Raw genomic sequence first — 57,128 nt, 5'->3', positions numbered from 1 at the left:
CACCGGCGTGGTGACGACGCGCAACGTGTCCACCGGCGAGCCGGAGATGGAGGGCGACTACCTCTCCAACGCCCAGGGCGAGGACGTGGTGTCGGGCACGCGCCCCACGCTGCGCATCTCCGCCCTGAAGGAGCTGCACCCGAAGCTCTACGCCCAGCTGGAGCGCTACTGCGGGAAGCTCGAGCGGCACTTCCGCGACGTGCAGGACGTGGAGTTCACCATCGAGCAGGGCAAGCTGTGGATGCTGCAGACGCGCGACGCCAAGCGCACGGCGCAGGCGGCGGTGCGCATCGCGGTGGAGCTGGCCCGGGAGAAGCGCATCTCCCGCCAGGAGGCCGTGCTGCGGGTGAAGCCGGAGCAGATCGACTTCTTCCTGCACCCCCAGTTCGCTCCGTCGGACAAGAAGGCGGCGAAGGAGCGGGGGGACCTGCTGGCCACCGGGTTGAACGTGTCGCCGGGCGCGGCCAGTGGCGTGGTGGCCCTGGACGCCGACACCGCCGAGCGCTGGAGCAAGGAGGAGAAGAAGGCCGTCATCATGGTGCGCCCCGAGACGAAGCCGGACGACGTGCACGGCATGCTGGCGGCGCAGGGCATCCTCACCAGCCGCGGTGGACGCACCAGCCACGCCGCCCTGGTGGCGCGGCAGTTCGGCAAGCCCGCGGTGGTGGGCGTCTCGGCCATGGAGGTGGACTGCGAGAAGCGGCAGCTCACCATCGCCGGGCGCGTCATCCGCGAGGGGGAGCTGGTCTCCATCGACGGCACCACCGGCGAGCTCTTCGCGGGCAGGCTGCAAACCATCATCCCGGACCTGAAGGACGCGTACATCCTCGAGCTGCTGCGGTGGGCGGACGGCTTCCGCGAGATGGGCGTGTACGCGAACGCGGACTACCCGCGTGACGCCGAGCGGGCCCGGGAGCTCGGCGCCGAGGGCATCGGCCTGTGCCGCACCGAGCACATGTTCTTCGAGACGGACCGCCTGCCCCACGTGCAGCGGATGATTCTCGCCCGGAGCGACGCGGAGCGGGACGAGGCGCTCGCGACGCTGCTCCCCTTCCAGCGCGAGGACTTCCTCGGGCTGTTCCGGACGATGAACGGGCAGCCCGTCACCATCCGGCTCATCGACCCGCCCCTGCACGAGTTCCTCCCCAACCACGACGAGCTGCTGCACGACGTCACCGCGCTGGAGACGCGGCTGGAGTTCTTGAAGGGCAAGCCCGAGGCGAAGGGCCTGGAGGAGCGGCTCGCCCAGAAGCGGCGCCTGCTGGAGGCGGTGGAGTCGATGCGCGAGGCCAACCCCATGCTGGGCCTGCGCGGGGTGCGGCTGGGCATCCACCTGCCGGCGCTCGTCCGCATGCAGGTGCGGGCCATCTTCGAGGCCGCGTGCCAGTGCACCCGGGAAGGCGTGCGCGTCTTCCCCAAGGTGATGATTCCGCTCATCGCGCACAGCAACGAGCTGCGCGTGGAGAAGGAGCTGCTGGAGACCGAGGCCCGCGCGGTGATGAAGGAGCAGGGCGTGAAGGTGGCGTACCAGTTCGGGACGATGATCGAAATCCCCCGGGCGGCGCTCACCGCGGATCAGATCGCCCAGGACGCGGAGTTCTTCTCCTTCGGGACGAACGACCTCACGCAGACGACCTACGGCATCTCGCGGGATGACGCGGAGACGGGCTTCCTCAGCGAGTACCTGCAGAAGCGCATCCTCCCGGAGAATCCCTTCGCCACGATCGACCAGCGGGGCGTGGGGGCGCTCATGGAGATGGCGGTGAAGCTGGGCCGGGGGACGCGGCCGAAGCTGAACATCGGCATCTGCGGCGAGCACGGCGGAGACCCGAAGACGATCGCCTTCTGCCACCGCATCGGGCTGGACTACGTGTCGTGCTCGCCCTACCGGGTGCCCATCGCGCGCCTGGCCGCGGCCCACGCCGCGCTCAAGCACGAGACCTGAGGCAAGGTGATAGAAAGGGAGGCCATGGGTGCCATGACCTCCCCGTCCATCCGTCCTCCGCCGCGCCTGCGGTGGCTGCTCGCCCCGCTGGTGCTGCTCACGCTCACCGGCTGCTTCGATCTGCTGCAGGAGATCTGGATCCTCCCCGATGGCTCGGGGCGCGTGGTGTTGGACGTGGGCCTGCCGAGGTCGTTCCTGGACCTCGCGCGGACGCAGGGGAAGGACCCGCTCGAGGAGATGCGCGCGGACGCCAAGGCCACCGAGGCCGAGTTGAAGAACGACCCGGACGTGACGAAGTTCGAGTTCCGGGAGTACGAGGAGAACGGGCAGCAGCACCTCGTGTACGACCTGACAGTGAGGGACGCCACCCGGCTGGGCGAGTTGCAGAAACGGGCGATGGAGCGGAGCACCGCGGCGAGGCAGGCGAAGCAGGGCAAGAGCAAGGCGGACATGGGCTTCCAGATCGAGCGCCGCGGGTTCGGCGAGTACGTCTTCGTCCAGCGCTTCGGCGAGCCGAAGAACGAGCCCGGCGCCCCGGACGGCACGAAGGATCCGGCGGAGCGGATGGCCAAGGACTTCGGAACGCAGATGGCCCGGGCGCTGATGGGCAGCCACTTCTTCGTCATCCGCGTGCACGGGCAGACGATCCCGGAGACGAACGGCACGCTCAACGAGAAGAAGGACACGGTGGAGTGGAAGTACAGCCTGGTGGACCTGGTGGACGAGACCGTCCGGGGCACGGAGCTGCGCGCGGTGGTGCAGGCTGCGCCTCCGCTCTGGCTGTGGCCGGTGGTGCTGGGCGTGCCCCTGCTCGTGCTGGTGCTGGCGGTGATGGCGGCCCGGCGGCAGCGGGCCCGGCGCGCTGTCTGAACCGGCCACCTCCCGGGCGCCCCCAATCCCTTTCAGTGACCAATATCCCCTCTCCCCTCGGGAGAGGGTCGGGGTGAGGGTATCTGTCCCCCTTCTTGAACCCGTGGACCTCAAATGGAGACAGGGGGTTCAACCCTGGAGGCGTGGCACCCTCACCCCGTCCCTCTCCCGGAGGGCGAGGGGAAATGGCCGCGTTGTCGGCCCTTTTTCTCAGGGGCACACCTTCGCGGACATAGCAGAAGGGGAATTAGAGCCGCAGCCCCCGGGGCACCACGAGCCTCTCGATGAGCTCGAACAGGCCGCTGACGAGCAGTGCGAGCACGGCGGCGGGCACCGCCCCCTGGAGGATGAGCGAGGTGTCATCCAGCCGGATGCCGGTGAGGATGGGCTGGCCATAGCCTCCGGCGCCGATGAGAGCCCCCAGCGTGGCGGTGCCCACGTTGATGACGGCGGACGTCTGGATGCCCGCGAGGATCGACGGCGCGGCCATGGGCAGCTCCACCAGCCGCAGACGCGCCCCCGGTGGCAGGCCGAGCGCCTCGGCGGACTCGCGCACCTCGGGGGCAATCCCGGTGAGCCCGGCCGCGGTGTTCCGCAGGATGGGCAGCAGGCTGTAGAGGAACAGCGCCACGATGGCCGGCCGCGCCCCAATGCCCAGCAGCGGAATCATGAACACCAGCAGCGCCAGCGAGGGCACCGTCTGGATGATACCCGCCAGCGCGAGCACCCCCTGCCCCAGCCTCGGCCTGCGCGCCACCAGCACGCCCAGCGGCACCGCCACGGCGATCGCCGCCAGCAGGGACAGGCCCACGAGGAACAGGTGCTCGCGCGTGTGGCGCCACAGGCTCGCCCCCAGGCTGTCGCCGCGCACCGTCACCGCGAGCCCCAGCTCACGCTCCAGGAACGCGGCGGCCACCTGGGGCTCGGGCACCCGCTGGAGCTTCGCCCGCGCGTTGAGCTCCACCATCTCCGGCTCCGAGATGCGTCCCTCCAGCCGCCCGAGCGCCGCCACCACCTGTGGAGCACGCCCGGCCAGGTCCTCCCGGTAGAGCAGCACCGCGTCGTACACGGGGAAGTGGCGCAGATCGTCCTCCAGGACGCGCAGGCCGTAGTACGCGATCTCCGCATCCGTGGAGTACAGGTCCGTCACCTGGATGGCCCCACTCTCCAGGCCCCGGTAGGCCAGGTCATGATCGAGCCCCCGCACGTCCCGCTGCGGCAGCGCGTACCGGGCACGCAGCGCGGGCCAGCCGTCACCGCGGTCCATGAACTCGTTGCTGAAGCCGAAGCGCAGCTCCGGGTGCTCGCGCAGGTCCGAGAGCGTCCGGATGCCCAGCCGCTCGGCCTCGGCCTCCTTCATGCCCAGCGCATAGGTGTCGTTGAAACCCAGGGGCGCGCTCATCCGCAGGCCCTCGGCGGCGAGCGCCTCGCGCAGGGCCGCGTCATCCGGCAGCGCGCGGCCGGCGAAGATCTCCTGGCGCAGGGTGCCGGTGTACTCCGGGTAGACGTCGATCTCCCCGCGCCGCAGCGCCTGCCAGAGCACCTGGGTGCCACCGAGCTCGCGCCGGTGCTCGGCCCGCGCGCCGGTGCTCCGCGCCAGTTGCGTCACCATGTCCCCGAGGATGACGGACTCGGTGAACTTCTTGGAGCCCACGCGCACGGAGGTGCCCTCCGATGGCGCACCGGCGCACGCGGCGAGCACGAGCCAGACACCCACGGCGAGAGCCCTCATGGCTGTCCTCCCGAGACAGGCAGCCGCTGCGCCTGGAAGAAGCGGGTGACGAAGGGGTCCGCGGGAGCGCGCTCCAGCTCGGCGAGCGGGCCCTGCTGGACGATGCGTCCCTCGCGCATCAGCACCACCCGGTCGCCCAGGAACGCCCCCTCGCCCAGGTCATGGGTGACGAGCACCACCGTCTTGCCGAGCCGGGCGAAGATGTCCCGCAGGTCTCCCTGCAGCTCGTAGCGGATCATCGGATCCAACGCGCCGAGCGGCTCGTCGAGCAGGAGCACGTCCGGGTCGAGCATCAGGGCCCGCATGAGGCTGACGCGCTGGCGCTGTCCTCCGGAGAGCTGGCCGGGGTAGCGGCCGAGCGCGTCCGGCGGAAAACGGGTGAGCTCGACGAGCTCGCGCAGGCGGGCCTTCACCCGTTCCGCGGGCCACTTCAGGTAGCGGGCCATGAGGGTGGCATTGCCCTCGGCGGTGAGGTGCGGGAAGAGCCCACCTCCCTGGAGCGCGTAGCCCATCCGCTGGCGGACGGTGAGCAGGTCCTCCTCGCGCAGGGGCTGCCCCCGGAAGAGGACGCGGCCGGTGTCGGGCCGCAGCAGCCCGTTCATCAAGCGCAGCAGCGTGGACTTGCCACAGCCGCTCGGGCCGAGCAGGACGGTGGTGCGACCCTCGGGCACATTCAGGTCCAATGGGTGCAGCGCCTGCGTGCCGCCGAAACGCCTGGACACCTGTTCGAGCTCGAACACGCAGCGCCCTCCTCCGCCCGTGCACGGGCGGTCCCGGAGTCATACCCCGCCAGGCGACACCTCGGGACAAGCAACGGTCCTGTTCTGTAAACCCGGCCTGTCACGTCCGCGGCGGTTCCCTTGCCCGGCCTGGACGCGCTCTCCACCTTCGCGCCGGTCCGCACCCGCGGACCGGTTGCCCCACCTCGATGGAGAGTGCATGCCCTCGAAACTGCCCCTTCTCACGACATGTGCGTTGATGGCCCTCCCCCTCGCCGCGCGCGCGGAGTCCAGCCCGAGCGCGGTCAGCATCCGCATCCAGTGCTCGGCGAAGGACGCGGGGAACAAGCGTGACGAGCAGGAGCGCCTCTGCAAGGCCCTCGATGGCTGGTTCGAGGGCCGGCTGGACTGGCGCAGCGGTGGCACGCTCGGAGAGGAGGCCTCGGGCTCGCTCCTGTTCTCCGAGTTCGGCCGCTTCTACGCCCTGAAGAATGGCAGCGAGGTGCTCATCTACGCGGATGGCAACCGCGAGGGGAGCGACGCCTCGGCGGACTTCGCGCAGCGCTACCTCGACCCGGGGCCCCACAATGTCCTGACGACGCCGGACCTGCGCGTCGTGCTCTACCTGCGCGCCGGCAGGGACTACGTGCGGCTGACGGACCAGCGGTTCATCCCGGTGGCCAGCGCGGCCTGGGCCAGGCACGCCGAGGAGGCCCTGCGCTTCCGGGGCGAGCTGCGCGGGGATGTGACCGGCCAGCAGGAGTCCACGCGCGTCGTGGCCATCCAGAAGACGCCCGTGTCCAACGCCACGCCGAGCACCGGGCAGCAATGGCGCTTCGATGGGCGCCAGTGGGTGCCCACCACGCCCTCGTCCCTGAAGGCGGGAGCCGGACTTCAGGGCGGCAGCTACGATGGCCAGGCCGCGGCCACCTTCTCGGTGGTGTTCGGCACGGGCCCGGGCACCGTCACGGAGGGCTCGGATGCGCGGCTGCCGCCCGTGCCGGGCGCGGCGGGACAGCTCCTCTATTCGGATGGCTCCCGCTGGAGCGCGCTGACCCCGGGCGCCCCCGCGCAGGTGCTGCACGGGGGTGAGACGCCCGCGTGGGGCCCGGTGTCCCTGGAGGGCGACGTGAGCGGCGTCCTGCTGCCCGGCAACGGCGGTACGGGCCTCTCCTCGCCGGGCGCGGAGGGCAATGTGCTGCGCAGCACCGGCACCGGGTGGATCAGCAGCCCCCTGTCCGGTGGGGATGTCCCCTCCGGCAGCGGCCACTACATCCAGAACCAGGATGGCTCGCCGCAGGATGCCCGGCTGTGGATTGCGGGAAGGGCGAGCGTCGGCTCCCTCCAGGTGGGCGGCGGCACTCCGCTCAACCAGGTGCAGATGGGCACGCTCGTGCTGAATCCGCCCCGCAGCTGCGGCGGCTATCCGATCGTCCAGTGCAACTACACGTACTCGCTCTCCTTCCCCGCGGCGTTCTCCTCGGTGCCAGCGCTCCAGGTCACGCCCCGGAGCGAGTGCGGGAACTGCGCGGACACCTTCAGCATCACCACCCGCAACGTGTCGGAGACGGGGTTCGAGCTCGTGGTGACGCGGACGGATCCGGGCGCCTTCGGCAACGACTGGGGGCAGTTCCTCCAGATCGACTTCATGGCGGGCAACTGAGCCGGAGGACACGATGAACCCACGCCGCCCGGTCTGGATGCTGGCTTCCGTCGCGCTCCTCGCCGTGGGAGGACTGCTCGGAGTCCACGTGTACCGTCTGGAGACACGCCTGGCCTCGCTGGAGGCGGGTGCTCCCGGAGCGCCCGGGCCCCGGGTGGAGAGGGTCCGGCCCGTCTCCGTCACGTCCACCCGGCGAAGCATCCGGGTCGACGAGAAGATGGCACTCCAGGTCGCGCAGCGGCTGGGAGGCGAGCTCGGCCTCGAACAGGAGCGGGTGGAGAAGCTCGCCCGCTTCCTGATGGCCTTCCACCTGCGCGCGGCCCTCGCGAGCGCGCGGGCGGAGGGAGAGGACGTGTCCGGGCCGGAGGCGAGCTACCCAGAGCTGCTCCGGGGAGACCTGAAGCAGGAGCTGCGGGGACTCCGGCTGTCCCAGGCCCAGCTCGCCACGCTCTCGCGGCGGACACCCGGGCTCGAGGCCCTGCTGTCGCCGTAGCACGGGGCACCTGGACGCTGACAGGCCCCTCCACCTCCCCGGGGTCTTTTGATTGACTCCCGGACGAATGATGGCGTCGCCTCCCCAGAACATTGGATTCGACTCCACCCGCGGGCAGCTCAGGCGGGTGGCTCCATGGCTGCTCGTGCTGGTGCTGCTGACGTCGGTGGAGGCGGCGGCGCAGATCGTCAACGTGCAGGCGCTCTTCGACGAGGCGACATCACCCCTGGGAGTGTCGGGGGCGGCGGAGCTGTCGCTGGACTGGCGCACGGGCAGCACGGAGCTGCTGGTGGCACGCGGCACGGTGCTGGGCCAGTGGCGCACGGAGAAGCACACGCTGCTGGGCGTGGTGCGGGGCGAGTACGGCTATGCCCAGGACACGCTCATCGTCAGCCGCTTCCTGGAGCACGCGCGCTACCGCTACCGCTTCACGCCGTGGCTGGCGGGAGAGACGTTCCTGCAGCACGAGCTGGATGCCTTCCGGCGGCTGCGGCTGCGCGGCCTGGCGGGCGCGGGGCCCCGCTTCACGCTGTGGAGCACGGAGGCGGGCTCGCTCGTGCTCGGCGCGGCGGTGATGCTGGAGTACGAGCAGCTGCGCAACGACGGCGAGCCGGACGCGGGGCAGGAGCGGTTGGACCCGCGGCTGAGCAGCTACGTGATGGGCCGGGTGGAGTTGATGAAGAACATGAGCCTGGTGGAGACGCTGTACGTGCAGCCGCGGCTGACACAGTGGAGGGACGTGCGGGTGCTCAACGAGACGCTGTTGACGGTGCATCCCAACGAACGCTTCACCTTCAGCATGGGCTTCGTCCTCACGTACGACGCGGACCCGCCGGCTACAGTGTCGCGGTTCGACACGCAACTGCGCTCCTCCATCGGCGTGAAGTTCTGAGCGGCCCGGAGGCACGACGGGCGACGATTCATTGCCAGCGGGCTACAAGTTGATACGGAGGGAGCATGAGCCACGTGCGTCTATCCGCCGTCGCAACCTTGTTGCTCGCCTCGGCCGCGCTCGCGCAGCCCGCGGGCGTGCCGGGGTTCGAGCTGGAGCGTCTGGAGTTGAACCCCAATGCCCGGGGCTCGCTGGTCATGGGCACCGGCGAGCTGCTGCCCGCGGGCGGCTTCCGCCTCTCGCTGCTGGGGCATTACGAGAAGGATCCACTGGTGTTGTACGCGGACGGCAGCCCGGTGGGCGCGCTGGTGGGGCACCGGGCCACGGCGCACCTGCTGGTGGCGTGGGCGCCCCTGAGGTGGCTGGAGCTCGGCGCCCAGCTGCCCATGGTGGTGTGGCAGAGCGGGGATGACCTCAGCGCCCGGGGCCTCGGGGCGCCAGCGACGACGGGCCTGTCCACGCCCTCGGCGCACGTGAGGGTGGGGCTGCTCTCGCAGCGGCGGGAGAACCCGGTGGACCTGGCCGTCGAGCTGGGCGTGGGCCTTCCGGTGGGCAGCGCCGAGGCGCTCGCGCGCGACACCACCTTCCGATTCTCTCCCAAGGTGATGGTGGGCCGGCGCTTCGGCCTGCTGCGCGCCGGTGTGGAGGCGGGCGTGCTGGTGCGGCCCACCTCCGCGCTCATCGCGGACGAGAACGTCCAGGACGAGGTGGGCAACGAGGTGCGCCTGGGCGCGGTGCTGGCCACCACGGGCAGCGGGCTGCGCGGCGAGCTCAACGTGCGAGGCACCGTGCCGCTCACCCGGCAGCCGGGCTCGCTGGAGCTGCTCGCCGGCCTGCGGATGCCGCTGGGGAGCCTGGGCGAGCTCTACGCACTGGGAGGTCCCGGCTTCGGAGACACGCCGGGCACGCCCTCCTTCCGCGTGCTGCTCGGCGTGGCGCTGGGAGGCACCGAGACCGATGAGCCCCTCACCGCGCGGGATGACGACGGCGATGGCGTGAGCAATGACCAGGACAAGTGCCCCAACGAGGCGGGCCCGGCCGCGAGCCAGGGCTGCCCGGTGAAGGACACGGATGGGGACGGCATCGTGGACTCGGCGGACCGGTGCCCCCGCGAGGCGGGCCCCGCCGAGAACCAGGGCTGCGCGGACGTGGTGAAGGGCAAGGATTCGGACGGCGATGGCATTCCGGACTCGGCGGACAAGTGCCCGCAGGAGGCGGGCTCGGCCGACAACGGGGGCTGCCCGACGAAGGACCGGGACGGAGACGGTGTGCTGGACGCCATGGACAAGTGCCCCCGCGAGGCGGGCCCGGCCGCGCGTCAAGGCTGCCCGGTGAAGGACACGGACGGGGACGGCGTGGTGGATGACCGGGACACCTGCCCCACCGAGGCGGGACTGGTGGAGCTTCGCGGCTGCCCCTCGAGGGACACGGACGGCGACAGCGTGGCGGACCACCTGGACAACTGCCCCAAGCAGAAGGGCGAGGCCTCCAACCAGGGCTGCCCGGCCAAGGACGAGCAGCTCGTGGCCATCCAGAAGGGCAGCCTGGAGATCAAACAGGCGGTGTTCTTCACCACCGGCAAGGCCACCATCCAGAAGCGCTCCTTCCGGATGCTGGACCAGGTGGCCTGGGTCATCCAGCAGCACCCGGAGATCGAGAAGATCGTCATCGAGGGCCACTCCGATAACGTCGGCGACCCGGACGCCAACCGTCGGCTGTCGCTGGCGCGGGCCGAGTCGGTGAAGGACTACCTCGTGAAGAAGGGCGTGGAGGCCTCGCGCCTGGACACGAAGGGTTACGGGCCGGATCGGCCCCTGCTGCCCAACAAGACCGCCAAGGGCCGCGCGGCCAACCGCCGCGTGGCGTTCACCCTCGTCACCCCCGGAAACGAATGAAGACTCCATTCATGAAGACGTGGCTCGCGGCCGCGGTGTGCGTGCTGGCCCTCGGCTCGAGTGCGGCGCTGGCCGAGGCCGACACGGTGGGCGTGGGCACGGGGCGCAATCTGGCGCTCTCGGTGGATGCGCCCAACACCGTCATCAATAGCTACGCCCCCGTGACGGCGGCGCTCGCGGCGGGCAGCACCTCCATCCCCATCGGAACGTGTACTGGAAACGTCACCTGCTTCACCGCCGGTGACCTGGTGCTGGTGCACCAGACGACGAGCCTCGTGAAGGCAGCGACCCCGGAGCCGGTCGACATCACCACCGCTTCGGAGGGGGTGGCGCGCTGGGAGTTCGCGCGGCTGGCCGAGGGAACGACGACGGCGACGCTGGAGCTCACGGCCCCGCTCGTCCGGCAGTACGCGGCGAACGTGACGCAGGTCATCCGGGTGCCCGAGTACACCAACGTCACCATCGCCTCGACGGGCATCATCACCGCCCCGGCCTGGGACGGAAGCACGGGAGGCATCGTCGCGTTCCTGGCCAATGCCACGGTGAACAACAATGGAGTCATCACCGCTAGCGCCCTTGGATTTCGTGGAGGCCAGTACGTGAATGATGCCACGGGGGCCTCGGGCTGCGCGGGAACCACGGCACTGGATCAGCCGGCCCCCTCGGGCGCTCAGAAAGGCGAGGGCATCGTCAATACGCGTTACGGAACCACCCAGACCGGGCGTGGCAACGTGGCCAATGGCGCGGGCGGTGGAGTCTGCGTCAAGTCGGGAGGAGGCGGCGGTGGCCATGGCGGGGTGGGTGGCCAGGGAGGACGCTCGAGCGACGGAGGACGGGACGTGGGCGGGCTGGGAGGCGCGGCACTCACCTACGAGCCCTTGACCCAATGGGCGTTCGGCGGTGGCGGAGGAGCCGGTCATGGCACCAACGGCACGGGCGTACCGGGAGGGCGTGGAGGTGGCGCCATCTTCATCCGGGCCGGGCAGCTCACGGGCTCCTCGGGCACCCTCAGCGCCTCGGGCGGCTCGGCCAGCGCCTCGAACCTGGATGGAGGCAGTGGCGGTGGCGCGGGTGGCTCCATCTACCTGCGCGTCATCAGGACAGCCGACTGCGGGGCACTCCTCGCCACGGGCGGCATCGGCGGCAACGTCAACACCCTCCGGGTGGGGCCTGGAGGTGGAGGTGGCGGTGGGCGGGTGCTGTTCCAGGCCGAGGGAGGCACCTGCCCCATCAGCGCCAATGGCGCGACGGCCGGAGTCCAGCTGGAGACCTCGGAGCCCGCCTACGGAGCCCAACCGGGTAAGGATGTCCCTCCCACCGTGCTGCCGGGCGGCTTCGTCGTGCCCGCTCGGCCCACGATCCTCACGCCGCGCAACGGCGCGGTCACCAGCAACCGCCGTCCCCCCATCACCGGCGAAGCGCTGCCCGCGGGTGTCGAGGTGATCCTCTACATCGATGGCATTGAGGCCGGCAGGGTGACGTCCGACGCCAGCGGCAACTACACCTTCACCCCCACCACGGACCTGTCCGATGGCCCGCATACGGTGCAGGCCGTGTCGGAGGTGCTGGCGGTGCGCAGCGTCCGGAGCGAGATCAACACCTTCACGGTGGACACCACGCCTCCGGACACCACCATCGTCTCTGGCCCGACAGGCTTCACCCGGCAGAACACCGCGACGTTCGAGTTCAGCGCGACGGAGCCGGACGTCACCTACGAGTGCAACGTGAACGATGCGGGCTTCACCGCGTGCCCGTCGCCGTTCATCCTCAACGCGCTGGCCGAGGGGGCGTACACCCTGCAGGTGCGGGCCCGGGATGCGGCGGGCAACGTGGACGAATCCCCGGCCACGCGGAGCTTCCGCGTCACCGGCGCGGACCTCGCCCTGCTGGGCAGTGGCTGCTCGGCCACGGGAGGGGACGCCTCACTGCTGCTGTTGGGCCTGGGCACGTTGAGCGCCCTGACCCGCCGCCGGCGCCGGGGTTAGCCGCCCCAGCGCTTCGTGGTCATCGCCAGGGGCTGGCCGGTCTCGAGCAGCGACTTGAGGCTCGAGAGGATGGGCGGCCAGCCCTGCGAGATGCCCTTCATCATCGCGCCGCCCTCGACGAGTTCGTCGTGCATCACCGTGAGGCGCACGGTGCTGACGTAGACGAACTGCGGCTTAGGACTCGTCATCTTCTTCCAGCCTTGTCTTGAGCGCGTGCAGCGCGTGCAGGCGCTGACGCTCGAACTTCCCGATCCACCGCTCGTAGATGTCCTGCAGCGGCACGGGATTGAGGTAGTGCAGCTTCTCTCGGCCCCGCCACACGACGGCGACGAGGTGGGCCTCCTCGAGCACGGCCAGGTGCTTGGTGACCGCCTGACGCGACATGTCCAGGTGCTCGCAAAGCTCGCCGAGCGTCCGCCCGTTCTCCTGGTACAGCAGGTCCAGGAGCTGCCGGCGGCTCGGATCCGCGAGCGCCTTGAACACGATGTCCATGTCCATCTATCCCTGGAATCATGCAACCTACGGGTTGCATGTCAAGGGGACGGAGCTTGGAGCCGTCCCATGACTTGCGAGGTCATTCCCGGCCGCGAGCGCTTCTGACTTGCCAGGTCACCCCCTTCCCGGGAGGATGGCGGGCCATGCAACAACCCGCGCTGCCCCGAACGCTCCACCCCGAGGCACTTCCACCTGGCACGGTGGTGGGCCACTGGCGCGTGGTGGAGCGGCTGGGAGTGGGCGGCTACGGCGCCGTCTACCGGGTGGAGGACATCCATCATCCCGGCGTCATGCCGCTGGCGCTCAAGCTGGCGCTGCGCCGGGGGGACGCGCGCGCCGGGCGCGAGGTGGTGCTGCTGATGGACAAGGCGGTCCACCCCCATGTGGTGCGCTTCCACGGCTGCGGGCACTGGCCGGACCCGGTCGAGGGCCACAGCTACTACGTCATGGACCTGGTGCCGGGCCTGCCGCTGGACGTGTGGGCCGAGACGCGCAACACGTCCTTCCTCGAGTTCGCCCGGGTGGGGGCGAAGATGGCCCTGACGCTGGGAGAGTTGCACACGCGGGGCGTGGTGCACCGGGACGTGAAGCCCGAGAACATCCTCATCCGCGAGCCGGACGGAGCGCCGGTGCTGGTGGACTTCGGCATCGGCTCCTACGAGGGTGCCGCGCCACTCACGCCCGCGCCGTTACCACCGGGCACGACGCACCTGCGCAGCCCCGAGGCCATGTGCTTCTGGCTGGAGCGCGGCAAGCACTCGGGCGAGCTATACGAGGTGGGGCCCGCGGATGACCTGTACGCGCTGGGGGTGAGCCTGTACCGCGCGGCGACGGGGCACTACCCCTTCAAGCCCGAGGTGCTGGGAGACCTGCTGGTGCTGGCGATCGCCACGCAGGGGGTCCCCGTGCCCCGGGCCATCAACCGCCGGATGCCGAGGGCGCTGAGCGACGTGCTGCTGCGCATGCTGGCGAAGGACCCGAGGGAGCGCTACCGCGACGGCGCCGAGGTGCACGACGCGCTGATGGCGGCGGCGGCCTTCGGCGAGCGAGGAAAATGGGAGGCGAGCCTCTTCGAATGGGAGGAGGTACCGGCGGCACTGGAGGGCGAGGCCCCCGCGCGACGCATCCGCCGGCCGGAGCTGCCCACGCGGTTGATGACACCGCCCGCGCCCGGCGTGTGGCTCGCGCAGGGAGGCAACTTCACGAAGGGAAGAGGCAGGCGGGCCGGAGACACCGCGGCGCGGGGGCAACCGAGACGTGGCCTGGCGCGCTCATGGAAGCGGCTGGGCGCGGTACTGGGACTCGGCCTCGCCGTGGCGGCCGTGTACGGGCTGACCACACGACCCGACGTGAAGCCCCCTCCACCCGTGGGTCACGAAATGGCGCGAACCGCCAAGTCCTCTGACACTGGGTCGGCCGCGGCTCCACTACTTTCGGAGTCAACCCCCGCGGCCGTCGCCGTCCAGGCGATGTCCTCCGAGGACGAGGCCCCCGTGAAGACGAAGCAGCAGAAGAGCCCCACCCCGCCGAAGAACCCGCAGCAGACCAGGGCGTCCAACAACAAGAGCCTGCGCGGCCTGTGTGTTGGAGCCGCGGCCGCCACGCAGATGGCCTGCGCGGGAGCCCAGATCGCCAAGGCCCCCGGACCCGAGGAGTGCCCGCCTGGTTCCATGGAAGCCATGACCCAGACGCTCGGCAATCTCTTCAGCAGGGCCAGCAATCCCTTCCATGGCAAAGGACCTGGTATCCGCCTGACCGATGGAAGCGGACACTGGATGCCCGTGCGCGAAGGCGATATCTCGGTCCTCCTCTCGGACTGGTGGGGCAAGCTGCCCGCGAACAGTGTGCTCACCGGGAAGATGTACTTCGCGGAAGGGCGCGCCTACGCACGCCTCACCCGGGCCTGGACGCCCCAGGGAACCACCTTTCCCATCTGCGCGGAGCTGTGGGAACCGACCGTGCGCGGCCTCGAGCTGAGGCCAGGAAAGACCCGCGGCGAGTTCGAGGCGTTCTCCACCAACATCGATGCGCATCCACTCCGCCACTTCGATTGACGCGCCCTTCTCTCCAAACCACCATGCTTCTCGCCTCCGCCGCCGCGCTCCTGCTGCGCTCCTCACTCTCACAGGCCGCGGTCCGTCGGCCCTACCCGGAGTCGTGTGACGAGCCCGCGCGCTCCATCGAGCTACTGGCGGAGTCCGCCCGGGAGCCGCTCGAGGTGTGCATCAGCGCGGAGCTCTCCACCACCTTCGTCTTCGACTCCGGCGTTGCCCGGGTGGAGATGGAAGACGCGGAGAGGTTCCAGCGGGTGGCCATGGACAAGGGCACCCTCGTGCTCGTGCCCAGGAGGAAACCACGCAACGGGAAGTCCTCGCGGTTGACGGTGTTCTTCGAGGGGGACACCGCCCCCGCGAGCGTCGCCTTCATGTTGGTGGTCCACCCGGCCCGCCTCGCCCGGGAGGTGGATGTCTTCCGCTTCGGACGTCCGGAGGAGCCCTGGGAGCGCGAGCTCCGCGAGGTGCGGGAGGAGAACGAAAGGCTCGTACAAACGCTGAAGCAACTTCAGGCGGAGTACCAGGGACAGGGACCCCTCACCGGGCTATTCGCCAGGGGCAGGATGGAGATAGGCACTCAGGAGATCGTGTTCAACGATCTCTCGAAGTCCATCACCAAGAATCCGGCCAACGCCCTCGACGTCGAGGCAGTCTTTGCCTACCGCTACACCACGGCCGTCCCGGACGGTGAAGAGCCATTGGTCCAGGTGGCCGTGGTGCTGAAGCTGAGGAACCCAGGGGCGCACCCCTGGACGGCAGCGAGGGCCGCCCTGGTGCGTGAGGGCGAAGAGGTGAAGCAGCCCGGCGTGTGGCAGGCCCACCCGCTCGCGCCCCTGGGCCGAGGCTTCGTCGTGGCGGAGACGGAGCTGCTGGAACGAGCGGCCCGCGAGAAGCTCACGCTCCGGCTCTGGGATGAAGGTGGAGCCCAGAGCGTCGAGATTGGAAGCGTGAGCTTCCACTGATGGCTGAATCCCGCAGAAGTGGGCAGCATGGTCCCACTGTCCACATAAACGGATCAATCCCATCTTCTTCCGCTCCGCCTTCGCTGCTGCCTCACCCGGTGGGGAGCGTGGGTCAGCCCTCTTCATTGAAGACAAGTGACTCCAAGAAAAGACGCAGGCTGTGATTGCGTGTGGCGCAGTCCTCCAGCGTACTTCGCTTGCGGAAGCCCCGGCTCAGCTTGTCGTGGTGTTCGTAGGCCCTCATCTGGGAGAGCTGCTTGCACTCCTTGTCCGAGTGGCGCTGGTCCACCACCTTCTTGAGCGCCTTCTTGGGATCGCGAGCGGTGGAGGTCTCCTTCTTTTGATAGAGCGTCAGGATCCACGCCTCGGTCTCCTCGATGGCGATGGCGTAGCGAAACGGGTCCGACTTCCGTCCGGAGAGCCACTCGTCGAGCTTCGCCGCGACGCGCCTGTGCAACTCGATGGAGGAGTCTCCCGTCGAGCCCGAAGGACGGGTGACGTCGTATCCGGCCATCTCCGCTTCCGCCGTGTCGATGTGGATGACGACCAGTCGCTCCTCGTCGATGGGGCTGTTCAGGAACTCCTCCAACAGTGAGCCGGTCTTGCACTCCTGCTTCACGAGCCCCCAGTTGCTGAATTGCTCCTCCGACATGGAGTGGAGGTCCGTTTCATCGAGCGCATATTGAGGCCGCAGGAACTGGATGTCCTCGAAGTCGAGGCCAAGCCGTCCCCTCAAGATATTGGAGATGACGGCGAGGTCACCCCGGCCCTCCGCGATGATTCCGATTCGCATGGCCCGGTTCAGAACGCCTTGGGGAGCCCGCCAAGGTGTCCGCGCATCCACAGTTCCGAGAGCTTGTAACTGGGCTCGCCTTTGGCCTGGGGCTTGAGCTTGATGCGCTTGCCCACGGAGTGCCCCTGGTCGTTGCGGTGGATGACGATGAGTCGCTGATCGTCATCGTGCAGATCCAGCCCATCCAGGATGGCGGGGTTATGCGTGGTGATCAGCACCTGCTTGTCATGCGCCTTGGCCATCGCCGCGAGGGACTTCATCAGCTCGCGGCAGAGCTGTGGGTTGAGCGCGGTCTCGATGTTGTCGATGGCGAAGATGGGCGGTGTCTTGTCGCTCAGGAACAGGGCCAGATAGAAGAGGATGTGGAGAATGCCCTCGTTCGCGTTCTCGGCGGAGAAGACGTTGTTGCCCTTTTTCATGAACCGGTCCCGGAAATAGAGCCGGGAAGTGCTTCGTCCGAGCTTGTGCCCCTTGAACTTCAGCTCATCCTGGGTGTCGATGAGGAGATTGTCGAACCAGGGAATGAACTTGCTGTAGCGCACGAGTTCGCGGCGCTGTGCCTGGGTCAACTCCTCGAGGAAGACGTCCAGGTTCTCGCCATGGATGCCCAGCGGGAGTCTACGGCTGGTGTTCTGGATGCCACGCAGCGCCAGTGGATTCAGATTGTAGATGCAGAAGCTCTTCAATTGCTTCTGAAGGATGGAGGTGTTTGGACGCTTGAGTTTTAATTTCGAGAGTTCCTTCAGTATATCTTTGGACGGCTCCTTGCTGAAATCATGCTTGTCAAGGAGTCGCAGAAGCCTCTCCAGGGCTGCCGTGTCGGATGTAGTCTCTAGAATCAGGGTATTGCTGATTGCATCAACTCGCCAGCCCGAATCGATGTCGCTGGCATCTGGAACCAACCGAAGATCCAACTGGGGGGCCACTTCATCCGGAGATGACGTTCGGGCCTCGGCGGTAAGCGTGAGCGCGATGTCTTGGATGGTCTTCTTCTGTAGAAACGAGCTGATGGTAATGGACGGCTTGGCGATCCGGACACCTCTTGTATAGAGGTCCTCGATTTCAAGCGTGCCGTCAGCGGCCGCGCTCGCCGTGGCGAAGGCCTCGAGGATGTTGGTCTTGCCCGCGCCGTTCTCGCCGATGAAGACGTTGATCCGCCCAAGCTCGAGCGTGTAGTCGAGGATCGACTTGAAGTTCTGGATGTGGATCTTCGTGATCATGCCGGGGCACACCTTAACCCCGGCAGACAGCTCCTCGGAAGATTCCTCGCCTCGCCCCACGTGCACGGCAAGCACACGGTGGCGCAGCTCCCCCCAACCCAGGGACACTCCCTCCCATGTAGCCACAGATGGGGTGTGTGAACGAAACCGGGGCGGCCTCAACCCACCATGGGCCTCACCGTGCACACGGCGCGACAGAACACTGGCCCCACAGGCCGCGCCCGGCGCGCTGAGCCGCGGACTCGAGCGCCTCGAACTCCGCGCGCCGGGACCTGCCCGCGGGAGACACATAGAGGGCGCAGGCGTACCCGCCCTCCGCGAGCAGGGTATTCACCTCGCGTCCGTCCACCGTCACATACGCGAGCAGCCGCCCATAGCGGTCGGTACACGCCTCGCCGTACTCCAGCCGCACCAGGTGTCCCTCCACGAGTGAGCGGTTGAAGTCCCGGGCCTCGGCGCCGAAACACTCATGCTTGCCGCCCGTGCTCTCCGGGGTGTCCACGAGCAGGTAGCGCACGCGCTCGCCGCTCTGGAGCACGATCGTGTCCCCATCCACGACCCTCGACACCACGCCAGCTCCCGGTCCACACCCGGCCTCCGAGCCACACGCGCACAGCACGACGAGCCCCAGCCCGAGCACCACGCACAGCACCCGCCAGCCATTCCTCAGGTGCATGGACGGTTCTCCGCGCCAGGGGTGCCCTGGTCTCCCAGGCCGAAGCGGAAGTCCTTGGGCGTCGGACAGAAGCTCTCGGGCGCATCGTTGCGCGTGGCATCCCTGCGCGCCGGATCGAGCTGCCGGGACACGCCGGGCGTCGCGGCGCTCGTCCAGGCCACCTCGTCGAGCAACGTCTCCTCCAGGGACAACCGGAGCACATGGGGCTCCTGGCCATTGCTCAAACCGAACGCGAAGGTTCCCAGCACGGGAGGCAGCCCCCCGTTGAGCGTGGTATCGGCGCTCCGCGCGAGCACGCCATGGGTGCCCGCCTTCAACTCCAGACACCGCGAGTCGCCGAGCAGGGCCCGGCCACTCCCCTCGTTGGCGAGCGTCACGCCATTGAGGTCCACATCGCGCAGGGCATACACCTCCACCCACTCCCCCTGCGCATCCGCCACGGCCTTCGGGTCAGCCATGACCTCGGTGATGACCAGGTCCCCCGGGCGCGGACGCGACAGACTCCGGACCGTCCCCGTGCGTGAAGACAGACACGAGCCCGCGGGCACACCTCCATCCGTGGCGGCCTCCGCGCAAGGCGGGTTCGCGGCGCCGGGGCTCGCCCGCGTGCCACCGTCCGAAGCGGGCGCATCACACCAGCGGCCCGCCTCGTCATTGTCGACCGCGTCCGGGACGAGCCTCCCGTCGTAGATGCGCGCCACGCCCGAGCGGAGGGGCCCGGAGTAGCGCACCTCGTCGACGACGACGGAGCCACAGCGCAGGCCCACGAGCCCGCCCGCGTTGCCCAGCGAGCCCAGGACGTCGCCGTACGAGTGAGTCACATGGGCGGGCAGGGACTCGGAGCGCACGTCGCCGAGCACCCCATAGGCCCTCGGCTCCACGGGCACGGACGCCTCGAAGAGATAGGCCCGCTCCTGCGAACCATCCGGGCGGGCCGCGTAGAGCAGCAGCCCACGCAGGTCCACCGCCGCGCGCCCGGGGTTGTGGAGCTCCAGCCACTCCTGCCCGGTGTCCGTCCCCTCGGGGTCCGGCAGGAGCTCGGTGAAGACGACGTCTCCGGGCCGCCACCCTTCACAAGCGGGCTCCACGTCATCGAACAAAGGGCCACAGGCGCCACACATCAGCACCAGCGCCAGGGAAGAACAGCGATTGGGAATGACTCTCATCCAGGTCGGCTCCATCTAGAAACGGCCTTCCAGCTCCAGCCGGAAGAGGTGTTGCGGAAGCTCGGGCGGCGAGCGCGCGCCCACGGGTGCCTTCAGGTCGAGCACGAGCTCGTACCGGGCGCGCGTCCCCAGCGCGGCGGCGGCGTCCCAGGCCACCTCCAGCGAGGTGCGCACGGACTGCGTGAGCCGGGTGTTCTCCGAGAGGTCCTCGTCCTGCCAGCTCGCGCGTCCGTGCAGGCGCAGCGAGGACAGTGGCCGCACGAGCACTTCGAACGAGGCCCGGCCGTCCTGCTGGAAGCTGCCGGGGCGCTGACGGCTGCCCACCAGGGTGTGCTGGTACTGAGCGGCCAATCGCAGACTCTCGGTGGCGTCGAGCCGAACACGGCCCGCGACGCGGTACTGCTCACCGGCGCAGTCCTCGCCCTCGAAGCACAGCCCGGGTCCGTTCTGGCCGAGGTCCTTGTTGCGAAGCTCCACCCACACCGAGGGCTGGAGCTCCGGCACGCCCACGTAGTCCACACGGGCGGAGGTCCCCAGGTGGAAGGTGCCGGAGGCCTCGCCGCCCGGTGGCTGCGTCCACACGTCCACCTTGCCCGTCATGCGCCACGCGCCGTCCTCCGTCGGGTGCAGGTAGCGCAGCCGGGCGCCCAGCTCGTTGCTCGCGCGCAGGCCCTCGAATTCATCCGGGCCGGAGACGGGACGGCTGTAGGGATTGTCGAAGCCGCGCTCGTAGTAGCGCAGCGTCAGCTCCAGCTCGCGCCTCCGGTCACCGAGCACGGTGCGCTGAACGGCACCGAAACCTCCACCCGCCGCAGAGAAGCTCCGCACGGCCTCGAGGAAGAGGTCCACCGGCCCGGCGCCCCACGTGGCATCGGCGCCCACCGCGCCATAGCCACCGCCCGCGGGGAAACGCGAGCTCGGCTTCAGGTCGAGCCCCGCGCCCTCCACCGCCCACACCGGCCAGGCGCCCCACCCCGTCAGCCCCGCGCGGGTCCTCGGGGAAAGTCCCACGGTGACATGGCCGCCCCCGGCCAGCTCGTGGAAGACATCCGGCAGGGTGCGCGAGACGAAGCGCACGGAGCCCGGCGTCCGCATCCCCGGGAGCACGGCGAGCACATCCGGCGTCTTGCGCGTCCGCGTGTCGAGCAGCTCGTACTGCGACAGGTCCCGCGACTGGTGCGAGCCGAAGCCCGTGAAGGCCAGCGTCACGCCCTCCACCTGCCCGCGCACGGTGCCGGCGACGCCGCGAAAGCCCTCGGTCCAGGCGAAGTCCGGGGTGACACGCCCCGGGGGCTCCTCCGCCGGACACGCGCCCGTGCCCGTCAGCATGCAACGCCGCTCGGGGCCGCCAGGCGGTTGGAAGCCATCATCGGGTACGAAGCCATCCGGTGCCGGGCGGCCCGTGGTGTCCAGGGTGAGCCGCTGCCCGAAACCCAGCCGGTACGTCCCCACCAGCACCGAGGCGTGCTCGCCCTCCCACCGCAGGTGAAGCTTCGGCACCTGGGGCACCACACCGGGCAGCCCGGCCACCAGTGCGCGGCGGCGAGGCTCGTAGCGCACGGCCTCCAGGCGCCGCCGGGTGAGCGAGGCCACGGCTCCGCCCTTCAACCCCAACGGGCCCTCGGCCTGGGCGTGGAGCAGCACCGGCGGCACCAGCGCATCCGCCGCCCCATACGCGGTCAGCAGGCGCAGGCGCCCGGAGACAGGGCTCGAGGCACGAGCCTCCCCGGCCAGGAAGGGCCGCACCCGCTGGAGCTGCTCCGCGGTGAGCACGCCGGCCTCGACGAGCGCCTCCGGCGCGAAGTCCCCCTCCCCCCGCGCCCGGTACGCGAGCAGCGCATCCACCTGCGCCCAGGTGAGGCCCGGCAGCGCGTACAGCGCCTCGCGCGAGGCCGTGCGCACATCCACCCCGGTGCGCAGCAACTCCCGCAGCGTCTCGAAGTCCTCCTCCGCGAGGACGCCGTCCTCATACAGCGCCCGGAGGTCCGCCTCGTCGGAGAGGGATACCTCCACGTCGTACGGCTCGGCCCGCGCGCCCGTCACGGCGAGGAGCAACCAGGTCGTCAGCAGGGCAGGCGGGCAGGCGGCTTTCACGCGGCCGGCGCACTGCACGAAGGAGACCAACGAGGACACCTCGGGGACCCCACCCGCGAGGTGTCCCGGGCGGGAAACGCCCATCCAGGCCGCGGACCCAAACCTCCGTCCGCCCACACTGGCGGCGTCGGGGTTCCATCCCGGAGAGGGTTGGCCGGGAGCGCGGGGCCATCTATCGTTGCGACAGGCTTCTCACCGGCGTTCCATGGGTCACGTGCACATCATCCGAGACTTCGCATCCCCGCAGGAGGGCTTCACCCGCACCGTGCGCATCTACACGCCGGACGGGTACGAGCAGGCCCCCCACCACCGGTTCCCCGTCCTCTACATGCACGACGGGCAGAACGTGTTCGCCCATCCCGAGTCGGCCGTCTTCGACACCTGGTGTGCCAACCTCACGCTGGAGCGGATGGTGGACGAGGGCCGGGCGGAGCCGTGGATCATCGTGGCCGTGGACTCGGGCCCCGGGCGGCTGGAGGAGTACTCGCCCTGGAACGAGGGACGCGCCAACGTGCGGGCCCGGGGGGACGTCTACGCCCGCTTCATCGTCGAGACGCTCAAGCCGTACGTGGATGGCATGTACCGCACGCGCCAGGGCTCCGAGTGGACGGCCATCATGGGCTCGTCGCTGGGCGGGCTGATGTCGCTGTACCTCGGCTGGAAGTACCCGGAGGTGTTCGGCCGCATCGGCGCGCTGTCGCCCTCGGTGATGTGGAGCGAGTACAAGCTCTTCGAGCACTGGACGTCCCACAGCCGGCGCTGGTCGCGCATCTACCTGGACGCCGGGACGCACGAGTGGATCAACCCCGGAGGCGTGCCGCTGCCCTACGGCGAGGCGACGCGCGACTTCTACGTCCACCTCAAGCAGCTGGGGTACGCGGACCACGAGCTGGCGCTGGTGCTGGAGCCGGAGGGGCTGCACCACGAGGCGGCCTGGCAGCGTCGGCTGCCGGTGGCGATGAACTGGCTGCTCGGCTGACGAGGCCCGGGTGAAGCCCCGCGAGGTCAGAGTCGAGGACCGGAGGGTCTTCGTCCAGGTGGTGGAGGGACTGCTGCGTCACGGCGTGGGGGAGCGCGTGACGCCGCGGCTGCGCGAGCGGCTGAGGCAGGTGGGGTTGGACCTGGACCGGCCGCTGTTGCCGGCCTACCCGGTGAGCCAGTGGACGCACTGCCTCCACATCATCCTGGAGGAGGTGTACCCGGGCGTGCCGCGCGAGGAGGGCTTCCGGCGGCTGGCGGCGCACCACGTGGAGGGCTACGGGCAGACGCTGGTGGGCAAGGCGATGATGCGGCTGTTGCGGCTGCTCGGGCCCAAGCGCACGGTGCGGCAGATGGTGCAGGCGCTGCGCGGCGGAGACAACTACACCGAGGTGCGGCTCGAGGAGTTGGAGCCCGGCCTGTGGGAGATGTGGATGAACTCGGTGCTGGACGCGCCGGGTTATGCCGAGGCGCTCTTCGTGAGCTTCCTGAAGGCGAGCGGGGCGGTGGAGCCCCACGCGTCCATCGTGCGCAGGGAGGAGGAGGGAACGGTGTACCTCCTGCGCTGGAAGGAGCGCTGAGGCGTCAGACGGTGGCCTGGATGAGCCGGATGGCGTCCTGGGTGGCGGCGAGGTTGTCGTAGCGGGTGAGGTACATCTCGTTGCCCATGGCGTTGTGGTAGACGGCGGGCAGCTCGCGGTGGAGCAGGAGCGCGTCGCCGAGCTTCGCCACCAGCTCCGCGTGGGAGTAGCGGTAGCGGCGGGAGGCGCGCCGGGCGACGTGGCACACGTGGTACTTGGGCGTGTAGCGGAAGTCGCGCAGGTCATCGCCGGTGAGGAGGCGGGCCCAGAGGCGGTAGACGTCCATGTCGCAGGCGTAGTTCATCTGGTCCGTCATGAAGCCGCCGGGCGGACGCAGGTTGGCCTCGAGGGCGACGAAGCTGCCATCGGAGAGGCGGAAGAACTCGAGGTGGAACCAGCGCTCGCGCAGACCGAGCGCGGCCACGGCGCGGCGGCCGAGCGTCTCGAGGGCGGGAGGAATCTCCTTGAGGCTCCAGAAGGAGATGTCGCGCTGCTCGAGGACCACCTCCATGACGCCATCGCTGTACTCGTGGCTGAGGCGGAAGACGATGTGGCCCTCGCGGTCCACGATGCCGTCATAGGTGACGATGGCGCCGCGCACGAAGGCCTGGGCGACGTAGTGGGGGAGGGGCTCCTTCAGGGCGGCATCGACCTCGGCATCGGAGGAGACCTTGAAGGTGCTGGCGGCGCCGACGCCGACGTCGGGCTTGAGGACGAGCGGGTAGCCGACGTTCTGGGCGAAGGCCTTCACCCCGGCGGCGTCCTTGACGGGGATGCAACTGGGGTGGGCGACGCCGGCCTGCTTGAAGACATCGTGCATGCCCATCTTGGTGCGCAGGCGGGCGATGTCGGCGGGGAGGAGGCCGGGGACGTGGAAGTCCTCGCGGAGGCGGGCCTCGACCTCGAGCCATGTCTCGTTGAGCGACTCGATGCGATCGATGCGGCCGTGGCGCCAGGTGAGGTAGCCGGTGGCGCGCAGGAGGGCGTCGTAGTCGTTGAGGTTGGGGGTGAAGAAGTACTCGGAGAGGGACTCCCGGAGCTCATGGCGGAGGGAGTCATAGGGGGTGTCGCCGATGCCCAGGACCTTGACGCCGCGCTCACGCAGGGCGGAGACGAAGTGGAAGAACTGAGGAGGGAAGTGGGGGGAGATGAAGACGACGTTCATGGACGGGCTCGGGCGAGGCCTCTTGCTCGGCGTGGCACCATAGCGCGACCCGGGGCGGCGCCCACTTCCGGGCCAGGGCCCACGTCGAGGAGGAATCCGGGAGTGAACCTCCCCTCGCCCTCCGGGAGAGGGACGGGGTGAGGGTATCCGGGCCCCGGGTCGAGCCCCGAGTCAACTCCCTCTCCGCTCGGGAGAGGGAGGGGTTCACCGTGCTTCGCTCAGCTCTTCGTGAGCGGGCGGTAGCGGATGCGGTGCGGCTCCAGGGCCTCGGGGCCCAGGCGCTTCTTCTTGTCCGCCTCGTAGTCCTGGAAGTTGCCCTCGAAGAAGAACGCCCGGCTGTCTCCCTCGAACGCCAGGATGTGCGTGGCGATGCGGTCCAGGAACCAACGGTCGTGGCTGATCACCACCGCGCACCCCGCGAAGTTCAGCAGCGCCTCCTCCAGGCTCCGCAGCGTCTCCACGTCCAGGTCGTTCGTCGGCTCGTCCAGCAGCAGCAGGTTGCCGCCGCTCTTGAGCATCTTCGCCAGGTGCACCCGGTTGCGCTCGCCGCCCGACAGGTCCTTCACCCGCTTCTGCTGATCCTGTCCCTTGAACGCGAACCCCGCCAGGTACGCGCGGCTCGGCATCTGCCCCGCACGGCCCAGGTCGATGTAGTCCAGCCCGCCGCTCACTTCCTCGAAGACGCTCTTGTCCCCGTTCAGCGCGTCGCGGCTCTGGTCCACGTACGCCATCTTCACGTTCTCGCCCACGCGCAGCTCGCCCGCGTCCGGCTTCTCCACGCCCGTGAGCATCCGGAAGAGCGTCGTCTTGCCCGCGCCGTTGGGGCCAATCACTCCCACGATGCCACCGGGCGGCAGCCGGAAGTTCAGGTCGTCGATGAGCAGCCGCTCCCCGAACGCCTTGCGCAGCCCCTTGGCCTCCACCACCAGCCCGCGCAGCGGCGGCCCCGGCGGAATCGTCACCTCGCCCGTCGGGTCTCGCTTCTCCTGCGTCTGGTTGAGCAGATCCTCGTACGCCGAGATACGCGCCTTGCTCTTGGCCTGACGCGCCTTGGGCGACGCGCGCACCCACTCCAGCTCGCGCTTGAGCGTCTTCTGCCGCGCGCTCTCCGACTTCTCCTCCAGCTCCAGCCGCTTCTGCTTCTGCTCCAGCCAGCTCGAGTAGTTGCCCTTCCAGGGCACGCCCTCGCCGCGGTCCAGCTCCAGGATCCACTCGGCCGCGTTGTCCAGGAAGTAGCGGTCGTGCGTGATGCAGACGATGGTGCCCTTGTACTCCTTCAGGGCCTGCTCCAGCCACGCCACGCTCTCGGCGTCCAGGTGGTTGGTGGGCTCGTCGAGCAGCAGCAGGTCCGGCTTCTCCAACAGAATCCGGCACAGCGCCACGCGGCGCTTCTCACCGCCGGACAGCTTCGTCACGTCCGCGTCCCCGGGCGGCAGACGCAGCGCGTCCATGGCCATCTCCAGGGTCCGGTCCAGCTCCCAGCCGTTGCACGCGTCGATGGCGTCCTGCAGCTTGCCCTGCTCGGCCAGCAGCTTCTCCATCTGCGCGTCGTCCATGGGCTCGGAGAACTTCGCGCTCACCTCGTTGAAGCGGTCCAGCAGCGTGCGGATGGGCTTGAGGCCCAGCTCCACGTTGCCCTTCACGTCCAGCGTGGGATCCAGCTGCGGCTCCTGCGCCAGGTAGCCCACGCGCGCGCTCGGGTCCGGCTTCGCCGTGCCGAAGAACTCCGTGTCCACGCCCGCCATGATGCGCAGCAGCGTCGACTTACCGGAGCCGTTGGGACCGATGACGCCAATCTTCGCGCCCGGGAAGAACGACAGGTAGATCCCCTTCAGGATGTCCTTGCCGCCCTTGACCTTGCGCAGGTCCTGCATGGTGAAGATGAAATTCTGGGCCATCGTGCTCTTTCTGCCTCCGACTCGGTGACGTAGACGCTGGCGGATACCAGGGAGCCGCGGCGGGCTCAAGGCGCTCGGCCGCCCGCTCGCGATACAGGACGCGGGTTTCCCGGGGTTCCGCCCCTTCCGACCCAGAACAGCCCACGCCGCGCCCCGCGTCCTCCCCTCCCCCGCTCTCCCGAGCCCCCCTGCCCTCCAGCCGGGATCCCCCCCCTCGACGCTCCGCGCCACCCGGGACCCCCCTCCCCCCTCCCGCGTCACGGAAACGTGCTCGGGACTTCCCGGCGGCCCTGGGGGTGGTAAAGGCGTCCTCCACCATGTCCTCCACACCCGCGCTCGAGCTCCGCGGCCTCACCAAGAACTACGGCGGCAAGCTCACGGCCCTCACCGACGTCAACCTCACCATCCGCCCCGGGGAGATCTTCGCCCTGCTCGGCCCCAACGGTGCCGGCAAGACGACGCTCATCGGCTCGGTCTGCGGGCTGGTGAAGAAGACGAGCGGCAAGATTCTCGTCTTCGGGCACGACCTGGACGACGACCCGGTGCGCCCGCGCTACGAGGTGGGCCTGGTGCCGCAGGAGATCAACTTCGATCCCTTCTTCTCGGTGGCCGAGTCACTCTACATCCAGCAGGGCTACTACGGGCAGAAGCGGGACGAGGCGCGGGTGATGGAGGTGCTCACCGCGCTCAACCTGCGGAACAAGGCGGACTCGCTCACGCGGGCGCTGTCGGGCGGCATGAAGCGCCGGCTGCTGATCGCCAAGGCGCTGGTGCACAAGCCGCGGCTCGTCTTCCTGGACGAGCCCACCGCGGGCGTGGACGTGGAGCTGCGCCGGGACCTGTGGAACTACGTGCGCAAGCTGGCGTCCGAGGGCACCACCATCGTCCTCACCACGCACTACCTCGAGGAGGCCGAGGAGCTGGCGGACCGGGTGGGCGTCATCAACGAGGGCAAGCTGCTGCTGGTGGAGGAAAAGAAGGCGCTGCTGCGCCGGCTGGGCGAGAAGCGCCTCATCGTCACCTTCACCGAGCCCGTCACCACGCCGCTGCCCGAGTCCGTGCGCAAGGCGGGCGCCACGCTCTCCGCCGACGGCCGCACCGTCACCTACCCCGAGCGCGAGGGCTGTGCTCCCGCCGGGGACATCCTCCGCACGCTCTACACCCAGGGACTCCCGGTGGGGAACGTGGAGACGCGCCACTCGCGCCTCGAGGACATCCTCATCGACATCCTGCGCGGCAAGCCCGCCGCCGCTGGCGCCGCCTGAGCGCCCCACCCGACTCCTCACGACTTCCCACGACGACCACATGAACACGATTGGGATGAAGTCCCTGCTGGCCAAGGAGGTCCGCCGCTTCATGCGCGTGCCGGGCCAGACGGTCCTCTCGCCGCTCATCAGCACCTCGCTCTACTTCCTCGTCTTCGGCTACTCGCTCTCCGGGCGAGTGCACGAGGTGGAGGGCGTGCCCTACCTGCAGTTCATCGTCCCGGGCCTCGTCTTCATGGGCCTGGCCAACAACGCCTTCCTCAACAGCAGCTCCTCGCTCTTCATCACCAAGATTCAGGGCACGGTGGTGGACCTGCTGGTGGCGCCGCTGGGGCCGCTGGAGCTGATGGCCGGCTTCATCGGCGGGGCCATGGTGCGCGGGCTGATGGTGGGCGGGCTCACCTGGGCGGTGGCCACGCTCTTCACCGGCTTCCGCCTGGAGCACGCCCCCGCCGCGCTCCTCTTCCTGCTGCTGTCCTCGTACACCTTCAGCGTGCTGGGGATATTGGCCGCCGTGTGGGCCGAGAAGTTCGAGCAGATCAACTTCTTCCCCACCTTCGTGATGCTGCCGCTCACCTTCCTGGGCGGCATCTTCTACTCGGTGCGCGAGCTGCCCTCGCCCTGGAATCACATCAGCCTCTTCAACCCCATGGTCTACATGGTGGAGGGGCTGCGCTACGGCATGCTGGGCCAGAGCGGCTTCTCTCCGCTGTTGGGCGCCAGCATCCTCGTGGCTGTCGCCCTGCTGGCCACGGGCGTGGCGTGGGCCGCGTTACGCTCTGGCTACAAACTGAAAGCCTGAGTGGCCAACGCTCGGTTGCCTGCCTGCTCCCGCGACAGAATGTCGCGGCGAGGACATTCGCTGATTCTCAGAAGCCGGGTTATTGTGTTGCGTCATGGCTGTTGCCTTCGGCAAGTACCAATTGCTGCGCAAGATTGCCTCCGGCGGGATGGGACAGGTGTTCCTGGCGCTGGAGCGAGGCGCGGGTCTGGAGAGACTCGTCGTCCTCAAGCTCATCCTGCCGCACCTGGCCGAGGATGAGGACTTCCTCGCGATGTTCCTGGAGGAGGCGCGGCTGGTGGCCCGGCTGGCGCACCCCAACCTCATCACCATCCTGGAGCTGACGGAGATCGACGGCCGGCACTGCCTGGCCATGGAGTACGTGCAGGGCGACGACGTGCGCCGGCTGGAGAAGTTCGCGCGGGCGCAGGGCAAGCCGCTGCCGGTGGGGCTGGTGCTGCGCATCATCGCGGAGGCCGCGGCGGGGCTGCACTACGCGCACCAGGCGCGCAACCCGCAGGGCCAGCCGCTGCAGCTGGTGCACCGGGACGTGTCGCCGCAGAACATCCTGGTGGGCTTCGACGGAGGCGTGAAGGTCATCGACTTCGGCGTGGCCAAGGCGGCGGGAAGCGCGTCCAACACGGCCACCGGGGTGCTCAAGGGCAAGTACCCGTACATGTCTCCCGAGCAGGCCAACGGCCAGCCGGTGGATGGGCGCAGTGACTTGTTCGCCCTGGGCGTGGTGCTCTGGGAGATGCTGACGGGCCGGCGCCTGTTCAAGGGCGAGTCGGACCTGATGACGCTGCGGCTGGTGCGCGACTGCCAGGTGCCGCCGCCCACGCAGCTCAACCCGAAGCTGCCGCCGAGCGTGGACGAGCTGGTGCTCCGGGCGCTGGCACCCACGCCGGAGGGGCGCTTCCCGGACTGCGGGGCCTTCCGCCTGGCCATCGAGGACTACATCCTCCAGTACCGGTTGCCGGCCAGCAACGCGCACCTGTCCGCGTACCTGAGGGACCTGTACACCGAGCGCATCACGCGCGAGTCGGATCCCGCCAACCTGGATCAGCTCGCCGAGGACGCGGACCTGGACTCGAAGTCCAACTCGTCGCGCAGCAGCGTGCGCTCGCAATCGCATCAGCCCGCGGGCCCGAAGCTTCCCACCCCGGGGGGGACGGGAACGCCCGTCGTTCCGCCGCCCCGGCCGCTGACGAACAGCCGCGGCCCCCAGACGCTGTCGATTCCACCGGTTCCCGAGCCCAAGCGGCGCATCCCGCGGGTGGCCCTCCTGGCCAGCGTGGGCACGCTGCTGGTGTGCGCGGGGGCGGCGATCGTCATGTTGCGCCAGCAGCCGGCCGAGGTGCAGCCGGTGACGGAGCCCGCCCCGGTGGTGCGGACGCGGACCGAGCCGCCCTCCACCGGGCAGACCGCGCAGGAGGAGCCCCCGCCCGCGAAGCTGCTGAAGGTGCTCTCGGAGCCGGCGGGCGCGTTGGTGGAGGTGGATGGGAAGCAGTACGGCCCGACGCCGATGGAGCTGCCGCTCCCCGCGCAGCCGGTGAAGGTGGCGCTGAAGCTGGACAACTACGAGACGGCGGAGCGCTGGGTGTCCGCCGACGACGCGCCCGGGTTCTCGGTGAAGCTCACCCCGAAGGTCTCGGCGCAGAAGCCGCCACGCCGCAACCCCGCGCTGGACATCAAGATGGGCCGTTGACCCGCCCCTGTCCCTCCGGGTGAGGGACGGTGTGCCGGGACGGTGTGAGGTATGGAGGGGGTCAAGCAGTTCACGGCCATGGCCATCCTGCGGCTCGTCGAGGAGGGCAGGCTCCGCTACGACGACCGGGTGGCCGAGGTGCTCCCCGGCTTCCCCGCACCTGTGGCTCGCCAGCCCCGGGGCGACTCCCTGGCCCTTCGAGACCTTCCCCAACGCGCGCTAGACTGGGGGAGACATGTCTCCATCGCTCCGCTCCCGTTCGCTGCTCGCGTGCCTGCTGTTGATGACGGGCCTCGCCTGCGGCACGAAGAGGAAGCCCTCCGAGGAGTACACCCAGGCCTACCTCGCCTTCGGGCGGCTGACGGCCACGAAGTCGGACCTGGCCTATGTCGACCCGGAGATGACGACGATCGAGGAGCTGCTGCACCGGGTGCCTCCCCAGAGCATGGATGCGGAGGCGGCCTCCCGGCTGCTCGCGCGCATCGCCCAGGAGCGGCAGCGTGTCCTGACGGAGCAGGAGGCGATGAAGTCCAAGGTGGCGGACGACCTCGCCGGGATCGCGGGGCTGAAGGTGGCCAGCGCGGGTGACGCCAGCGAGGAGGAGAAACCTCGCGAGCTTCCGGGCTTCAACGGCCGCGTCGAGACCGTGGAGGTGGACGCGCTGCTGGAGCGGACGCGCACGGGGAACAAGGCCACGCTCGTCTTCGTCTACGCCTCGTCGTGCTCGTCCTGCCGGAAGATGTTCCCCACCGTGAACGCGGTGGCCCTCAACTACCGTGAACAGGGCCTGGAGGTGGTGGGCCTCTCGCTCGACACGGATGAGTCCGAGCTCGTCCGGTATCTGCAGCGGTCGCCCCCCGTGTTCACGCCCCTGCGCGCCGCGCCCCATGAGCCCGAGAGCCTCGCGCGCGTGGTGGATGACTTCGGAGGGACGTACCCGAACAACATCCCGTATCTCGCCCTGCTCGATGACAAGGGGAAGCTGGTGGCGGAGTCCCCCGGCAAGCTCCACCCCAGCTCGCTCGCGGCCCACATCGAGCAGGTCCTGCTGCGCTGAGTCCCCTCTCCCAGAGGACTCGTGGTTTCTCGACACGTGATACCGCGCACGGCCGAGCGCACCGGGTCCGCGTGCCCTCGCGGCCTTCCTCGACCCGCATACCCGGAAACCCTTATTTACTCGCAAATATCGACACCATTAGGGTCGAAGCATGCACTGGCATTTGCACTCGAAGCGCGCGGCCATGATGGCCGTGATGTTCGCGATCTCAGGCATTGCCGGAACCCAGGCGCACGCCCAGCAATGCGGCCCCGAGGCTCCAACAGAGGTCGAACCCCCCAATGACCGGATGAGCGACACGCGGCTCATGCGGCGCATCCTGCTCGGGCTCACCGGCACCACGCCGACCCTCGAGCAATACGAAGCGATGATGTCCGCGGCCACGCCCGAGGCGCGCGAGGCCCTCCTGAGCTCGACGCTCGAGGACGCACTGGCCTCGCCGAAGTTCTACGAGCGCATGCTGCGCTTCGGGCACGAGTGGCTCGCGGTGGGCGCGTACACCACCGGTGCTTCCGGCGACGCGTACCAGGGTGACATGTCCGGCCACCTCCACAAGTGCGCCGGCAACACCCTGCACCCGGGTGCGTACTACCACGTGAACGACTCGAAGGCCCCGAGCAAGCTGTGCAACGACCAGGACCCGGACGGCAATCCCGCCGTGGCCGAGGTGCACTCGGTCGAGCCCTGGTGGGCCCCGGGAACCACCGTCGAGGTGCTCGGCAAGGCCGGCTCCAACCACCATGATGGGCGCGCTGTCCTCGTTCCCGCGCGAGCGCGTCCGGGCCGCCCGCTTCCTCGAGATGTTCGCCTGCCAGAGCTTCTCGCCGCCTCCCGCGGACGTGCACTTCCCGCCGTACGAGACGGACCCCGCGACCGGCGGAACGTGCCTGCACTGCCACAAGACGCTCGACCCCGCGGCCATCGCCTTCAAGCGGTGGGACTTCACCCCGTTCACGAGCTACTACGTCCCGTGGCCCTTCATGCCGGGCGTGGGCAAGCAGCGCATCACCAAGGAGTGGCTGTCCGGCAAGTATCCGCACAACGGCTCCTCCCCGGGCTACCGGTGGAGGAACGCGTTCCTTCCCAACACCGTGCTCACCCCCGTCACCCCCGAGCAGATCGCCGCCAATCCGGAGGCGGTGCTGCTCGACACGATGCCCGAGTCGTACACGCTGCTCGGCATGCACGGCGACGGCACCATGGGCCCGCTCGGCTTCGGCAAGCTGCTCGTGCGCTCCGGCGAGTTCGACCGCTGCGCCACGCGCAAGCTGTACGCCATGTTCATCGGCCGGGAGCTGAACCCGGCCTCCGAGAAGCACTTCATCGACAAGCTCGCGAAGGAGTTCGTCGCACGCGACCGCAAGCTCCGTCCCTTCATCCGCTATCTCTTCGAGCAGCCCGAGCTGCGGAGGGGTCTGTGATGCGTACGCCGCGTTGGATGCCGAGAACCGCCGCGCTGCTCTCCCTGGCGCTCGCCGTGGGGGCCTGCACCGAGAAACCACCACCGGGCGGCACCGATAACCCGGACGATGGCGGGACGTGCGCCCCCGTGAACAGGAACGATGAGATCCGGCTCGGGCTCGCGCCCGCGTGTGAGGGCTGCCACCTCACCGGCAACAAGCCGTTCTTCGCCTCGCTCACCGCCTTCGAGAACGGGCTCGTGTACGACGAGCGGTACGTGAAGCGCGGAGACCCCGAGAACAGCCTGCTGGTGCAGCTGCTCGAGGCCACCGCCTCCGGAAGCTACCGCCAGATGCCGCTGGGCCAGCGCTACGACGAGATGGTCGCCAGCGGCCACGTCACGCTGACCATCGACCAGGTGAAGACCTGGATTCGCGAGCTGCCTCCTCCGCCCGAGCGGCTGGAGGTCGCGGATCCGCAGGCGTTCTCCGTCCGCTGGCTCTCCGCCGAGGAGATGGTGGTGAGCCTGATGGATCAGCTCGGGCTCACGCTCGAGGACTTCGTCAGCACCACGGATCCCAACTGGCGCAACAAGGCGTACGTGGTGAATGGCGGCAAGCTCTTCGTGTGGCCCGGGGATTGGTCCCCCGGCATCTCGAACGAGTACGTCTCCGACTCCCGGAGCGTCGAGCGGTACGACGCGCTCGGTGGCGGCAACTCGCTCGTGTACCGCAAGAAGGACGTGGGCTTCGGACCCTCCGCCGCGCAGACGCTGGTGCAGATGTCCCAGGCGTGGTGCGCGCGCGCGGTGGACAAGAAGGGCAACACGGCCGTGCTGCGCTACGTGACGCTCACCGACACCACCGCGAAGAACCCGGACGCCGTGCAGAAGAACCTGCGCGCGCTCTACCTGCGCATGCTCGGACAACCGCCCTCGGAAGCGGAAGCCAGGCAGCTGTTCGAGCAGGTCTATCTCCCGCTCGAGGCGCAGAGCCCGCGCCTGGGCTGGATTGGCGTCTGCGCGGCGCTCATCCGTCACCCGCTGTGGCTCACCTACTGAACCGAGGACACCATGACGACCACTTCTCGTCGCACCCTGCTCAAGTGGGCCCTCGGGGCGGGACAGTTCGCGCTCCTGGAGCGCGCGGGGCTGCTCGGCTCGAGTGCCGCGCACGCCGCGGACACCGACGTCCCCTCCCGGCTCGTGGTTCTCTACATCCCGGGCGGCTACCGGCCGGCGTACTACTTCACCCCGATGGACGACGCGGACATTCCGCTCTCCGTCCCCACGCCCTCCACCTACAGCGGCGAGCCCGTCTTCTTCGACGCCAGCAAGGTGGTGAACCTCGCGCCCGCCAACGGTCCCTACAAGCCGCTGCGCACCTGGCAGTCGTGGAACCCCGCCAACCCCGGCGCGCGCGGCGGCTACAGCCCGCTCATGTATGGCTTCCAGCACTACGCGCTGCACGAGCAGGTGAGCGTGCTGCACGGCATCGACCAGGGCAGCAACGACCACTCGAGTGCCTTCATCGCCTCGATGAGCGGTGTCGCCGGGGCGGACTACCGGGCGCCCGCCGTTCATTCCGTCATCGCCAACCACCTGTACGAGAGGTACCGCGAGAGCCGGCCCCTGCCCTTCGTGGTCGTCTCGGGTGAGCGCGGCACGCCCATTGGAATGGGACTGCCCTCGCACGCCTCACCCGTGCGCGTTCCGTCCATCCAGGCGCTCAAGCCGCAGCTCTCCTCGAAGCCCACGGACAACCCCTGGTGGACGGGGCTCGATGCGCGCACCGCGACGGCCGAGGTGGACGCGCGCGGCCAGCCCACCGGCGCCACCCTGAAGACGAACATCATCGAGCGCTTCTCGCTCTCGCGCACCCCGGGGATGATGGGCCGCTCGACGGCGAAGGTGGACAACTACCTCGAGGGCCTGCATGGCTCGCTGGCGTCCGTCTCGCGCGTGCTCGCGACGGACGTGGTGTCCGTGTTGGAGAACACCAAGGGCATCGACACGCTGACGGCCAACCGTCCCGCGTACATGTCGAGCTACCTCTCCAACCAGTCCTTCACGTACTCGTTCGGCCTGGCGAACTTCCACCTCACCGGGCTGGACCCGCGCATGGACCTGGCGTTGCGCCTGCTCAAGTCGGACCTCTGCACCTCGGTGCACGTCTCGCTGCAGCTCGACTTCGACACGCACAACGGCTTCGGCCACGGCTACAGCTGCGCGCACGGCCGCGGGCTCATGGACTGCGTCGCGCGCTTCCTCGGCGAGCTCAAGGCCGCGCCCGCTCCCGGCAAGCCGGGCAAGACGCTGCTCGATGACACGCTCGTGCTGGTGATGAGCGAGTTCGGCCGCAGCTGGGCCTCGCGCTCGAGCGACGGCAGCTACTCGCTGCCGGATGACCACCACCCGTACACCTCGGTCATGTTCGCGGGTGGAAACGTGGCGGCCAACCGGCAGGTGGGCTCGTACACCCCGCGCGGGCTCGGCGTGCCGGTGGACATCATCGAGGAGAACGGCCAGGCCTCGAAGCGCGTGCCCAGGGCCGCGGACGCCGTCACCACCGCGCTGCGCATCATGGGCATGAACACCCACGAGTTCTTCATCCCCGGCGGCTACGGGGAGGTCGTGGGCCTCCGCAAGGCGTAGGCGGCGGGCCCTCAGTCCGCCGCGGCCCAGCTCCTGAGGCGGGAGGACAGCTCCTCCTCGCCCAGGGCGCGCAGGTTCATGGCCATCTCCTGCTTCTCCAGGGACAGCGTGCCCAGCAGGAGCGAGGCCCCGGCGGCGGCCGTGCGCAGGGCCTGGGCGAGCGTGAAGACGGTCTCCGCCCAGGCCTCGGCGGCCTCCCCCGGGAGCTGTTGATGCCCGGCGTTCTGGAAGTCCTCGGGCCGGGGCTCCTGCGCCTGCGTCGCGCCCCAGCGGGCCAGCTCCAGCGTCTCCTGCATGCGGAGCACCCGCTGCTGGAGCTCGAGCTGGCTCTCCTTGCGGCGCGTGCGCACCTGCCACCGCTCCAGGAAGGGCCCGCCCTCGGAGGGGTACTCCCGCCAGACGTCGAAGCCGGCGAACTCCACGAACCGCCGCACCGCCTCCATCACCTGCCGCTGCACGGCGGGCTCCCCGTCGCGCAGGGAGACCTCCACCGGGAGATGCTGGTGGAGGGGCAGCTGCGCGATCCGCAACCCGCACCCGAGCGCCAGCCAGAAGCCATCCATCTCGTTGCGCAGGGACTGGTGCTGCGCGCGAAGCTCCTCCAGCTCTCCGCGGAGCTGCTGCAGCGGGTCCTGGGGAGGAGGCCGGGTGGAACGCCCGAGCATCTTCCGGGGACGCGCGGTGGCCCCGCCCGCCGGCAGCGTCACGGACAGCACGCCCTCCTTGAAGGAGGCCTCGATGCGCTCGCCGTCCATCCCCTCGGGCAGCAGGATGGAGCGGGAGAAAGCGCCCGCGCGCCGCCCGGACTGGAGGTAGCGCCGGAGCAGCGTCTCCACCTCCCGCCGCCCGCGCAGGCTCAGCGTCCGCCCCTCGAAGCGCATGTCGATCGCCGCCTGGGGAACGCCCGGCAGGTCCGCCAGCAGCATCAACCCGCTCCCGGTATCCAGCACGTCGATGGGCGGCCACTGTCCCGGCTCCGGCAGGGACTCCGTGTCCATCCCCTCCGGGCGCCCTCGCTTCGGGAAGCGGATGGTGAGGACTCCGTCGCGGTAGCCCGCATCGGGCTCCTCCGCGAGCTCCCGGGGAAGGAGCAGCTCCCGCTTGAAGGGGCCGAACTGGCGCTCCGCCACCAGCAGCCGTCCCTCCACCGCGGGGGGATTGCGGACCCCCTCGAGCACGAGATGCGTGCCGGCGAAGGTCAGCTCGATGTCCCGCTGATTCAGGCCTGGCAGTTCCACCTCGAACAGGAGCTGCTCGGGCGTCTCGGACACATCCGTGGCGGGCGACCAGCGGCCCTGGCGCCATTCCAACTCGTGGACCTCCGCTCCCGTACGCCATGAGCTGAGATCGATGCTCTCCGGCATGGAAATCCCCTCCTGCCCCCCGTCTTACCCCAATGCTACGCGGCGGTCGCTGGCGCGGGCTCCTGGGTCACCACCACCTGCTGCTTCCCGGCCGCGGCCCTGCGCCGCATGTCCTCGGTGGTCTCGCCCGTGCCATCCGGCCGCCAGCCCGGCGGCGCGAAGAAGTAGCCGAACACCTCGCGCGCGCTCCGTGCACTCCACAGGTCCTTCAGGAACGGACCGAACTGATGCAGGGCGATCTTGAACGGGTTGTACGTGTGCAGCGGATGCACCAGCCCGTACCGGCACGGCAGGTCCTCGCGCTCGGGGGTATAGGTGCCGAACAGCCGGTCGAAGAGGAGGAGCACGCCGCCGTAGTTGGCATCCAGGTACTCGAGGTTCGCCGCGTGGTGGACGCGGTGCGCCGACGGCGTGTTGAGGATGCCCTCGAGCGGGCCCAGCTTGGGGAACCAGTCCGCGTGGATCCAGAACTGGTAGGACAGGTTCAGGCTGTACGCGGTGAGGATGGACTCGGGCGAGAAGCCGAGCAGCGCCAGCGGCGCGAAGATGGCGTAGGCGCCGGTGATCTTGCTCGTCCAGCCGAGCCGGGCCACCGTGGTGAGGTTGAGCTCGTTGGGCGTGTGGTGCACCGCGTGCGAGAGCCAGAACCAGCGCGTGCGGTGCCCCAGCCGGTGGTACCAGTAGTAGAGGAACTCCACGCCGAAGAACAGGATGACCCACGAGCCCACGCCCAGGCTCGTGGCATCGAAGAGCCGGTGCTTCTGGAGCCAGTACGCCCCCGGCAGCGCGAGCGCCACGGGAACGAACAGGTTGACGGAGCGGATCAACGCCACCGCGATGGAGGCCAGGCCCGAGCGCCAGTCGTACGAGCGCTTGAAGACGAACTTCAGCATCAGCGCTTCCAGGAGGGCCGCGGACAGCGAGAGGAGACCGATATACCGGGACGCCGCGTGGAGCTCACCCATGCCGGGCAGCCCTAACACCGCCCACGGATGAACAGCAAGCGACGGGTCCGCACCAGTTGCCGGACTCCACGTGAAGCGGTCCGGGTATCATCCCTGTCTCATGAGCCGAGAAGTGCTGTGCGTGGATGATGACGAGGTCGCCCGCTACCTCCTCGAGCGGGCGCTCGAGCTCGCGGGGTTCTCCGTCACCACCGCGGGAGGGGCACACGAGGGGCTGGCCCTGCTGAAGCAGCGCCGGTTCCAGCTGGTCATCAGCGACTACAACATGCCGGACGGGACGGGGACGTGGATGCTGAAGCAGGCCACTGCCGCCGGGTTGCTGCGAGACACGGAGGTCCTGATCTTCACGGGCAGTCCGGACGTGAAGGACGCCGCGGACCTGAAGATCATCGCCAAGGAGCGGGGCACGGACCACATCGTGGCCCAGGTGCTGAAGCTGCTGGGACCCGAGCCCGGACAACCCCCGCACCGGGTCTCCCCACCTTCCGCTCCGCAGGAGAGAGCCACGGCACGCATCGAGCTGGTGCTCTACACCGCGGGTCCCTCCCCCGCGTCGCTGCGCGCGCTCCGGCAGATGAAGGGCCTGCTCGCCCGATACGACTCCACCCAGGTGGACTTCCAGGTCGTCGATCTGGCCCAGGGCAGGCCCGCATCGGCCGAGGAGGACCACATCCTGCTCACGCCGACCCTGGTCCAGCACCGCCCCCTGCCGCGAACCTGGGTGGTGGGCGACCTGGAAGACACCTCACTCATCGAGGACTTGCTGGAGCATTCCGGGGTAGAGCGGAGGGAATGAGCACCATCCAGAAGCTGCCCTCGGGAGTCCCGGGGCTCGACGTCATCACGTATGGCGGTATCCCCAAGGGGCGGGCGACGCTCATCACCGGCAGGAGCGGCGCGGGCAAGAGCATCCTGTCCCTGCAGATCGCCTGCAACCTGGCCCGCTCGGGCATCAAGACGATCATCGTCACCATCGAGGAGACGGGCGAGGATCTCCTCTCCACCGCCGACACCCTCGGCTTCGGACTGGCCGACCTGGTGAAGGACGGGAAGGTGCTCATCACCGACCTCACGCGGCCCATGGAGGGGCCCACGCACGTCAGCGGGAACTTCGACGTGGAGGGGCTCGTCCACCTCGTCGGCGAGTTGGTGAAGAAGAGCGGGGCCACCGGGGTGGTGCTGGACTCGGTGACGGCCCTCTTCAGCCCCAAGCCCACCGAGGCCAACCTGCGCAGCCAGTTCTTCCGGCTCGTCTCGGCCTTCCGGCAGCTGGGGCTCACCTCCCTCCTGACGGCGGAGTCTCCTTCGGACTACGGGCAGCTCACCACGCTGGGCGTGGAGGACTTCGTCTGTGACACGGTCCTCATGCTGCGCAACCTCGTGGATGGGGAGCGCCGCCGCCGCTCCATCGAGGTGCACAAGTACCGGCGCAGTCCGCACTACAAGGGCGAGTACCCCTGCACCATGACGATGCAGGGGCTCACCGTCTTCCCGCTGGATGCGCGGCAGAGCGAGGAGCTGAACGAGGACGAGCGCTTGCCCAGCGGCGTGAAGGGGCTGGACGAGATGACGCAGGGCGGGTGGCTGCGCGACTCCATCGTGCTGGTGCGCGGGCCCTCGGGCAGCGGCAAGACGACGCTCTGCGGCATGTACGCCCGGGCCGGTGCGCTGCGCGGCGAGCGCGTCATCTACTACGGCTTCGAGGAGACCAGGCCCATCCTGATGCGCAACTTCGCCAAGGTGGGCCTGCCCCTGAAGGAGCTCGAGGCCTCGGGCAACCTCAAGGTGGAGTGCCGCTACCCGGAAGCGACCAGCCCGGAGGATCTGCTGGTGGAGCTGCGCGCGGGGCTGGCGAACTTCAAACCCTCGCTCATCGTCGTGGACAGCATCTCCTCCATCGAGCACTCCACCTCGGAGCGGGGCTTCCGGCAGTTCATGATCGGCCTGTCCTCGCTCATCCGCGAGCACAGCCGCAGCGCCCTGCTCACCCAGACCATCGGCACCTTCGTGCGGGACGACGCCGCGGCGCCCTACCTGTCCACGATTCCCGATGCGATCCTGGTGATGGATTACGCGCGCAAGCCGGAGGGCCTGGAGCGGACCATGTCGGTGCTCAAGATGCGGGGCTCCCAGCACTCCTCCGCCGAGCACCGGATGGCCATCGTGCCCGGGGGGCTCAAGGTCGAGCTCGTCGGAAAGGGCACCCCGGAATAGAAAAGGGGACACCGTCCGGAAGTCTCCGGAGAGGTGTCCCCCTGGCGGGCGAGCGAGGGCTCACATGTCCAGCGGCGGCTGGGGGCCCGGGATGATGTGCGCGATGTCCGGATCCGCTCCGCCCACCACGCGGTCGGGGCGATCGGCCTTCTCGCGCTTGCGCTCCTCGCGCTTGACCTGCTTGTCCTGATTGCGCTGCTGACGCGCGCGCTCTTTTTGACGCTTGATGAATGTGACCGTCATGGGTCTCCCAGGTGAGAGCCAGGCCCGTCCCCTTGCCGGGAGCGGGCCCATGCCTACAGGGTGTTGAAATGCCTTGAAGCGCCCCACCGGACACAGAAGGTGCCGCCAGCGGGAGCATTCAAGTTAAGCACCAGGGATGGGAGATGCCACTCCTCGTGCTCGCAATGAAAAGGGCCCGGCCTCGCGAAGGAGACCAGGCCCGGTGCCGGTCCTGACGGCGCGTCTTAGTTGGGGCGGACGTTCTGCGCCTGCAGGCCCTTGGGGCCGCGGGCGACGTCGAACTGGACCTTCTGCCCTTCCTGCAGGGAGCGGAAGCCATCGGACTGGATCGCGCTGTGGTGGCAGAAGAGGTCCTCGCCCCCGCCGTCCTGCGTGATGAATCCGAAGCCCTTCGCGTCGTTGAACCACTTCACGGTACCAGTTGCCATTACTCGTCTTCTTTCTTGTCCGGCCTCAATGAGTTGAGCCGGAGGCCGCACCCCAGTGAGGGGCAGCCATTGCCGTGTGTCACGTTTTCAGGCGCGTGCCTAGGGCCCCCCCTCCGAATGTCTCCGAAAAGTGGCGCCCGTGACTGGCGGCTGGGGAGGGAACCCGGGAGGCGGGACATCCATTCCCGGGCTCCAACCCCTCGGAATCAGGCACCGCCGCTGGTGGCGTAGTGGAGCACCAGCAGCGCCGCCAGCACGTACACCACCGGGTGCGCCTCGCGCGGGCGCCCCGACAGCAGCTTGAGCGCCGCGTACGACACGATGCCCGCGCTGATGCCGTTGGCGATGGAGTACGTGAAGGGCATCAGCGCGATGGTGAGGAACGCCGGCAGCGCGTCATCCATCCGGTTCCACTCCAGCTCGCGCGCCCCGCTCATCATCAGCGCGCCCACCACCACCAGCACCGGCGCCGTGGCCACCGGGGGAATGGCCGCCAGCGTGGGCACGAAGAAGAGCGACAGCAGGAAGAGCCCCGACACCACCACCGCCGTCAGCCCCGTGCGCCCGCCCTCCTCCACGCCCGCCGCCGACTCGATGTAGCACGTCACCGTGCTCGTCCCGAACACCGCGCCCGCCACCGTGCCCACCGCGTCCGCCATGAAGCCCCGGCCCGCGCCCGGCAGCTCTCCGTCGGGCTTCAGGAAGCCGCCGATGCGCCCCACGCCCAGCAGCGTGCCCGCCGTGTCGAACACGTCCACGAACAGGAACGCCAGCATCACCGTGAGGAACTTCCCCGTCAGCACCTGCGAGAAGTCGAACGCCCAGAACGTCTCGCGGGGCAGCGAGGGCACGCTCACCCACGTGGCCGGCGCCTTCGCCAGTCCCAGCCCCCACGCCGCCGCCGCCACCCCGGCGATTCCCATCAACAGCGCGCCCCGCACCTTGCGCGAGGACAGCACGCCGATGATGACCAGGCCCGCCAGCGCCAGCAGCGGCCCCGGCGCGCGCAGCACGCCCAGCTGCACCAGCGTGGCCGGGCTGTCCACCACCAGCCCCGCGTTGCGCAAGCCGATGAGCGCCAGGAACAGCCCGATGCCCGTGGTGGTGGCCAGCTTGATGGGCGGCGGAATGGCCCGGAGGATGAGCGTGCGGATGCCGCCGTAGGACAGCACGATGAAGAGCAGGCCCTCGACGAACACCGCCGTCAGCGCGAAGCGCCAGTCCACGCCCAGGCCCTTCACCACGCCGTAGGTGAAGTAGGCGTTGAGCCCCATGCCCGGCGCCAGCGCGAAGGGGAAGTTGGCGTACAGCCCCATCAGCAGCGTGCCGAACGCCGCGCCCAGCGCCGTGGCCACCGTCACGTCCGCCGCCGGCATCCCCGCTTCCGACAGAATCTGCGGGTTGACCAGCAGGATGTACGCCATGGTCAGGAACGTCACCAGGCCCGCGCGCAGCTCCGTCCCCACGGACGAGCCCCGCTCACGAATGTGGAACAGACGCTCGAGTGCTTCCATGGGGCCGGTATAGACGCCCCACCCCGCGCCGGACATGAAAAAGGCGCGGGGAGCCTTCCTCCCCGCGCCCGTGCTTCACCCCTGGAGGGCGAGGCGATGGCTACTCGGCGATCTCACGCACGCTCAGCCACTTGAAGTCCACGTCCGAGGCGCTGTCCCAGCGGAACGTGGCCAGCGGGCCGCCCCAGGTGATGGGCATGGCGTCCACGGCGCCGCCGCAGTGGGTGGCGTCTCCGCCAATCTGGCCGGAGTCCGTGATGTCGTAGACCTGCTTCCACGTCACCTTGTCCGCGTTCTCGTTGAGCCACAGCTCCAGCTTCACCGCGGGCTTCCCGTTGGAGGTGACGTTCTTCATGATGGACTTGAAGCCCACCCAGCGGCCCTTGAGCGAGCTGGTGCCCGGCTTGTAGGCCGTCTGGTCGTAGCTCACGTGCCAGGACTCCTTCTGCCAGCGCACGCGGCCGTCGTAGTGCAGGCTGCCCTTGTACGAGGAGCCCTCGCAGGCCAGCGAGTCGGTGTGGCGGCCACCGCGCGCGTACCAGGCGAAGTTGTCGCTCATGTCGCTGGCGGCGTTCACCTTGATGAAGCCCGTCATCTCCACGTTCTTCCAGTCGTTGGCGGCCTGCATGTAGCCCCGGCCCGCCAGCACGTCCCGGTCATACGTGGGGATCTTCTTCGAGTCGTAGCCCGTGGAGGTGAGCGCGTGCATGCGCACCTGGGTGCTCTTCATCTTCCAGGAGCCATCCGCGTTGCGGGTGATGGGGTCCTGCGGATCGAAGCGCGTGTCCTTCAGCGCGTCGTCCTTGAGGAACCACGTCTCGCCGCCCGCCTTCGTCGGGTAGATCATCTTCACGCCGAAGACGTCCGTGCCTGGCGTGGGCGTGGGCGTGGGCGTGGTGGTGCCGGTGATGGCGGCCACCTCCGAGATGCTCGCCCAGGTGTTCAACGTGTTGCCATTCACCGTCACGCGCACATAGCGGGCATTGCGGGCCGCGAAGGTGTAGCGCTCGAGGGCGGCCGTCTTCCCGGAGGAGGTGCCCGAGAAGGCCGTCGAGTAGGTGGTGCCATCGGTGGACGTCGAGATGACGAAGTTGCTGGCGCGCTCATTGCCGCGGTACCAGGCGATGTCGAGCGCGGTGAGGGACAGCACGGAGCCCATGTCCGCCGTGAGGAACTGGCCACGGCCATCCGCGGACCAGCGGGTAGACAGGTTCCCGTCGATGGCATTGCCAGGCAAGTTGCCATCATTCGCACTCGCGGAGGCGGAGACGAAGCCGCCGGCCGCCAGCGCCGGAGTGGCGGAGAGGGCGAGGACGGAGACGAGTCCGAAGGCGGACAGCCGCATGCCGCGGGTAGAGGATCGATTCACTGTGTCGCTTCCTTCGTGGTGAGGGGATTGGGCGCGGCCGGGGGAATTTCCCGTGCACCCCATCCCGTGTGTTGGGCTCCAAACACTCGATCCCAGAATCAATTCCCTCAGATTTCTGAGGATTTTCAAGGAGTTACGAGCGCAACCCTCCCCATGAGGTCACATCGGGCGGATGGACCTCCAAACCGGGCGGCTGCTTGCCTGACGACCTGACAGGTCGGCGGGGACAGACGGGTATAGCAAGTCACCTTCCGCGTGCCCACCCCCAGCCGGGCCCGGGAGCGCCGCGCTGGCCGCCTGGAGGGGAGGTGTGGCGGGGACGCATGCGGAGGGTGCGCTTCCAGTCCTCGGGGCTCACGCCCAGTTTTCGACAGACCCCCCCGGCATGCGTGGGGGGTGAACAGGGAGGCAACACCATGAGCTTCAAGACGAAATGGGGGCTCGGCGCGTTCGCCGCGTCCGTGCTGCTGGCCGTGCCCGCGTTCGCCCAGGACGACTACATCCCGGACGACGACACCAGCCGGGGCGAGCGCATCTACGACTCGGGCCGCGGCGGGAGCGGAGGCGTCCTCAATGACTTCAACGTCTCCGTGACGGGCGGCTTGAACACGTACACCGGTGACATCGGTGACGACACGGGCCCGGGCGGATTCCTCGGCTTGCAGGCCAACTCGCGGCCGCTGCCGTTGGTGGGCCTGGAGCTCGGCTACGAGGGCTCGCGCAACCCGTTCGAGGACATCAACGGCGGCCTGTGGCGGCACAACGTGGGCGCGCTGGCCAAGGTGGGCCCGGAGCTGGGCGCCAATGGCAACCTGCGGCCCTTCGTCGGCGCGGGCTTCGGCGTGAGCTTGCTCAACCCGAGCGAGGACGCGGAGGTCCTCTTCGACAACGACGTCGTCACCGAGGTGCCGTTGGCCGCGGGCGTGGACTACAAGTTCGGCGGCGTCACCGCCGGCGCGCGCGCCACCTACCGGCTGGTGGGCGGCGAGGACCTGGGACTGGCGCAGGACGGCAACATCGTCAACTTCGGTCTCCAGCTGGGCGGCGCGTTCTGATGCACACCGCCCCGGCTTCCGGGGGACTCAGTCCGTGAGCCGCACCACCACGGCCGAGGGTCCCTCGAGCCGCACTCCCCCGCTTCGCAGCGGCGCCTCGTGTGTGGTGCCGCCGAAGCGGGGTGCTTCGGTCCAGAGCACGAGCTGGACGTGCTCGGGAGCGCGCTCGGGCAGCCGGTGCTCCAACGTCCCCCGCACATTGAGGAGGACCTGGAGCGCGCCCTTCGGGCCGCGGCGCTCGAGCACCAGGCCGTGCTCACCCAGGGGCCGCGCGTCGAAGCGGTCCCGGCGGTTGTGCTTCAGACACGGGTCCGTGGCGCGCAGGCGCAGCAGCTCGCGGTAGAGGGCGAGCACCCCGGCGTGCTCCGGCTTCCGCGCCTCGCTCCAGTCGAGCCTCGAGCGCGTGAAGGTCTCCACGGCCTGCGGATCCGGCACCGTGTCGCCCGAGAAGCGGGTGAAGCCGGCGAACTCCTTGCGCCGCCCCTCCGTCACCAGCCTGCCCAGCTCGGCGTGGTGGTCCGTGAAGTAGAGGAAGGGCGTGCTCGCGTTCCACTCCTGCCCCATGAAGAGCAGCGGCGTGTAGGGCGACAACAGCAGCAGCGCGCTCATGGCGCGGAAGGCGGCCGGGGAGACATCCGCGCCCAGCCGCTCGCCATGCGCCCGGTTGCCCACCTGGTCATGGTTCTGGATGCAGTGCACGAGCTGCCAGGGCTGCGCCTCCCGCGCGGGCGTGCCCCGCACGCGGCCGTGCACCTGGGACACCTGCCCCTCGTAGAACCAGCCCTGGCGCAGCGTGCGGGCCAGGTCCTCCATGCCGCCGGTGTAGTCGGCGTAGTACCCCTCGTGGTCCCCCGCGAAGGCGCGGCGCATCTGGTGGTGGAAGTCATCCGCCCAGACGCCGTCCAGCCCGTAGCCCCCCTTGTCCTTGGAGCGCACCAGGCGCGTGTCGTTGCGATCGTCCTCGGCGATGACGACCACCCGGCGGCCGGGAGCCGAGGCCCGGGCGCGCTCGGAGATCTCCGTGAGCAGGTGCGGCGAGCCGTCGTCGAGGATGGCGTGGGCCGCGTCCAGGCGCAGCCCGTCCGCGTGGTAGTCGCGGATCCACATCTCCACGTTGGAGAGCACCAGCTGGCGCACCACCGCGGCGCCCTCGCCGTCGTAGTTGACGGCATCACCCCAGGGCGTGTGGTGGCGGCCGGTGAAGTAGTGCGGCGAGTAGCAGCGCAGGTAGTTCCCGTCCGGCCCGAAGTGGTTGTAGACGGCGTCGATGAGCACCGCGAGCCCCTCGGCGTGCGCGGCGTCCACGAGGCGCCGCAGGCCCTGGGGACCGCCATACGCGGCGAGCGGGGCGAACAGGTCCACCCCGTCGTAGCCCCAGTTGCGCACGCCCGGGAAGCTGGCCAGCGGCATCAGCTCCAGCGTGGTGACGCCCAGCTCCTTGAGGGAGCGCAACCGGGGGATGAGGGCCTCGAAGGTGCCCTCGGGCGTGGCGGTGCCCACGTGCACCTCGTAGAGGACCTGGGCCTCGGGGTCCGGCCCCTTCCACGCGGCGTCCGTCCAGGCGAAGTCCGGCACCACCACCTCGGAGGGGCCGTGCACACCGTCCGGTTGTGAACGGCTCCAGGGGTCCGGGAAGGGCCCCTCTCCGTCCACCTTCAGCTTGTAGCGCACGCCCGGGCCCTCGCCGGCGAGGGTCGCGGAGAAGAAGCCTCCTCCCTCGTCCACCATGGGCAGAGGGGTGCCCGGCTGCTGGCCGTCCCGTCCGTACAGCACCACCTGTACCTCGCGGTGTCCCGGTGCCCAGACGCGCCACCGCACTCCCGCCCCCGGCTCCACCCAGGCACCCAGGCGAGGAGCCTGCCCTCGCGTACTCTCCGCTCGTTCCATGGCCTTCTACTTATCCACCCTCACGCCAGGGGAACGTGTTTCGTGGGCCAATAGGGCGGGGAGATGTTCACTGGTGGCCCGGCTCGGACGGTGGATGCCCCCTCCGAGAGCGGGCGGGCACTGGCATGGAGAGCAGGCAACGCTTGTCCAGGGCTGTCCCGAACCGGAAAGATGCCACCCACTTCATGAGCCCACGTCCCGACCACCTGCAGGCCCTCCACTTCGAGCGCGACGCGTCCGTCCGCGAGCGCGTCGCCGCGTTGGAGGTGCTGTCACCCCGTGAGATCGACCAACGCCTCTCCGAGCTGGGCTACAGGGGCCAGCAGGAGGCCCGGCGCGCGGCGTCGGTGCTCGCCTACCGTCACCTGCAGCGGCTGCGGCGCATCCACCTGGAGGGGTTGGACCCCGAGCCGGGAACGCGGGAGAACTGTCTGTTCCTGGGCCCCACCGGCAGCGGGAAGACGTTCCTGGTGGAGCTGCTCTTCAAGGAGATTCTCGGGGTGCCCACGGTCATCGTGGACGCCACGCAGTTCTCCGAGACGGGCTACGTGGGCGACGACGTGACGACGATGCTCTCGCGCCTGTACGAGGCGGCGGGCGGGGACGCGGCGTGGGCGGCCTGCGGGGCCATCTGCATGGACGAGTTCGACAAGCTCGCCACCAGCCGCTCCGATGCCCGCTTCGCCGGACAGCAGACCACCAAGGACGTGAGTGGCTTCGGTGTGCAGCGCAGTCTGTTGAACCTGCTGAGCGCGCCGAGGGCGGACTTCCCGCCGGACTTCGGCTTCACCAGCCGCACGCCGCCCATGCCGATGGAGCTGTCGGCGCTGACGTTCATCGCCTGCGGGGCCTTCAGCGGCCTGAAGCACACGGCGGAGGAGCTGGGCGGCCACAAGGAGCGGATGGGCTTCGGGCGCGAGACGGGCAAGCGCGAGACGGCCATCGCGGAGAAGGTGACGGATGATCAGCTCGAGCAGACGACGGCCTTCGCGCGCTACGGCTTCATCCCGGAGCTGATTGGACGGTTCAGCCGCATCGTGTCGTTCTCGCCACTGGACGCGAAGACGCTGGGCAACATCCTCGAGGACAACGTGCTGCGCGCGTATGAGCGCGAGTTCGCCCACGAGCGGCTGACGCTGGTGGTGGAGCCGGCGGTGCGCGAGTGGGTGGTGGCGCGGGCGCTCAAGCGCGAGACGGGAGCCCGCGGCCTGCGCGCCGCCCTGGTGCCGCAGTTGGAGCGCGCCGCATACGACCACTTCGGCGAGCCGCAGGTGACCACCGTGCGCCTGGTGCTCGACGGCGAACAGGTGCGCACCCTCGCGGAGTGAAGCGCTCCATCTCGCCTATGCTGTCCGCCGATTGCGTGTCGTAAGCCGTTCACGGGGGGCCTGCCCACCGGACCCACCCGCGTGGAGGGGTCCACGGAGCGGGGATCGGAGGATGACATGTGGCGGGTTCTCGGGTGGTCGTTGTTGGTGGCCGTGTGTTGTGCGGCAGCGGTGGCGCACGCGGAGGCCCCACCGGACGCGCGCCTGCGGGAGGCACGGACGGCGCTCGACGAGGCGGCCACGCTCTGGGACGCGGGCAGGTACGATGACGCCATCGCCCGGGGCGAGCACGCGCTGGCACTGCGGGAGGCCGTGCTCGGAGACACCCATCCGGACGTCGCCGGGTGCCTGGTCCAGCTCGGCGCGCATCACCTGCTTCGGGGAAACCCCGCCCGGGCCGAGCCGCTCCTCACGCGCGCGCTGACCCTCCAGGAAGCGGCCCTCGGCCAGAACCACCCCGAGGTCGCGCGAACCCTCACCCACCTCGCCCAGCTCTACCAGGCCCAGGGCTCATTCGAGCGGGCCGAACCGCTCCATGCGCGTGCGCTGGCCATTCGGGAAGCGGCCCTCGGCCAGAACCCTCTCCTCGTCGCCGAGTCGCTCAACCACCTCGCCCAGCTCTACCAGGCGCTGGGGTCATTCGAGCGGTCCAAGCCGCTCCTTCAGCGCGCGTTGGCCATCCGGGAAGCGGCCCTCGGCCAGAACCACCCGGAGCTCGCGCGAACACTCAACGACCTCGCCAGCGTCTACTCGGACCGGACCGAGTACGCTCGTGCCGAGCCGCTCTTCCTGCGCGCGGTGGCCATCTGGGAAGCGGCCCTCGGCCAGAACCCCCCGGAGCTCGCGATCCCGCTCTCGAAACTCATCGAGCTCTACGAGGCCCAGGGACTGGTCGCTCGTGCCGATCCGCTCTATCCGCGGCTGCAGTCCCTCCTGGAAGCGGCCGTCGACAAGAACCCGCCCAACGTCGCGGTCACGCTCCGGCAACTCGCCCTCCACTCCATGCGCCAGGGAATGTTCGCTCGTGCCGAGCCGCTCTTCGCCCACGCGCTCGCCCTTCAGGAAGCGGCTGTCGGCAAGAGCCATCCCGTCCTCGTCGATACGCTTCACGCGTTCGCTGTGTCCTACACGCTCCAGGGACTGCACGGCCGGGCCGAACCGCTCTACGAACGCATGCTGGCCATCAGCGAAGCCACCTTCGGAAAGAGCCATCCCCGGGTCGCCCTCGCGGTCGTCAGCCTCGGCAACCTGTATCTGGCCCAGGGATTGTACGCGCGTGCCGAGCCGTTCCTCGAGCGAGCGCTGGCCATCCGGCAAGGGGCCCATGGAGAGAAGAGCCACTCCGTCGCCCGCGCGCTCTGCAGCCTCGGCAGCCTCCATCTGGCCCAGGGGTCGTACGCCCGCGCCGAGCCGTACCTCCAGCGCGCGGTGGCCATCGGGGAAGCGGTCTGGGGCAAGAAGGACCCCAACCTCGCCCTTCCGCTCAGCAAGCTCGGCAACCTCTACCTGGCCCAGGGGCTGTACGCCCGCGCCGAGCCGCTCCTCCGGCGCGCGCTGGCCATCGCGGAAGCGGCCTGGGGCAGGAATGCTCCCGGCACCGCCGACTCGCTGCAGGAGCTCGCCGACCTCTACTCGGCCCAGGGGTCGTACCGCCGGGCCAGGCCGCTCTACGAGCGCGCGCTCGCCATCCGGGACGCGACGTTCGGCAGGAACCATCCGCGCAACGCCGAAGCGCTCAACCATCTGGCCGCGGGCCATCTGGCCCAGCATCGCCTCACCGAGGCCCTGCCGCTGTTCACGCGCGCCTTCGCCACGTCCGAGCAGCGCCTGCGCCAGGAGATGCTCGGCTTGTCCGAGGTGCACCTGGCCCAGGTGCTCCAGTTGCTGCGCTCCGACGAGGAGCGGCTCTATGCGCTGCTGCGGTCCCATCCCGAGGACGCTCGCGTCCAACGCATGGCGCTCGGCGCCGCGCTCCTGCTCAAGGGCCGCTCCGTCGAGGAGAGCGCCGACATCTCCCGCACCATCTACCGCGGCCTGGGCCCTCGGGATCGCGCCACCTTCGAGCAGCTCCGGGCGCTGCGCGGCCAGCTGGCCCAGCTCTCCCTCGAGGGCCGCGGCTCGCTTTCCCTGGAAGCCCACCAACGGCGTCTCGACGAGCTCTTCGCGCAAGGCACGGCCCTCGAGGTGGACCTGGCCCGGCGCTCCGCCCCCCTGCGCGCGCTGATCTCCCGGCCCCCTCCCACGGAGATGGTCGACCGTGTCGCCGCGTCACTGCCCCAGGACGGAGCCCTCATCGAGCTCATCTCCTACGTGGACCGTCCGCTGGTGCCCCCACCCGGCGCCCCCGAGGCCCGTCGCGCCGGCCAGCCGCGCTACCTGGCGCTGGTGCTCTTCCCGGACGCCACCGTGCGCGTCCAGGACCTGGGCCCCGCCGGGCCCATCGACGCCGCCGCCGCGCGCCTGCGTCACGCGCTGGCCAACCGCGACGCGGCCTTCCAGGCTCCCGCCCAGGCGCTCCACCACCTCGTCTTCCAACCGCTGCGGCCACTGCTGGGGGAGACGCGCCGGCTCTTCCTGTCGCCGGATGGCCAGATGGCCCTGGTGCCCTTCGCCGCCCTGCACGACGGCCACCAGTTCCTCGTGGACGCGTTCGACTTCATCTACCTGCCCTCCGGGAGGAACCTGCTGCCCCACCCCCAGGAGAGCGCGCCCCCCAGCTCCGTCGTCGTCCTGGCCGACCCGGACTTCAGCGCCCACCTTCCCGCGCTCCCGGCCTCGTCCCCTTCCACCCAGGAAGGCACTCCGGGCTGGGCCAGCCGCCCTCCCTCCGTCGAGCGCTCCGTCTCCACGCTGCGCGAGCACCTGGCCCAGCGGGGCTGGGCCCCCGTTCCCCTGCCTGGGACGCGGCAGGAGGCCGAGTCCATCCAGCGCCTGATGCCGCAGGCCCGGCTCTTCCTGGGCCCCGAGGCCACCAAGGCGCGGCTGCTGAGTCTGCCGGCTCCCGGCATCCTCCACCTGGCCACCCATGGCTTCTTCCTGGGGGACGCGTCCGAGTCCGAGGACTCGCGTGCCGTCGGCCACTTCGGAGCGCTGGGCGAGGATCCACTCGCGAAGCCTCCCGCCGACCCCATGCTGCGCTCCGGCCTCGTCCTGGCTGGAGCGCCCACCCCGGCGGCCTCCGGCTCCAGTCCCGCGCCGCCCTCGCCCGACAGCGGACTGGTGACGGCGCTGGAGCTGGCGGGCCTCGACTTGTGGGGCACGAAGCTGGTCGTCCTGTCCGCGTGCGACACGGGGCGAGGCGACGTCAAACCCGGCCAGGGCGTGTACGGACTGCACCGGGCCTTCCTGGTGGCGGGAGCGGAGACGGTGGTGATGAGCCTGTGGAAGGTGAACGACGAGACGACGCGCGCGCTGATGGAGCTCTACTACTCCCACCTGTTGGCGGGGCAGGGCCGCGCCACGGCGCTGCGCGAGGCGATGCGCACGCTCCGGAGCACCCAGCCCCATCCCCACGACTGGGCGCCCTTCATCACCCTGGGCCGGGACACGCCCCTGCACCTGCTCGTCCCCAGCGCTCCGCTCGGCCCTTTCCAAGCGCGAGGGAGTCGCGTGCATACCCAACCCCTGAGGTCCGGGTCCGCCCACTCTTCTCTCTGGTAGCGTCTGCGGCTTCCGGAGGGATGCATGCTCGACGAAGGCGGTCAGTCGTGGGGGGCGGTGCCTGAGCTCACTCCTGGCACGGAGGTGGCGGGCTTCACCATCGAAGGAACGATCGCCTCCGGCAGCTTCGGCACCGTGTACCGCGCGAGGCGGAGCGGAAAGCCCTACGCCGTCAAGCTGGTGGCCCTCCACCCTCGAGGTGACCGGGAAGCCGCCGCGCTGCGCCTGGTGCGGCACCCCAACGTGGTGACCTTCCACGGCTATGGCCTCTGGCCCGAGGAGGAGCCGCGCTTCCTGGTGCTGGCCCTGGAGCTCATCGAGGGCCTCACGCTCGACGCCTGGGCGGCCCGGGAGAACCCCTCCGCGCTCGAGCTGGTGATGCGGGTGTTGTTACCCCTGGCGCTCACCCTGGCGGATGTGCATGCCTCGGGCGTGGTGCACCGGGACATCAAGGAGGCCAACATCCTCGTGCGCGAGCCGGACGGGCAACCGGTGCTGGTGGACTTCGGCGCGGCGGGCCTCAAGGAGGGAGCGCTCCGGCTGACGATGAGGCTACCGCCAGGCACCGCCGAGTACCGCAGCCCCGAGGTGTTGCGCTTCGCGAAGCAGTGGGAGGGCGAGCACTACCCCTTCTCCCCGGCAGATGACCTGTGGGCCATGGGCGTCGTCATCTACGGGCTGTTGACGCGCACGCTCCCCTTCGGAGACCGGAACAACCCCGGGTTGAATCGGGCCATCCTCGAGGAGACGCCGCCGGCCCCGAATGAGCTCAACCCGCGTGTGCCCCAGGTCTTGAGCGACGTGTGCATGGGGTTGCTGGAGAAGAAGCTCGAGGACCGCTACCCGGACGCGAAGGCACTCGCGGAGGACCTGCTGGAGCAGTGCACCCAGGCGGACGACTCCTGGCGCACACCGATGTTTCCGAGAAGCGGCCAGGACAAGAGCGCCCCATCCCCCGTTCCGGTGGAGCCCGGACGCAACGTCCCCCGGTGGTGGTGGGCTGCCTGCGGGCTCGGACTCACAGCGGCCCTGGTCCTCCTGTTGTGCGCGCCTCACGGTGGCACCCCACGCACAGCGTCGTCTGCTTCCCCAGCGACGTCTCCGGGCACATCTGGCCGAGAAGTCGTGGCCCGAAGCACGAAGGCGGAAGCTGCGCCCGTCGCCACCGCGACGAATAGCGAGGAGCCCAAGATGAAGAAGACGATCCGCACCCTGGTTGCCGCCGGCTGCGTTGCCAGCGCTGGCTGCGTGAGCACGCCGAAACCGCGCCCCCTGCCCCCTCCAGCCAAGTGCCCACCTGGCGCGGCCGAGACACACAAGCGCTTCGGCATGTATCCCAAAGCCATTCTCGGTGTGATGTTTACTTCCACCAACGAGCGCCCCCGGTATGAGCCTGTGCGCGATGGGCAAAAGGTTCGCGCCGAGGTCCTCGGTTCATGGCAGGAACTCCCCGAGAAGACCCTCATCGACGGGCAGTTCCACCTGAGGGATGCGCGTGTCTACGGCCGCTTCACCGCCGCCCACCTCCCCAGTGGTGAGACCGTGCCCGTGTGCATGGAATTGATGACGATCGGTGAGCCGATGAGGGGACAGGAAGTAGGGCCCGGCAGCACGTCCACCCAGGCGTTCGTCATGTCCTCCGTGAGCCTCCAGGCCGTAGAGCGCTTCGAGTAGAGAGCGCGACTCCAGAGGTAGCCTCCCATGCTCCCAGCATCCTCCTCTGTCCTGGTACTGGTTCTTCTGCAAGCCCCCACTGAACCAGTGCCCCCCGCCATCGACTGCACCGGCGTGCAACGCCACGACTTATCGCTCGCACCCGCAGCGGGTGTCGAGGTGTGCGTCAGTCCAGGGCTCTCGACGAGCTTCCGCTTCGACGCACCGGCTGAAGTGGACGTGCAGGACGACGTGCGTTTCGAGCAATTGCTCCGGGCCCGTCAACTCCTCACGCTGGTGCCACCTCCGGACATGACTCCAGGGGAGCGAATACGTCTCACGGTACGCTTCGAAGAAGGCCCGGCCCGACAGAGCGCCACGTTCGTGCTGGTGGGGCACCGCGGGCGCGCGGCCCAGCAGGTCGAGGTGTACCACGACAGACGGACCCGGGAGTCCTACATTCAGGAGATAGAGCAGGAGCGCGCGAAGAGCCAGCAACTCAGCGAAGAAGTCCAGCGACTGCGGGCACTGCTCGAGCAGTCCAGCGGACTGATGGGCCTCTTGCGTTCCTCGACATTGGGAAAGGAGGGCATCCCAGCGCAGCAATCCAGCACGCTCCTGGGTGAGCAGCACTCGGACGACGCACTGTTGCTCACGCGAGTCGTCACCTACCGCTCCAACAACAGCGTGGCGGTGGAGCTGTGGCTCAAGAACTCCGGCGTAGAGCCATGGAGCGTGGCCGGAGCGTCCTTGGTGAACACCGCGGGCGAGAGGCTGGAGGGGGTGCGCGTCGGGCAGGTCGGCCCCATCCCGCCTGGGGAGACCCTGCGCGTGTTCGTCGAAGCAGACGCGGCAAGTGGAATTCCACGCGGGGAGGTGACGCTCCGTCTGTGGAGCGAGGATGGTCGCGTCATCACCCTCCCCCAGGTGACGTTCCCATAGCCCTGGCCCCGCGGCTCAGCCCTCTCTCCCCGACACCTCGTCGAGAAAACGTCTCCACCAACGCCGAGCCTCGAGCTCGGTGAGGCGCAGCGACGTGTACCGGGGCTGCTCGACAGGCGCCGTTCGCGGCAGGAAGAGCGGCTCGAGCCAGGGCTCCAGCACCCGGGCAAGCTCGCGGTACGAGGAAAGGGTCATCCCGGAGGTCGGCGCTCCCGCCTCCGGCCGCTCCCCCACGGAGACAACGACACGCTCCGGGTCGAGCTCCACCACGGTGGTCTCGGCGGAATGAAGCCGGGAACGCAGACCCACGGCACCTCCGAGCTGAGCAAGCACAGGCGGACCCAGGAAATTGAGCCAGTGGACGCCATCCACCCGGAGACCCACCTGCTCTTCATGACGCCAGGCAGCACGGAGATCGATGCCGGGGTAGCGCAGAGCTTCGGCGCGAAAGGCGTCGTCCGAGAGCCGAAGGCCTCGGTAGAGGTGAAGCGCCAGGCCCGCGTGCCCGGAGGCGAAGAGCAGCGGGGAGGCCATGTCGAGGGCCAACTGGCGCACACAGGCGGGCCCGTGCTCCTCGAGGTACTCCAAGGGAAGCGTCGCGGTGAGCACGCTCACGAACGTTTGCTGGGGAGCAGGCCGCCACGGAATGCGAGCCTTGTACTCGAGCTCGTAGCCATTCCGGCCGTCAGGGCCTCCCGTGAAGAGAAGACCCCGCTCGAAGCCTCGCTTCTCGATCTGGACCTGCTCTGTTTCACTGTAGTCCTCGGGAAAGGACCAGGGCTTCGTATTTCCCAGGAGCCCGCGCGATAGACGCCACTGCTCCTCCGTCAATCGCGAGCCTTCGTGATGGTTGTAATGGACGAACTGGATGGCCCCAGGCCGCTCACCCACCGCGCGCATGTAGACGTCCATGGCATGGCTCACCCCGAGGGAGAGCTCGGGGTGGTCATGCGGCATGTAGAAGGCGATGCGGAACACCTCGCGCGCAAGCAACTGCCGGCGCTGGCGCGGTAGCGCTCCACCCCGGAGCATCCAGGAATCTGGCGGAACACCGCGAAGGCGAAGGCGTGGGTAGTCCTTCGGCATCAACTACCCCCCAAGCGGATTGAGCCCATCCGGTGTCACGAGCACGACCTGGCAACTCTTGGAGAGGTACTTGTAGCCTTCCAATTGAGCCTCCACCCCGGGGGAGTTCATGGGGTCCAGGCGGTGTCTCTCGTAGCAGGGGAATTTGAACTCGTAGACACACTGCACATGGGTCGCGTTCCGGGTGGCATGCACCACGACGTCGGGCCTGAGGGACCCGGCCTTGTTGTTCGTGAGAACGGCACCGTTGATCTGGGCATCCCCCTTGTAGCGAGGCTCGACGGAGAAGTTGTCACGAAGCGTCTCGGGGAGACGTTGCTTGATGCAGGCAAAGGCAGCCGCGTGCTTCAGGATCCCAAGTTGCTGGGAGAGCTTGAGGGGATTGCCCTTCTCATCGACCCCCACCAACCGGTCACACTCGGCGTCGTTCGGGAATCTTCCATTCTTGAATTTGAAGCCCCCCTCGCGCTGGTAGGCCGCGTTGACGTCGGCATGAGCCTGGGCGACGCATTCCTTGAAGACGGTCTGGACTTCTTCCAATTCCGTTTCGGTCAAGAGCCGCTCGAAGGTGAGGAGACCCTGGGCCGCCTCAACAGTCTGGACGACCTTCTCCACCACCGGACCGAGCCGGGTGGCTGCTGGTGCGAGAATTTCCCCGGTGCTGGCATTGACCGGGGCGGCGCAGGCCGCGCCACAGGACTGGTTGAATCGCGCGCGCCCGCCGGTGAGCTGCCAGCCCCAAGAGGGCTGGGGCTGAAAGGAGAAGCCGTGCGGACTCCGCGGTGCGGTGGAGCAGGAGAGGCAAAGGAACACGGTGGCCGGGACAGTGAGCAGAAGCAACGAGGCCGACCGGGCCCGCCTCGAAGGTAGGCCAAGCTGTAGAGAAGACACGGCGCACTCCGCAGGTGGGGTGTGACGACGAGAGTATCCTGGCCTGCTCCGGTGCGCCGTGGGGAAAGTTGCGTCTACCGTCCCAGGACTCCCGCCAGCACCTCGACGCCGCGCAGCACCACCTCGGGCGGCGAGCACGTGAAGCACAGCCGGATGTGGTGCGGAAACGGTCCGAAGCTGGGCCCCGGGGACACCAGCAGGTTGCGCTCGACGCACCGCTCCAGGAACCCGGGCAGGCCCTTGTCGTCCAGGTGCGCGGAGACATCCACGAAGAGGAAGGTGCTGCCCTGGGGAGGCGGAACCCCCAGGCGCGCGACCGCCTTCCTCCCCGTGTCGAGGTAGCGCGCGGAGGCCATGGCCACCCAGGCGTCCCCCGGCCCCCGCAGCACGCGCTCCCCGGCCAGCTGCGCGGCGGTGGGCGCACTGTAGAACCTGTGCGGGCCGTGAGGACCCAATTACCAGAAAAGGACCGTCCCGCAAACCCCCTCCCGGACTGCTCTTTGCGGATGCCCTCCAGGGCTTCTGGCTGGCCCGCTGAGCTTCGTTCCGCTCTCCCTGCTTTCCCTCGGTCCCCGACTCCCGCCGCTCCCACGGCTTTCTACGGGCTCTCACGCGGATGGGCTGGGGTGGGGGTTGCCCGGAATGTCCTGGGAAGGCTGGGGGGCACGGGGGGAACCTTCTGCCCCGAGGGGGCACGTTAGGCCCCGCGAAAATCACCATCGAAATTCTGGAGGGGGGCCTATGGGCGTGGATAGGCGGGCGGAACTAGCGGCGAGACTCCAGCGGACGGAGTGGGCACGACGGGAAGCACAGAGGGACCTTCTTGATGGGTCGGAGGGGGCCCGGATCCGCTACCTAACTGCCTGGGTGGAGCACGCGGAAGCAGAGCGAGATGCCGTGGGGGTGCGCATGGAGCAACCGAAACCGGTTCCTTCCAGGCCCTCCAGGTGCCCCGCTAGGCCGCTTTCGGGGCCTTAGGAGCCGTCCGGAAATTAAGTAACCAAGACATCTTGGGGAACCAACTGGAGAGCCAATCTCAACTGGAAATGTTATTTCCGGACGCCTCCTTATCCGGCGGCACGGGCGGCACGGACCCCGCACGGACGTTCAGCTCCTGGATACCCTGCATAGTATATGTGACGACCTAGTAGGGGGGCATGTCGCCCTCCTAATACTACAGTGGGACTTTGGCGCGAGGGTCTCTGCGTCGGTAATGGCAGCGTTTGGCGATGGCCTGATGGCGGCGGCGCCAGCGGCTCCAGTGCAGGACGAAGTCCAAGGCCGGCCGCACCACCCAAGCGATGTTCAGCAGCAGGCGCCGGAGTTCCTGGATGGAGAAGCGGACGAGTCCAGGCCCTGGCGCCGACGAAACCGGAGCATCCGGCGAG

46 protein-coding genes and 3 pseudogenes (1 of these 49 running past the window's edge) are annotated in these 57,128 nt (G+C 69.2%); 27 read left to right on the top strand and 22 right to left on the bottom strand.

Annotated features, from left to right (window positions below):
- Positions 1 to 1,945, top strand: partial view of a pyruvate, phosphate dikinase gene (ppdK, locus tag VFZ09_RS31565; protein ID WP_329731424.1) — the 3' portion only. 860 nt of this gene lie to the left of the window's left edge; 1,945 of the gene's 2,805 nt are visible here — the last part of the coding sequence; its start codon lies beyond the left edge, outside the window; the stop codon is at positions 1,943 to 1,945.
- Positions 1,946 to 1,978: 33 nt separating this feature from the next.
- The gene (locus VFZ09_RS31560; protein ID WP_329731423.1) at positions 1,979 to 2,815 is read left to right on the top strand and encodes a hypothetical protein; all 837 of its coding nucleotides are present in this window, start codon (positions 1,979 to 1,981) and stop codon (positions 2,813 to 2,815) included.
- A gap of 247 nt (positions 2,816 to 3,062) precedes the next feature.
- Here VFZ09_RS31560 and VFZ09_RS31555 read toward each other — a convergent pair whose 3' ends face one another.
- Together VFZ09_RS31555 and VFZ09_RS31550 are read right to left on the bottom strand one after the other, a co-directional pair.
- Positions 3,063 to 4,547: a glycine betaine ABC transporter substrate-binding protein gene (locus VFZ09_RS31555; protein WP_329731422.1), complete on the bottom strand. Its 1,485-nt coding sequence runs from the start codon at positions 4,545 to 4,547 to the stop codon at positions 3,063 to 3,065.
- On the bottom strand, positions 4,544 to 5,287 hold the full coding sequence (locus tag VFZ09_RS31550) for an ABC transporter ATP-binding protein (protein WP_329731421.1): 744 nt from the start codon (positions 5,285 to 5,287) through the stop codon (positions 4,544 to 4,546). The genes VFZ09_RS31555 and VFZ09_RS31550 overlap by 4 nt, the downstream gene beginning before the upstream one ends.
- Positions 5,288 to 5,486: 199 nt before the next feature.
- Here VFZ09_RS31550 and VFZ09_RS31545 point away from each other — a divergent pair, with 199 nt between their 5' ends.
- From VFZ09_RS31545 to agmC, 5 genes are all read left to right on the top strand, one after another.
- Entirely contained in the window at positions 5,487 to 6,929 is a 1,443-nt protein-coding gene (locus tag VFZ09_RS31545) for a hypothetical protein (RefSeq protein WP_329731420.1), read from the top strand.
- Positions 6,930 to 6,942: 13 nt separating this feature from the next.
- Positions 6,943 to 7,422: a hypothetical protein gene (locus VFZ09_RS31540; protein WP_329731419.1), complete on the top strand. Its 480-nt coding sequence runs from the start codon at positions 6,943 to 6,945 to the stop codon at positions 7,420 to 7,422.
- 67 nt (positions 7,423 to 7,489) lie between these two features.
- A complete protein-coding gene (locus VFZ09_RS31535) occupies positions 7,490 to 8,314 on the top strand; it encodes a DUF481 domain-containing protein (RefSeq protein WP_329731418.1) in 825 nt (274 codons plus the stop codon).
- Positions 8,315 to 8,379: 65 nt separating this feature from the next.
- Positions 8,380 to 10,209, top strand: a complete 1,830-nt coding sequence (locus VFZ09_RS31530; RefSeq protein ID WP_329731417.1) for an OmpA family protein — start codon at positions 8,380 to 8,382, stop codon at positions 10,207 to 10,209.
- 11 nt (positions 10,210 to 10,220) lie between these two features.
- Entirely contained in the window at positions 10,221 to 12,194 is a 1,974-nt protein-coding gene (gene agmC, locus VFZ09_RS31525; RefSeq protein WP_329731416.1) for an adventurous gliding motility protein AgmC, read from the top strand.
- Here agmC and VFZ09_RS31520 read toward each other — a convergent pair.
- Complete coding sequence (locus VFZ09_RS31520) at positions 12,191 to 12,382, bottom strand: hypothetical protein (protein ID WP_329731415.1); 192 nt, start codon at positions 12,380 to 12,382, stop codon at positions 12,191 to 12,193. The genes agmC and VFZ09_RS31520 overlap by 4 nt on opposite strands.
- Complete coding sequence (locus VFZ09_RS31515) at positions 12,369 to 12,686, bottom strand: metalloregulator ArsR/SmtB family transcription factor (RefSeq protein WP_329731414.1); 318 nt, start codon at positions 12,684 to 12,686, stop codon at positions 12,369 to 12,371. Before VFZ09_RS31515 ends, VFZ09_RS31520 begins: the two co-directional genes overlap by 14 nt.
- A 146-nt stretch (positions 12,687 to 12,832) precedes the next feature.
- Between VFZ09_RS31515 and VFZ09_RS31510 the strand changes: the two genes are divergently transcribed.
- Both VFZ09_RS31510 and VFZ09_RS31505 read left to right on the top strand, forming a co-directional pair.
- Positions 12,833 to 14,743, top strand: coding sequence for a serine/threonine-protein kinase (locus tag VFZ09_RS31510; protein ID WP_329731413.1), 1,911 nt, complete (start codon positions 12,833 to 12,835; stop codon positions 14,741 to 14,743).
- A gap of 23 nt (positions 14,744 to 14,766) precedes the next feature.
- Complete coding sequence (locus tag VFZ09_RS31505; protein WP_329731412.1) at positions 14,767 to 15,705, top strand: DUF2381 family protein; 939 nt, start codon at positions 14,767 to 14,769, stop codon at positions 15,703 to 15,705.
- Between the two features lie 112 nt (positions 15,706 to 15,817).
- Here VFZ09_RS31505 and VFZ09_RS31500 read toward each other — a convergent pair whose 3' ends face one another.
- The 5 genes from VFZ09_RS31500 to VFZ09_RS31480 all read right to left on the bottom strand — a co-directional run bounded on the left by VFZ09_RS31500 (position 15,818) and on the right by VFZ09_RS31480 (position 21,693).
- Entirely contained in the window at positions 15,818 to 16,498 is a 681-nt protein-coding gene (locus VFZ09_RS31500) for a hypothetical protein (protein WP_329731411.1), read from the bottom strand.
- An 8-nt stretch (positions 16,499 to 16,506) separates the two neighbouring features.
- Positions 16,507 to 17,718 (bottom strand): AAA family ATPase, encoded by a 1,212-nt coding sequence (locus VFZ09_RS31495; protein ID WP_329731410.1) that lies wholly within the window; start codon positions 17,716 to 17,718, stop codon positions 16,507 to 16,509.
- Positions 17,719 to 17,893: 175 nt separating this feature from the next.
- Positions 17,894 to 18,394, bottom strand: coding sequence for a thermonuclease family protein (locus tag VFZ09_RS31490; protein ID WP_329731409.1), 501 nt, complete (start codon positions 18,392 to 18,394; stop codon positions 17,894 to 17,896).
- A complete protein-coding gene (locus VFZ09_RS31485) occupies positions 18,385 to 19,560 on the bottom strand; it encodes a lamin tail domain-containing protein (protein ID WP_329731408.1) in 1,176 nt (391 codons plus the stop codon). Before VFZ09_RS31485 ends, VFZ09_RS31490 begins: the two co-directional genes overlap by 10 nt.
- Before the next feature lie 15 nt (positions 19,561 to 19,575).
- Entirely contained in the window at positions 19,576 to 21,693 is a 2,118-nt protein-coding gene (locus VFZ09_RS31480) for a hypothetical protein (RefSeq protein ID WP_329731407.1), read from the bottom strand.
- 166 nt (positions 21,694 to 21,859) lie between these two features.
- Between VFZ09_RS31480 and VFZ09_RS31475 the strand changes: the two genes are divergently transcribed.
- The gene (locus VFZ09_RS31475; protein ID WP_329731406.1) at positions 21,860 to 22,633 is read left to right on the top strand and encodes an alpha/beta hydrolase; all 774 of its coding nucleotides are present in this window, start codon (positions 21,860 to 21,862) and stop codon (positions 22,631 to 22,633) included.
- A 10-nt stretch (positions 22,634 to 22,643) separates the two neighbouring features.
- The gene (locus tag VFZ09_RS31470) at positions 22,644 to 23,213 is read left to right on the top strand and encodes a DUF2378 family protein (RefSeq protein ID WP_329731405.1); all 570 of its coding nucleotides are present in this window, start codon (positions 22,644 to 22,646) and stop codon (positions 23,211 to 23,213) included.
- Between the two features lie 4 nt (positions 23,214 to 23,217).
- Here the strand turns inward: VFZ09_RS31470 and VFZ09_RS31465 are convergent, their stop codons facing one another.
- Positions 23,218 to 24,378 carry an ATP-grasp domain-containing protein gene (locus tag VFZ09_RS31465; protein WP_329731404.1) on the bottom strand — a complete coding sequence of 387 codons (1,161 nt, stop codon included), beginning with the start codon at positions 24,376 to 24,378 and terminating at the stop codon, positions 23,218 to 23,220.
- Positions 24,379 to 24,596: 218 nt separating this feature from the next.
- Positions 24,597 to 26,276, bottom strand: coding sequence for an energy-dependent translational throttle protein EttA (ettA, locus tag VFZ09_RS31460; RefSeq protein ID WP_329731403.1), 1,680 nt, complete (start codon positions 26,274 to 26,276; stop codon positions 24,597 to 24,599).
- A gap of 317 nt (positions 26,277 to 26,593) precedes the next feature.
- Between ettA and VFZ09_RS31455 the strand changes: the two genes are divergently transcribed.
- The 9 genes and pseudogenes from VFZ09_RS31455 to VFZ09_RS31415 all read left to right on the top strand — a co-directional run bounded on the left by VFZ09_RS31455 (position 26,594) and on the right by VFZ09_RS31415 (position 35,141).
- Positions 26,594 to 27,541: an ABC transporter ATP-binding protein gene (locus VFZ09_RS31455; RefSeq protein WP_329731402.1), complete on the top strand. Its 948-nt coding sequence runs from the start codon at positions 26,594 to 26,596 to the stop codon at positions 27,539 to 27,541.
- 40 nt (positions 27,542 to 27,581) lie between these two features.
- Positions 27,582 to 28,343 carry an ABC transporter permease gene (locus tag VFZ09_RS31450; RefSeq protein ID WP_329731401.1) on the top strand — a complete coding sequence of 254 codons (762 nt, stop codon included), beginning with the start codon at positions 27,582 to 27,584 and terminating at the stop codon, positions 28,341 to 28,343.
- Positions 28,344 to 28,437: 94 nt separating this feature from the next.
- Positions 28,438 to 30,030: a serine/threonine protein kinase gene (locus VFZ09_RS31445; RefSeq protein WP_329731400.1), complete on the top strand. Its 1,593-nt coding sequence runs from the start codon at positions 28,438 to 28,440 to the stop codon at positions 30,028 to 30,030.
- A gap of 51 nt (positions 30,031 to 30,081) precedes the next feature.
- Positions 30,082 to 30,192, top strand: a pseudogene (locus tag VFZ09_RS31440) (serine hydrolase); the annotation flags it as partial.
- A gap of 73 nt (positions 30,193 to 30,265) precedes the next feature.
- Positions 30,266 to 31,087, top strand: a complete 822-nt coding sequence (locus tag VFZ09_RS31435; protein ID WP_329731399.1) for a TlpA family protein disulfide reductase — start codon at positions 30,266 to 30,268, stop codon at positions 31,085 to 31,087.
- A gap of 151 nt (positions 31,088 to 31,238) precedes the next feature.
- Positions 31,239 to 31,529 (top strand): annotated as a pseudogene (locus VFZ09_RS31430) (hypothetical protein); the annotation flags it as partial.
- 298 nt (positions 31,530 to 31,827) lie between these two features.
- On the top strand, positions 31,828 to 32,508 hold the full coding sequence (locus VFZ09_RS31425) for a hypothetical protein (protein ID WP_329731470.1): 681 nt from the start codon (positions 31,828 to 31,830) through the stop codon (positions 32,506 to 32,508).
- Entirely contained in the window at positions 32,508 to 33,548 is a 1,041-nt protein-coding gene (locus tag VFZ09_RS31420; protein ID WP_329731466.1) for a hypothetical protein, read from the top strand. The genes VFZ09_RS31425 and VFZ09_RS31420 overlap by 1 nt, the downstream gene beginning before the upstream one ends.
- Positions 33,549 to 33,560: 12 nt before the next feature.
- Positions 33,561 to 35,141, top strand: coding sequence for a DUF1501 domain-containing protein (locus VFZ09_RS31415; protein ID WP_329731398.1), 1,581 nt, complete (start codon positions 33,561 to 33,563; stop codon positions 35,139 to 35,141).
- Between the two features lie 11 nt (positions 35,142 to 35,152).
- On the opposite strand, the gene VFZ09_RS31410 is transcribed toward VFZ09_RS31415, so the two are convergent.
- Together VFZ09_RS31410 and VFZ09_RS31405 are read right to left on the bottom strand one after the other, a co-directional pair.
- On the bottom strand, positions 35,153 to 36,505 hold the full coding sequence (locus VFZ09_RS31410) for an Hsp20/alpha crystallin family protein (protein ID WP_329731397.1): 1,353 nt from the start codon (positions 36,503 to 36,505) through the stop codon (positions 35,153 to 35,155).
- A 35-nt stretch (positions 36,506 to 36,540) separates the two neighbouring features.
- Complete coding sequence (locus tag VFZ09_RS31405) at positions 36,541 to 37,470, bottom strand: sterol desaturase family protein (RefSeq protein WP_329731396.1); 930 nt, start codon at positions 37,468 to 37,470, stop codon at positions 36,541 to 36,543.
- 100 nt (positions 37,471 to 37,570) lie between these two features.
- On the opposite strand from VFZ09_RS31405, the gene VFZ09_RS31400 reads away from it, so the two are divergent.
- Together VFZ09_RS31400 and kaiC are read left to right on the top strand one after the other, a co-directional pair.
- Positions 37,571 to 38,266: a response regulator gene (locus tag VFZ09_RS31400; protein WP_329731395.1), complete on the top strand. Its 696-nt coding sequence runs from the start codon at positions 37,571 to 37,573 to the stop codon at positions 38,264 to 38,266.
- Entirely contained in the window at positions 38,263 to 39,684 is a 1,422-nt protein-coding gene (gene kaiC, locus VFZ09_RS31395; protein WP_329731394.1) for a circadian clock protein KaiC, read from the top strand. The genes VFZ09_RS31400 and kaiC overlap by 4 nt, the downstream gene beginning before the upstream one ends.
- Before the next feature lie 60 nt (positions 39,685 to 39,744).
- Here kaiC and VFZ09_RS31390 read toward each other — a convergent pair whose 3' ends face one another.
- From VFZ09_RS31390 to VFZ09_RS31375, 4 genes are all read right to left on the bottom strand, one after another.
- Positions 39,745 to 39,927 (bottom strand): hypothetical protein, encoded by a 183-nt coding sequence (locus tag VFZ09_RS31390; protein WP_329731393.1) that lies wholly within the window; start codon positions 39,925 to 39,927, stop codon positions 39,745 to 39,747.
- Positions 39,928 to 40,151: 224 nt separating this feature from the next.
- Positions 40,152 to 40,355, bottom strand: coding sequence for a cold-shock protein (locus VFZ09_RS31385; RefSeq protein ID WP_329731392.1), 204 nt, complete (start codon positions 40,353 to 40,355; stop codon positions 40,152 to 40,154).
- Positions 40,356 to 40,561: 206 nt separating this feature from the next.
- On the bottom strand, positions 40,562 to 41,869 hold the full coding sequence (locus VFZ09_RS31380) for an NCS2 family permease (protein WP_329731391.1): 1,308 nt from the start codon (positions 41,867 to 41,869) through the stop codon (positions 40,562 to 40,564).
- 100 nt (positions 41,870 to 41,969) lie between these two features.
- Positions 41,970 to 43,238: a discoidin domain-containing protein gene (locus tag VFZ09_RS31375; protein ID WP_329731390.1), complete on the bottom strand. Its 1,269-nt coding sequence runs from the start codon at positions 43,236 to 43,238 to the stop codon at positions 41,970 to 41,972.
- A 416-nt stretch (positions 43,239 to 43,654) separates the two neighbouring features.
- On the opposite strand from VFZ09_RS31375, the gene VFZ09_RS31370 reads away from it, so the two are divergent.
- Complete coding sequence (locus VFZ09_RS31370; protein ID WP_329731389.1) at positions 43,655 to 44,293, top strand: hypothetical protein; 639 nt, start codon at positions 43,655 to 43,657, stop codon at positions 44,291 to 44,293.
- 27 nt (positions 44,294 to 44,320) lie between these two features.
- Here VFZ09_RS31370 and treZ read toward each other — a convergent pair whose 3' ends face one another.
- Positions 44,321 to 46,180, bottom strand: coding sequence for a malto-oligosyltrehalose trehalohydrolase (gene treZ / locus VFZ09_RS31365; RefSeq protein ID WP_329731388.1), 1,860 nt, complete (start codon positions 46,178 to 46,180; stop codon positions 44,321 to 44,323).
- Positions 46,181 to 46,365: 185 nt separating this feature from the next.
- Here treZ and VFZ09_RS31360 point away from each other — a divergent pair, with 185 nt between their 5' ends.
- The 4 genes from VFZ09_RS31360 to VFZ09_RS31345 all read left to right on the top strand — a co-directional run bounded on the left by VFZ09_RS31360 (position 46,366) and on the right by VFZ09_RS31345 (position 53,763).
- The gene (locus VFZ09_RS31360; RefSeq protein WP_329731387.1) at positions 46,366 to 47,508 is read left to right on the top strand and encodes an AAA family ATPase; all 1,143 of its coding nucleotides are present in this window, start codon (positions 46,366 to 46,368) and stop codon (positions 47,506 to 47,508) included.
- 117 nt (positions 47,509 to 47,625) lie between these two features.
- Entirely contained in the window at positions 47,626 to 51,168 is a 3,543-nt protein-coding gene (locus VFZ09_RS31355; protein ID WP_329731386.1) for a tetratricopeptide repeat protein, read from the top strand.
- Between the two features lie 24 nt (positions 51,169 to 51,192).
- Positions 51,193 to 52,842: a serine/threonine-protein kinase gene (locus VFZ09_RS31350; RefSeq protein WP_329731385.1), complete on the top strand. Its 1,650-nt coding sequence runs from the start codon at positions 51,193 to 51,195 to the stop codon at positions 52,840 to 52,842.
- Between the two features lie 27 nt (positions 52,843 to 52,869).
- The gene (locus VFZ09_RS31345; RefSeq protein WP_329731384.1) at positions 52,870 to 53,763 is read left to right on the top strand and encodes a DUF2381 family protein; all 894 of its coding nucleotides are present in this window, start codon (positions 52,870 to 52,872) and stop codon (positions 53,761 to 53,763) included.
- A gap of 15 nt (positions 53,764 to 53,778) precedes the next feature.
- On the opposite strand, the gene VFZ09_RS31340 is transcribed toward VFZ09_RS31345, so the two are convergent.
- The 4 genes and pseudogenes from VFZ09_RS31340 to VFZ09_RS31325 all read right to left on the bottom strand — a co-directional run.
- Positions 53,779 to 54,795 (bottom strand): type VI immunity family protein, encoded by a 1,017-nt coding sequence (locus tag VFZ09_RS31340; protein WP_329731383.1) that lies wholly within the window; start codon positions 54,793 to 54,795, stop codon positions 53,779 to 53,781.
- Between the two features lie 57 nt (positions 54,796 to 54,852).
- The gene (locus tag VFZ09_RS31335; protein WP_329731382.1) at positions 54,853 to 55,689 is read right to left on the bottom strand and encodes a hypothetical protein; all 837 of its coding nucleotides are present in this window, start codon (positions 55,687 to 55,689) and stop codon (positions 54,853 to 54,855) included.
- Between the two features lie 125 nt (positions 55,690 to 55,814).
- The gene (locus VFZ09_RS31330; RefSeq protein WP_329731381.1) at positions 55,815 to 56,129 is read right to left on the bottom strand and encodes a hypothetical protein; all 315 of its coding nucleotides are present in this window, start codon (positions 56,127 to 56,129) and stop codon (positions 55,815 to 55,817) included.
- Between the two features lie 785 nt (positions 56,130 to 56,914).
- Positions 56,915 to 57,128, bottom strand: a pseudogene (locus VFZ09_RS31325) (hypothetical protein); the annotation flags it as partial.

The organism is Archangium sp., assembly GCF_036277355.1.
Classification (GTDB): Bacteria; Myxococcota; Myxococcia; order Myxococcales; family Myxococcaceae; genus Archangium.
Note: the sequence above shows the minus strand (reverse complement) of the source record. Positions and strands in the feature narration are given on the sequence as shown.

Bases quoted from the DNA above. Each gene is read 5' to 3' on its own strand.
- VFZ09_RS31475 (WP_329731406.1), top strand. From the start codon at position 21,860: ATGGGTCACGTGCACATCATCCGAGACTTCGCATCCCCGCAGGAGGGC.
- VFZ09_RS31465 (WP_329731404.1), bottom strand. From the start codon at position 24,378: ATGAACGTCGTCTTCATCTCCCCCCACTTCCCTCCTCAGTTCTTCCAC.
- VFZ09_RS31530 (WP_329731417.1), top strand. From the start codon at position 8,380: ATGAGCCACGTGCGTCTATCCGCCGTCGCAACCTTGTTGCTCGCCTCG.
- VFZ09_RS31515 (WP_329731414.1), bottom strand. From the start codon at position 12,686: ATGGACATCGTGTTCAAGGCGCTCGCGGATCCGAGCCGCCGGCAGCTC.
- VFZ09_RS31545 (WP_329731420.1), top strand. From the start codon at position 5,487: ATGCCCTCGAAACTGCCCCTTCTCACGACATGTGCGTTGATGGCCCTC.
- VFZ09_RS31505 (WP_329731412.1), top strand. From the start codon at position 14,767: ATGCTTCTCGCCTCCGCCGCCGCGCTCCTGCTGCGCTCCTCACTCTCA.
- VFZ09_RS31560 (WP_329731423.1), top strand. From the start codon at position 1,979: ATGACCTCCCCGTCCATCCGTCCTCCGCCGCGCCTGCGGTGGCTGCTC.
- VFZ09_RS31350 (WP_329731385.1), top strand. From the start codon at position 51,193: ATGCTCGACGAAGGCGGTCAGTCGTGGGGGGCGGTGCCTGAGCTCACT.
- VFZ09_RS31370 (WP_329731389.1), top strand. From the start codon at position 43,655: ATGAGCTTCAAGACGAAATGGGGGCTCGGCGCGTTCGCCGCGTCCGTG.
- VFZ09_RS31390 (WP_329731393.1), bottom strand. From the start codon at position 39,927: ATGACGGTCACATTCATCAAGCGTCAAAAAGAGCGCGCGCGTCAGCAG.
- VFZ09_RS31360 (WP_329731387.1), top strand. From the start codon at position 46,366: ATGAGCCCACGTCCCGACCACCTGCAGGCCCTCCACTTCGAGCGCGAC.
- VFZ09_RS31450 (WP_329731401.1), top strand. From the start codon at position 27,582: ATGAACACGATTGGGATGAAGTCCCTGCTGGCCAAGGAGGTCCGCCGC.
- VFZ09_RS31425 (WP_329731470.1), top strand. From the start codon at position 31,828: ATGATGGGCGCGCTGTCCTCGTTCCCGCGCGAGCGCGTCCGGGCCGCC.
- VFZ09_RS31500 (WP_329731411.1), bottom strand. From the start codon at position 16,498: ATGCGAATCGGAATCATCGCGGAGGGCCGGGGTGACCTCGCCGTCATC.
- ettA (WP_329731403.1), bottom strand. From the start codon at position 26,276: ATGGCCCAGAATTTCATCTTCACCATGCAGGACCTGCGCAAGGTCAAG.
- VFZ09_RS31520 (WP_329731415.1), bottom strand. From the start codon at position 12,382: ATGACGAGTCCTAAGCCGCAGTTCGTCTACGTCAGCACCGTGCGCCTC.
- VFZ09_RS31415 (WP_329731398.1), top strand. From the start codon at position 33,561: ATGACGACCACTTCTCGTCGCACCCTGCTCAAGTGGGCCCTCGGGGCG.
- VFZ09_RS31540 (WP_329731419.1), top strand. From the start codon at position 6,943: ATGAACCCACGCCGCCCGGTCTGGATGCTGGCTTCCGTCGCGCTCCTC.
- VFZ09_RS31380 (WP_329731391.1), bottom strand. From the start codon at position 41,869: ATGGAAGCACTCGAGCGTCTGTTCCACATTCGTGAGCGGGGCTCGTCC.
- VFZ09_RS31385 (WP_329731392.1), bottom strand. From the start codon at position 40,355: ATGGCAACTGGTACCGTGAAGTGGTTCAACGACGCGAAGGGCTTCGGA.
- VFZ09_RS31435 (WP_329731399.1), top strand. From the start codon at position 30,266: ATGTCTCCATCGCTCCGCTCCCGTTCGCTGCTCGCGTGCCTGCTGTTG.
- VFZ09_RS31340 (WP_329731383.1), bottom strand. From the start codon at position 54,795: ATGCTCCGGGGTGGAGCGCTACCGCGCCAGCGCCGGCAGTTGCTTGCG.
- VFZ09_RS31490 (WP_329731409.1), bottom strand. From the start codon at position 18,394: ATGCACCTGAGGAATGGCTGGCGGGTGCTGTGCGTGGTGCTCGGGCTG.
- VFZ09_RS31495 (WP_329731410.1), bottom strand. From the start codon at position 17,718: ATGATCACGAAGATCCACATCCAGAACTTCAAGTCGATCCTCGACTAC.
- VFZ09_RS31510 (WP_329731413.1), top strand. From the start codon at position 12,833: ATGCAACAACCCGCGCTGCCCCGAACGCTCCACCCCGAGGCACTTCCA.
- VFZ09_RS31420 (WP_329731466.1), top strand. From the start codon at position 32,508: ATGCGTACGCCGCGTTGGATGCCGAGAACCGCCGCGCTGCTCTCCCTG.
- VFZ09_RS31535 (WP_329731418.1), top strand. From the start codon at position 7,490: ATGATGGCGTCGCCTCCCCAGAACATTGGATTCGACTCCACCCGCGGG.
- VFZ09_RS31455 (WP_329731402.1), top strand. From the start codon at position 26,594: ATGTCCTCCACACCCGCGCTCGAGCTCCGCGGCCTCACCAAGAACTAC.
- VFZ09_RS31410 (WP_329731397.1), bottom strand. From the start codon at position 36,505: ATGCCGGAGAGCATCGATCTCAGCTCATGGCGTACGGGAGCGGAGGTC.
- agmC (WP_329731416.1), top strand. From the start codon at position 10,221: ATGAAGACGTGGCTCGCGGCCGCGGTGTGCGTGCTGGCCCTCGGCTCG.
- VFZ09_RS31555 (WP_329731422.1), bottom strand. From the start codon at position 4,547: ATGAGGGCTCTCGCCGTGGGTGTCTGGCTCGTGCTCGCCGCGTGCGCC.
- VFZ09_RS31445 (WP_329731400.1), top strand. From the start codon at position 28,438: ATGGCTGTTGCCTTCGGCAAGTACCAATTGCTGCGCAAGATTGCCTCC.
- kaiC (WP_329731394.1), top strand. From the start codon at position 38,263: ATGAGCACCATCCAGAAGCTGCCCTCGGGAGTCCCGGGGCTCGACGTC.
- VFZ09_RS31485 (WP_329731408.1), bottom strand. From the start codon at position 19,560: ATGAGAGTCATTCCCAATCGCTGTTCTTCCCTGGCGCTGGTGCTGATG.
- treZ (WP_329731388.1), bottom strand. From the start codon at position 46,180: ATGGAACGAGCGGAGAGTACGCGAGGGCAGGCTCCTCGCCTGGGTGCC.
- VFZ09_RS31345 (WP_329731384.1), top strand. From the start codon at position 52,870: ATGCTCCCAGCATCCTCCTCTGTCCTGGTACTGGTTCTTCTGCAAGCC.
- VFZ09_RS31405 (WP_329731396.1), bottom strand. From the start codon at position 37,470: ATGGGTGAGCTCCACGCGGCGTCCCGGTATATCGGTCTCCTCTCGCTG.
- VFZ09_RS31355 (WP_329731386.1), top strand. From the start codon at position 47,626: ATGTGGCGGGTTCTCGGGTGGTCGTTGTTGGTGGCCGTGTGTTGTGCG.
- VFZ09_RS31400 (WP_329731395.1), top strand. From the start codon at position 37,571: ATGAGCCGAGAAGTGCTGTGCGTGGATGATGACGAGGTCGCCCGCTAC.